Below are 57671 nucleotides of genomic sequence, written 5' to 3' on the forward strand. Positions count from 1 at the left end.
AAGACGGCGGACAGCCAGCCGCTGCGCGCGGTCATGGGGCTCCGGGGAATCCCCGACGACGCCGCCATCCACGGGGAAGACGGCCGCGTCCTGCACCTGCCCACCCGGGATCCGCACGCGGCACTGGAGCAGCTTTTCTCCGCCGGTGTCCGGCACGTCATGGTGGAAGGCGGATCCAGCATCCTGAGCGCGTTCCTCGCCGCCGGGCTGGTGGACGAACTGATCGTCTACCTTGCGCCCACCCTGCTGGGGTCCGGCACGGCCGCCCTCAACGACCTCGGCATCACAACCCTTGCCGACGCCCAGGCCTGGGACTGGGACCAGGCGTCCGGGGGAGCCGTGCAGACCCTCGGGCGGGACCTTAGGCTCCACCTGTGCCCAGGGCACACCGGACCGGCAGCTGGGGCTGCCACGCCGGCTGCCTCGGGCGTATCTGCCGAGCCGGTTGTCCCGGATCTCTTTCCTTCCCCCACCAGCCCACTCCAATCCTTACCGCACCGCACCGGCGCGGGCACTGCCACAGGAGGCAACTGATGTTTACCGGAATTATCGCCGAGCAGGGCAGGGTCCTGTCTGTTGAACGCAACGGCGAGGTCAGCGCCACGGTGCGCCTCCACGCGCCCGGCAGCACTGAGGGACTAGCCCTGGGCGGCTCCGTCGCCGTCAACGGCGTCTGCCTGACTGCCACGGCCATCGACGGCAAGGACTTCAGCGTCGACGTCATGGGCGAGACCCTGGTCCGCAGCACGATCGGGGAGCTCGACGCGGGCGACACCGTGAACCTGGAACGCTGTGTTCCGGCCGGCGGACGCCTGGACGGACACGTTGTCCAGGGGCACGTGGACGGCGTCGGGGAACTGCTTGAGCGCGAAGCATTGGGCAACTGGGACCGCCTGCGGTTCGGAGTACCCGTGCGGCTTGCCCGGTACATCGCTGAGAAGGGATCCATCGCCGTCGATGGTGTCTCCCTCACCGTGACGGCTGTCAGCGACGCTGCTGAACCGGCACCCTGGTTCGAAGTGGGACTCATCCCCACCACCCTGGCCGAGACAGGCCTGGGCGCCAAGAACCTCGGCAGCAGGGTCAACCTCGAAGTCGATGTGCTGGCCAAATACACCGAACGCCTGCTCGCCTTCGCCGGCGGCGCCGCCGTCGGCGCTGGCACCGGCAACGTCCCGGCCGGAACGGGGGACTCCAAATGAGCCAGGTCAAGAACACTCCGAAACTCCACCCCGGTGAACTGGGCACCGACGAGTTGGGCATTCCTGTTGCAGCGCAGGCAGCGCCAGCGGGCCGCCGCGTCGGCCTGGACCCGATCGAAGACGCCGTCCGGGCCATGGCTGCCGGCCTCCCGGTCCTGGTGGTGGACAACGAGGACCGTGAAAACGAAGGCGATATCATTTTCGCCGCCCAGCACGCCACACCTGAACTGATGGGATGGACCGTCCGCTACAGCTCCGGAGTGATCTGTGTGCCGCTCGACGGAGCCCGGGCGGATGCCCTGCTGTTGCCGCCAATGGTCGAGGTCAACGAAGACGCTAAGGGCACCGCGTACACGGTTTCCTGCGATGCGGCAATCGGCGTCAGCACGGGAATTTCGGCAACGGACCGGGCACTCACCGCCCGGGTGCTGTCAGATCCGGCCAGCCGCCCGGAATCCATCACCCGTCCCGGGCATGTTTTCCCGCTCCGGGCCGTTAAGGGTGGAGTGCGTGAACGTCCGGGCCACACCGAAGCGGCCGTGGACCTGTGCCGGCTTGCCGGACTGGAGCCAGTGGGCGTGATCGCCGAAGTGGTGTACGACAACGGAGAAATGATGCGCCTGGACGGACTTCGCGGCTTCGCTGCAGAACATGGATGCCCCCTGATCTCGATCGAGGATCTGGTGGCCTACCTGGATGCAGGGCTGCCCGACGGACAGGCGCCGGTCCCGGCGGGGAATGAGGAGATGCGATGACGGCTTCAGAGGCACGAAAAGACGTGAAGGCCGGGCGCCGGCCGCATCCGGTCAGCGGCGGACCCATTGTCCAGTTGCCCAGTGAATTCGGGGACTTCGTGGCCCAGGCCTGGACCGACCTGGTGACAGGCGTCGAGCACCTCGCCGTGAGTTCGCCCATTCCGCCGGTGGACGGGACGGCGCCACTGGTGCGGCTGCACTCGGAATGCCTCACCGGTGACGTTTTCGGTTCCTACCGCTGCGACTGCGGAGAGCAACTGGCCTATGCCTTGGAGAAGATCAGCGAGGAAGGCGGCACGCTGCTGTACCTGCGCGGACAGGAAGGCCGCGGCATTGGGCTGGCCAACAAAATCAAGGCCTACGCCCTGCAGGAAGCCGGCTTCGATACGGTCGAAGCCAACGAGCAGCTGGGCCTTCCAGTGGATGCGCGCTGCTACAACGCCGCCGCACAGATCCTGGCCGAGCTGGGACTGAACGAAGTGCGCCTGCTCAGCAACAACCCGGACAAGCAGAACCGGCTGGCTGACGCCGGCGTCACCGTCGTCGAAATGGTTCCCACCGAGGTTCCCTCGCGCGAACAGAACATCCGGTACCTGCAGACCAAGAAGGACCGGATGGACCACCGGCTCGTCCTGGACACCCAGGGCAGCGAACCGGTGACGGTCTTGCCGGCCGCCGGCCAGGGCCCTTTCCAGCACGAACAAGACTGAATCAGCGCTGACAAACCTGACCCCAATAAATAGAACGAACCAGGAGACTTTAGATGAGTGGACACGGCGCACCGGAGATCGACCTCACCACCCTTGACCCGGCGGAGACGTCGCAGCTGAAGCTGGCCATTGTGGCCGCCAGCTGGCACACGCAGATCATGGACGGGCTGCTGGACGGCGCGCTCCGCGCCGCGAATGACGCCGGAATCAGCGAACCGACCGTCCTGCGGGTGCCGGGCAGCTTTGAGCTCCCCGTGGCCGCCGCCCGGCTGGCCAAGCACTTCGACGCCGTTGTGGCGCTTGGTGTGGTGATCCGCGGCGGAACCCCGCATTTCGAGTACGTCTGCGAGGCGGCCACGATGGGCCTGACCGACGTCAGCGTCAACACCGGCGTTCCGGTTGGCTTCGGCGTGCTCACCTGCGACACCGAGCAGCAGGGCCTGGACCGCGCGGGCCTGCCCGGGTCCAAGGAGGACAAGGGACACGAAGCAGTCACCGCCGCGCTGGCCACCGCGGTCACCCTGAAGCAGTACAGCTAGGCGTCCCCTTTGCTTGCTCCGGACCTGTGTATTGCCTCACATCGGCGCCGTCATGGAACGGCCCGACAGGCGGGCTCAGGCCCGGAGCAAGTAGGCTGGAGGGCGTGAAGAATTTCGAGACGCTGTTCGCAGAACTGAGTGAGAAGGCAGCCACCCGCCCGGCAGGCTCCCGCACCGTCGCAGAATTGGAGTCCGGAGTCCACGGCATCGGCAAGAAGGTCGTGGAGGAAGCCGCCGAAGTATGGATGGCTGCCGAATACGAATCCGACGAGGCCGCGGCCGAGGAAATCTCCCAGCTCCTGTACCACCTGCAGGTTCTGATGCTGGCAAAAGGCCTGACCCTGGAAGACGTCTACAAGCATCTGTAGCCATGCTGAGCGTGGCCGATTGCCTGTAACCAAGACTTCCTAACCCAGAAAGACCCCCATGCTGCGAGTTGCCGTCCCCAACAAGGGATCCCTGTCCGAAGCGGCTTCGGCCATGCTGTCCGAAGCCGGCTACCGCCAGCGCCGCGATACCCGCGAGCTGGTCATGGTGGACCCGGACAACGACATTGAATTTTTCTTCCTCCGCCCGCGCGACATCGCCGTTTACGTCGGCAGGGGAACGCTCGACGTCGGCATCACCGGCCGCGACCTGCTGCTGGACGCCGAGGTGGAGGCTGAGGAACTGCTGCCGCTGGGCTTTGCCGCCTCAACCTTCCGTTTCGCCGGTCCGGTGGGCGACTTCACCAAGGTGGAAGAACTCGAAGGCAAGCGTCTGGCCACCAGCTACGACGGACTCCTGCGCGGCTACCTCGCCGAGCGCGGCATCAACGCCAAGGTGGTCCGCCTGGACGGCGCCGTGGAATCCTCGGTGCGGCTCGGCGTCGCGGACGCGATTGCCGACGTCGTCGAAACCGGGAACACGCTGAAGGCGGCCGGGATGGAAATCTTCGGTGAACCGATCCTCAAGTCCGAGGCGGTGTTGATCCGCCGCACCGGCCAGGAAGGCGCCGCGAACGGCACAGCCAAGGAGGTCGAGGTCCTGATCCGCCGCCTGCAGGGCGTGCTCGTGGCCCGGCAGTACGTCCTGATGGACTACGACATCCGCAAGGAACTCGTGGAGCAGGCTGCGGCGCTGACACCCGGCCTGGAATCGCCCACGGTCTCGCCGCTGCGCGATTCCGAGTGGGTTGCAGTCCGTTCCATGGTGCCGAAGAAGGAAACCAACCGGATCATGGACGAGCTCTACGACCTGGGCGCCCGGGCCATCCTGGTCAGCAGCATCCACGCCTGCCGGATCTGAGCCTGGCCGTTTAGGCCCGGGCCGCTCCCGGCGGGCCCCACCGAATCTCCCACCAGCAAATCCTCAGGAGACATCATGGCTGTAGCAGTGCGCGTCATTCCGTGCCTGGACGTTGACGCCGGCCGCGTGGTCAAGGGCATCAACTTCGAGGGCCTCCGGGACGCCGGCGATCCCGTGGAACTGGCGCACCGCTACGACAACGGCGGGGCGGACGAACTGACGTTCCTGGACGTCACGGCGTCCTCGGGCAACCGCGAGACCACCTTCGACGTGGTTCGCCGGACGGCCGAGGAAGTCTTCATTCCGCTGACCGTCGGCGGCGGCGTCCGCGGCGTGGCCGAGGTGGACAAGCTCCTGCGTTACGGCGCGGACAAAGCCTCCATCAACACGGCGGCCGTGGCCCGGCCGGACGTCATTGACGAAATCACCCGGCACTTCGGTTCCCAGGTCCTGGTCCTCTCCGTGGACGCCCGGCGCACCCGCCCCGGATCCGAGCCCACGGCGTCGGGCTTTGAGGTGACCACGCACGGCGGCCGGCAGGGGACCGGGGTCGACGCCATTGAGTGGGCGCGCGAAGCCGCGGACCGCGGCGTGGGCGAGATCCTGCTCAACTCCATTGATGCCGACGGCACCAAGGACGGCTTCGACATCGAACTGATCCGCCTGGTCCGGGCCGCCGTCAAGGTCCCCATTATCGCGTCCGGCGGGGCAGGCAAGCCCGAACACTTTCCGCCCGCCGTCGCGGCCGGAGCGGACGCCGTGCTGGCGGCGTCGATTTTCCACTTCGGACCGCTGGACATGATTTCGCAGGTCAAGACCGCCATCCGTGAAGCGGGCTTCGAGGTCCGCTAAGGCATCCGTTAGAGCCGGGGCTTTCCGGTGGTTGAGCCCGTCGAAACCTGGATTTCGGGAAGCCCAATCACCGGCTCGCCTGAGTCAAAAGGCTTGTTAGAGCCCGACTTCGGCTGACTGGAGGAGCGCCACTGCGTCCGGCTGCCCTTCAAAGGTCACCAGCGCGTGCCGGGTACGCCCGTGGGCGTGCATCAGCAGCTCGCCCGGTTCGCCCACGATGGCCACCGACACGGGCGCGCGCTTGGCGACGTGACGGGGACCGGACGGACGCACCAGCACAATGCCCAGGTCCACGCCGCGGTACAAAATGGCTGCGCGTTTGATGAGTTCGTCCCACAGAGCGTCGGAGTATTCCTCGTCCAGGGCGCGCGGCGCCCAGCGGTCCACGGCACGGCGGACGTCCTCGGTGTGCACGAAGTACTCAATGAGGTTGGAGCTTTCGGCCAGGGCCCTGATCCTCAGCGGCGACAACGCCGGGGGCCCGGCGCGGAAGGTGTTGACCAGCCGGGTGTAGTCCTCGGGGGTCTTCAGTTTCGCGGCCAGCTTCGCGGTGGCCTCGTCCGAGGCTTTGGCCAGGCTCTTGATGATCAGGCCAAGCCCTACACCCGCCTTGCGTTCGCGCAGGTAGAGGTGTGCGGCGAGGTCGCGCGTGCGCCAGCCCCTGCAGAGCGTGGGGGAGTCAGGACCGGCCGCCAGCAGGGTTTCGGCCAGGACTTCTCGGGACGGATCGACGAAATGCATCACTTGTGAAACTAGCACGAGAGGCCGCGAGTTGCGCACTGGAAGCGCCGCCGGATTTGACCCTGATCGTCACACTACGGGGAGGCACTACACTTGGTCTGATGTCTGAGCAGCCCGCCCCCGCCCCAGTACCTGTCCTGCCTGCCGAAGTAGCGGCGGCCCTCAAGCGCGACGGCGCCGGCCTCGTGGCCGCCGTCGTCCAGCAGTTCGACACCAACGAGGTGCTCATGCTCGGCTGGATGGACGACGAGGCGCTACGGCGCACCATGACCACCGGGAGGGTGACGTTCTACTCCCGTTCCCGTCAGGAGTACTGGCGCAAGGGAGACACCTCCGGCCACGTGCAATGGGTGAAATCCGTTGCACTGGACTGCGACGGCGACGCCCTGCTGGTCCGCGTTGACCAGGTCGGGGCGGCCTGCCACACGGGCACGCGCACCTGCTTCGACGGCCGCGGTCTTTCCGTCGTTACCGGCGACGCCGATAACGCCGGCTAGCACCGTCCAGGCAGCTAGCACCGTCCAGGCAAGGTGCGGCGCAGGCGCCGGACACCTACCCCCCCCACGATTCAGGCACCACTCAAGAACAGGCGGAAAACCATAGCCATGCAGGACCTTGGAATCATCAGCCCGGGCCTCGAGGAATTCCGGGAGCTCGCCACCCATAGCCGTGTCATCCCCGTCCGGCTGAAGGTACTGGCCGACGCCGAGACGCCCATCGGGCTATACCGCAAGCTGGCGAACGGCCAGCCCGGCACTTTCCTGATGGAATCCGCGGCGGTGGGCGGTTCGTGGTCCCGCTACTCCTTCATCGGCGCCAAGTCACGCGCCACCCTGACCACCAAGGACGGCCAGGCGCACTGGCTGGGAGAGCCGCCCGCCGGCGTGCCGGTGGACGGCAACCCGGTGGACGCCATCCGGGACACCGTCGAGGCCCTGCGCACCGACCGCTTCGACGGCCTGCCGCCCTTCACCTCGGGCTTGGTCGGGTTCCTCGGCTGGGAAACCGTGCGGCACTGGGAGAAACTCACCAGCCCGCCCGAGGACGACCTGGAACTCCCGGAACTGGCCCTGAACCTGGTCACCGACATGGCAGTGCACGACAACATGGACGGCACCGTCCTGCTGATCGCCAACGCCATCAACTTCGACAACAGCTCAGAACGTGTGGACGAGGCCTGGCACGACGCCGTGGCCAGGGTCAAGGCGCTCCTGGCAAAGGTCAGCACACCCGTGGAGCAGCCCATTTCGGTGCTGGAACCGGCCGCACTGGACTTTGCCTCCAGCGTCCAGGAACGCTGGAACGAGCCCGACTACCTGGCTGCCCTGGACCGCGGCAAGGAAGCGATCGTCGACGGCGAAGTGTTCCAAGTGGTCATCTCCCGCCGCTTCGAAATGGAGTGCGGCGCCGATCCGCTGGACGTGTACCGGGTGCTGCGGAACACCAACCCCAGCCCGTACATGTACATCTTCAGCCTCGAAGACGCCGCCGGCCGGCAGTACTCGATCGTGGGCTCTTCGCCGGAGGCCCTGGTGACGGTCACGGGCGAGGAAGTCATCACCCACCCCATCGCCGGATCACGTCCCCGGGGCAAAACCGTGGAGGCGGACAAGGCCTTTGCCGAGGAGCTCCTGGCCGACCAGAAGGAACGCGCCGAGCACCTCATGCTGGTGGACCTGTCCCGCAACGACCTCTCCAAGGTGTGCATTGCCGGCACCGTGGATGTCACGCAGTTCATGGAAGTGGAGCGCTTCAGCCACATCATGCACCTGGTGTCCACAGTGGTGGGCAAGCTGGCACCGACCGCCAAGGCCTATGACGTGCTGAAGGCAACGTTCCCGGCCGGGACGCTCTCCGGCGCCCCGAAGCCCCGCGCGCTTCGGCTCCTCGATGAGCTTGAACCGCACCGCCGCGGCATCTACGGCGGCGTGGTGGGCTACCTGGACTTTGCCGGCGACATGGACATGGCAATCGCCATCCGTTCCGCGCTGCTCCGCGAAGGCCGGGCCTACGTCCAGGCGGGCGGCGGCATTGTCGCGGACTCCGTCAACCCGACGGAAGCCCTCGAAACCGTCAACAAGGCTGCCGCGCCCCTGCGCGCGGTCCATACGGCCGGGTCCCTGCACAACATCACGGCCGACTCCGTTCCGGAGCCGGGAGACGCCGCCGGCCCCGCCACAGCAGGCCGCTGATGGGCGTCATGGCAGACAAGGCAAGCCAGCCGGCAAGCAAAAGGACGGGCGCTCCGGTGTGGGCGCGGAAGTCCACGCTGGTGTTGGTCATCGCCGCGATGGCCCTGGCGGCCTTCGGCACCACAACCCAGACGTGGCTGACCGTCCACCTGGATCCGGCCCAGCTGGGCCAGGCCGTCAACAGCCAGGACGGCCTCCAGGTCCAGGGCAGTAAGGCGGCAACCACCGTCACCGCGCTGGCACTCGTGGCGCTGGCCGGCGGCCTGGCCGCATCAATCGCGGGACGGATTGCGCGCTGGATCATCACCGCGATCATCGTCCTGGCGTCGGTGGGCATCGTTGCCGCGGCCGTGACGGTCATGGCGGACCCCCTCGCAGCAGCCCAGGGGTCCATCGCCGCCGCCACCGGCATCACCGGGAGCAGCGTCCAGGTGAGCGTTTCAGCGTTCCCGGCACTCGCCGTCGCCGCCGGCGTCCTGCTGGGCCTGAGCGCCCTGCTGATCATTCCGGCGGGACGGCACTGGAAGACCCGGACCAAATATGACGCCGCAGCGGCCGGCACGCCGGGTGCGTCCGAGGCCCCCGCGGACGAGATCGACAGCTGGGACAGGCTGTCCCGGGGCGACGATCCCACGTAAGACGGGACCGCCGATGTCCCGGCCGATGTCCAAGGTGCCGCCAAAAAATGGCAGAATGTAAGCAGTATTCATCCTGAGGAGATTTCCATGAGCAAAGCCACTGTTTCCGCATCCAAATCCGCTGCTGCGCAGACCGTCAACACCGGTGTCGACCACAGCGCAGACCTCGGCCACGGCAACAGCCCGGCAGCCTGGACGTGCGTGATCGTTATGCTGGTCGGCGCCCTCATTGCGTCCATCGCTTTTGTCATCGCCAGCACCCCCATCTTCATTGCCGGCGCTGCTGTTATGGTCATCGGCCTGCTGCTCGGCTGGATCATGCGGAAGGCCGGCTACGGCGTGGACGGCAGCAAGCTGAAGAACTCCGGCCACTAGCAGTGACTGTTCTCGATGACATCAATGCCGGTGCACGGGAGGACATGGAGGCCCGCCGGCGCCTGGTGTCCCTCGCTGAACTGAAGGACCGCGTCGAAGCGGCTGCGCCCGCGCGCGACGCGTGGGTAGCCCTCGGCGGGGATGCCTCGCCGCGGAAGCAGCTGAAGGTCATAGCGGAAATCAAGCGGCGCAGCCCCTCCAAGGGCGATCTGGCGAGCATCGCCGATCCGGCCGAGCTGGCCGTCCAATACGCCGACGGCGGTGCGTCCGTTATTAGCGTGCTCACCGAGCAGCGCCGGTTCAGCGGGTCCCTCGCCGATTTCGACGCCGTCCGGAAAGCCGTGGACGTTCCGCTGCTGCGCAAGGACTTCACGGTCGACGAATACCAGATCTGGGAAGCGCGGGCGCACGGTGCGGACCTGGTCCTGCTGATCGTCGCTTCGCTGACCGATGCGGAACTGCGCGACTTCAGCCAGCTCACCCGTGAACTGGGCATGAACGCTTTGGTGGAGACGCACACGGCAGAAGAAATCGAACGCGCCGTAGCGGCGGACGCCCGGATCATCGGCGTCAACGTCCGCAACCTCAAGACGCTCGACGTCGACCGTTCCGTTTTTGCCTCCCTTTCCGGCGGCATCCCTCCGGAGGCGGTCATCGTTGCCGAGTCCGGTGTCCGTGGCGTCGACGACGTCCGGCATTACGCCGCGAGCGGTGCCAACGCCGTCCTCGTGGGTGAAGCGCTCGTGAGCGACGCAACCCCGCGGGAGCGGATTGCCGAATTTACCGCTGCCGGGGCGGAAGCCATCGCAGCACGGGTCTGACGACCGGGGCGCCCGGCATCAGTCTGCTGACGCCGGGTGCCACCCGATTTTTCTTATGAACAGTGGAACAGGATGGTGAGACCGATGGTCGACGCGCCAACAACCGGCTCTGATGAGGGCACCGCGGACGCATTTCTGCAAGGAGACCGGTCTCTGCGCCACGCGCCGGGTCCGTACTTCGGCTCCTACGGCGGGCGCTGGATGCCCGAATCCCTTATCGCGGCCCTGGATGAGCTGGAAGACACTTTCGAAAAGGCCAAGGCCGACCCGGAATTCGTCGCCCAGATCAAGGACCTGAACAAGAACTACTCCGGCCGTCCGTCCCTGCTTACCGAGGCCAAACGCTTCGCGGAGCACGCCGGGGGAGTCCGCATCTTCCTCAAGCGCGAGGACCTGAACCACACCGGTTCGCACAAGATCAACAACGTCCTGGGCCAGGCACTGCTGGCCAAGCGCATGGGCAAGACCCGCGTGATCGCCGAAACCGGAGCGGGCCAGCACGGCGTGGCCAGCGCAACGGCCGCCGCCCTGCTGGGCCTCGAGTGCGTGGTGTACATGGGCGCCGAGGACTGCCGGCGCCAGGCCCTGAACGTGGCCCGCATGGAGCTCCTGGGTGCCACGGTCATTCCGGTGACCAGCGGATCGCAGACACTCAAGGACGCCATCAACGAGGCGCTCCGCGACTGGGTGGCGAACGTGGACCACACCCACTACCTGCTCGGCACGGCCGCCGGAGCCCACCCGTTCCCGGCGATGGTGCGGTACTTCCACGAGGTCATCGGCGAAGAAGCCCGCGCCCAGATCCTGGAACAGGCCGGCCGGCTGCCGGACGCCGTCTGCGCCTGCATCGGCGGCGGCTCCAACGCGATCGGCATCTTCCACGGTTTCCTGGACGATCCTTCGGTTCGGATTTACGGCTTCGAGGCCGGCGGCGACGGCGTGGAAACCGGCAGGCACGCCGCCACCATCAGCCTGGGTAAGCCTGGCGTGCTCCACGGTGCGCGCTCGTACCTGATGCAGGACGACGACGGACAGACCATCGAGTCTCACTCCATCTCTGCAGGCCTGGATTACCCCGGCGTCGGCCCGGAACACGCCTACCTTTCGGACATCGGCAGGGTCAGCTACGAACCCATCACGGACGCCGAAGCCATGGACGCCTTCCGGGTCCTGTGCCGGACCGAAGGCATCATCCCTGCAATCGAATCAGCCCACGCCCTGGCCGGCGCCATCAAGGTGGGCCAGCGGCTCGCAGCTGAAGCTGCCGCCGAAGGCAAGCCCGCAGACAGCAAGATCGTCATCGTGAACCTCTCCGGCCGCGGCGACAAGGACGTGGCCACGGCTGCTGAGTGGTTCGACCTGCTGGACAAGGATTCTGTCGAGGCCGAGATCGGCAAAGAGGGGGAACAGCTGTGACCGGCGTTCAGGACATCACCAGCACCAGCAAATCTGCAGCCGCCATCGATAAGGCACGCGCTGAAGGGCGGGCTGCCCTCATCGGTTACCTGCCCGCCGGCTACCCCAGCGTGGAGGACACCATTGCCGCCGGCATAGCGCTGGCCGAGAACGGCGCCGACCTGATCGAGATCGGCATTCCGTACTCTGATCCCGTCATGGACGGGCAGGTCATTCAGGCCGCCACCACCGAGGCCCTCGCCAAGGGCTTCCACGTCCGCCAGGTCTTCGACGTGGTCCGCGGTATCACCAGCAAGACCGACGCCGCGGTCCTGGTGATGACCTACTGGAACCCGGTGGTCCGGATGGGCGTGGACGAGTTCTCCCGCCAACTGGCCGAAGCCGGGGGAGCCGGGCTCATTACCCCCGACCTGATTCCCGATGAAGCCTCCGAATGGATGGAAGCGTCTGACAAGTACGGGCTGGACAGGGTATTTTTGGTGGCGCCGTCCTCCTCCCCGGAGCGCATGAAGCGAACCGTGGATGCCAGCCGCGGATTTGTCTACGCAGTGTCCATCATGGGCGTCACCGGTGCCCGGACCTCCGTCAGCAGCGCAGCAGAAGGTGTTGTGGCTGCCGCGCACGCTGCGGGAGCGGAACGGGTGTGCGTGGGCCTCGGTGTGTCCAACGCCGGCCAGGTCCGCGAGATCGCAGCCTACGCAGACGGCGTGATCGTTGGCACGGCACTCGTCGCCGCCATCCGTGACGGCGGCGTTGATGCCGTGGCCGCCCTGACCAAAGACCTCAGCACCGGCCTGAACAGGGAAGAAGCCTAACCAATGCAGACTGTCCTCCACGCGGCGGCCATGTTCCCCGCCAGCATTCCGAGCCCGGACTGGTCCGGGTTCGACATCCCGCTGCCGTGGGGGTCCCTGCGCATCCATGCGTACGCGCTGTGCATCCTGGCCGGCATCGTCGTTGGCCTGTGGCTGACGTCGGTGCGCTGGACCAAGCGGGGCACGCCGGAGGGCAGCCTGTGGGACATCGCCATCTGGGCGATCCCGTTCGGCATCGTCGGCGGCCGTCTCTACCATGTGTTCTCGTCCCCGGACGCGTACTTTGGTCCCGGCTTCGACGGCACGGGCGACCTGTCCCTGATCCCGCAGATCCAGCGCGGCGGACTGGGGATCTGGGGTGCCGTCCTGCTGGGTGCCGTGGGCGCCTGGATCGGCTGCCGCCGCGCAGGCGTCAAGCTGACTGCGTTCCTGGATGCCGCCGCTCCCGGGCTGCTGCTCGCCCAGGCTCTTGGCCGCTGGGGGAACTACTTCAACCAGGAACTCTTTGGCGGGCCCACCACCCTTCCCTGGGGCCTGCAGATCGACGCCGACAACCCCAACTTCCCGGCGGGGATGCCGGCCGACACCCTCTTCCACCCGACGTTCCTCTATGAGTCCCTGTGGAACATCGCGGGCGTGCTGATCCTGCTGGCACTGGACCGGAAGTTCAACTTCCGCCGCGGCCGGCTGTTCTGGCTCTACGCCATGTACTACACCCTGGGCCGGGTCTGGATCGAGGCCATGCGGATCGACGACGCGGAACAGATCAGCCTGTTCGGCATCACCACCCGCCTCAACGTCTGGACCAGCATCGTCGTGTTCCTTGCGGCGCTGATCGTGTTCATCGTTCTCGGGCTCCGCAAGCGCGATGAGCCGGACACCCCGTACCTTGCGGGCCACGTTCCGGCCGGCAAGGACGGTGACTCCGCCAACGAGGGCGGCGACGGTGCAGTGAACGACGGCGGCACCGACCCCGCGGACCGTGAAGCCTCCGAACTGGCAGCTGTTCCGGCGAACGGCAAAAGCATCCGGCATTCGGACAAGAGTGTCTCAGATAGTGGGTCCCGTGATAATCTCCCTGATAACCAAAGCGGTCCGGGGCACACTTCCGCCCCAACTGAAGCGGTGACGGAACCAGCTGTCGACACCAAGCCCGGCCAGGGCCTGCCGGCAGCCGGCAATTCCGATCACCAGGACTCCGGGTCCGCGCCGGGCACTGACCGCACCAAGTAGTCAGGGCCGGCAAACCGGGCAGCAGGGCTACCGCCCGCAGCGCCCGTTCCCACAGCGTCGTGGCACCAGGGCCCCCTCCCGTCAGCACAGAGCTGCCGCCGGGTCAAGCCCAGGTCAGGGCCTGCGTAACTGTTAGTTCAGCAGGCCGGGCTGACCTACAATTTCCAGTAAGTAACACTTTGTTGTGCCCATCACACAGGCACCGCGAGTGGGGCCAACGTTGTCCCTTCCATACGCTCGATCAGGAGGAAGGACGTCTCCCATGACCCAAACTCTTCACAGCCCCAGTTGGTCCGAACCGAACCAGCCTGCAGCTGCCATGTCGCCGTTCAAGCGGTTTGCGGCGCTGCCGGAAGCCGGCGGGCTCTACAACCCGGAGCAGGAGAAGGACGCCTGCGGCCTCGCCATCATTGCCACGCTCCGCGGGGAGCCCGGCTATGACATCGTTGACGCCGCCCTGACCGCCCTGCGCAACCTTGAGCACCGCGGTGCCGTGGGCGCCGACGAGGGAACGGGCGACGGCGCCGGACTGCTGATGCAGATCCCGGACGAGTTCTTCCGCGCCGTCACCGAGTTTGAGCTTCCTGCACCCGGTCAATACGTCGCCGGTACGGCATTCCTGCCGGCGGAGCAACGCGAAGCCGATGCCGCCAAGGCAGGCATCGAAGGGCTCGCAGCCGATGAAGGCCTCACGGTCCTCGGCTGGCGTGAAGTCCCGATCGTGGCCGACCTCGTCGGCGCCATGGCTCGTGCCTGCATGCCGTACTTCTCGCAGCCGTTCTTTGCCTCCAGCACCGGGGAAGTGCTGGAGCGCAACGAACTCGACTCCCGGGCCTGGCGCATCCGCAAGCGCGCCCAGAACAAGTTCGGGGTGTACTTCCCGTCGCTGTCCTCCCGGACCATCGTCTACAAGGGCATGCTGACCACCGCCCAGCTGGAGCCGTTCTACCCGGATCTCTCGGACAAGCGCTTCAAGACCAAGCTCGCGATCGTCCACTCGCGCTTCTCTACCAACACGTTCCCGTCCTGGCCGCTGGCCCAGCCGTTCCGCACCATCGCCCACAACGGTGAAATCAACACCGTCAAGGGCAACCGGAACTGGATGCGTGCACGCCAGTCCCAGCTGGCCAACCCGCTGCTGGGGGACTCCCCGGAGGAGCTGTACCCGATCTGCACCCCGGGTGCGTCCGACTCGGCGTCGTTCGACGAAGTGGCCGAGCTGCTCTGGCTCTCCGGCCGCCCCATCACGCACTCGATCATGATGATGATCCCCGAGGCCTGGGAAAACCACGCCACGATGGATCCTGCCCGCAAGGCGTTCTACGAGTACCACTCCCTGCTGATGGAACCATGGGACGGCCCCGCCGCCGTCTCCTTCACCGACGGCAGCCTGGTGGGCGCAACGCTCGACCGCAACGGCCTGCGCCCCGGCCGCTACTGGATCACTGAAGACGGACTGGTGGTTTTTGCCTCCGAGGTAGGTGTCATCGACGTCGAACCTTCCAAGGTGGTCAAAAAGGGCCGCGTCTCACCGGGCAAGATGTTCCTGGTGGACACCGAGGCCGGCCGGATCATCGACGATGAAGAGGTCAAGGCCGAAGTCGCTGCCGCCAACCCGTGGGCGGAGTGGGTCAAGGACAACCTGATCGACCTGAACGACCTGCCGGAACGCGAGCACGTGGTGCACACGGCCGCGTCCGTGAACATCCGCCAGCGGACCTTCGGCTACACCACCGAAGAGCTGAAGATCCTGCTGGGTCCGATGGCCCGCACCGGTGCCGAGCCGCTCGGCGCCATGGGTTCGGACACCCCGGTTGCCGTGCTGTCCAAGCGCCCGCGGCTGCTCTTCGACTACTTCGTGCAGTCCTTCGCGCAGGTGACCAACCCGCCGCTTGACGCCATCCGCGAAGAGCTGGTCACGTCGCTCATGTGCGCGATCGGCCCGAACGGCAACCTGCTGGACACCAAGCAGGTGCGCCAGCCGCAGGTTTCGCTGCCGTTCCCGGTGATCAACAACGACCAGCTCGCCAAGATCGCCAACATCGAGACCGCCGACGGCGACAGGGTCGCCATGAAGGTCCGCGGCCTGTACCGCCCCGAGGGCGGCGAAAACGCCCTGCGTGCCCGCCTGACGGAAATCTGCGAGCAGGTCTCCGGCGCCATCAACCGCGGCGTGCAGTACGTGGTGCTCTCGGACCGCGACTCGAACGCCCAGTGGGCGCCCATCCCGTCGCTGCTGCTGGTCAGCGCCGTGCATCATCACCTGCTGCGCAGCGCCAACCGCACCAAGACCGCCCTGGTGGTCGAAGCCGGCGATGTCCGCGAGACGCACCACGTGGCAGTCCTTATCGGCTACGGCGCGTCCGCGGTGAACCCGTACCTGGCCATGGAATCCGTGGAACAGCTCATCAGCAGCGGAGACGTTGTTGGCGTGACCCCGCAGGACGGCGTCTACAACCTGATCAAGGGCCTCGGCAAGGGCGTCCTGAAGATCATGTCCAAGATGGGCATCTCCACGGTGGCTTCCTACACCGGTGCGCAGACGTTCGAAGCCCTTGGCCTCGGCCAGGAACTGGTGGACGAATTCTTCGCCGGCACGCACTCCCAGCTCGGCGGCGTCGGACTCGACGTCATCGCCGCTGAGGTGTCCGCACGGCACCAGATGGCCTACCCGGAGGGCGGCATCGAGCAGCCGCACCGTCCGCTGCTAGGCGGTGGCGAGTACCAGTGGCGCCGCGACGGCGAGCCGCACCTGTTCAACCCGGAGACGGTCTTCCGGCTGCAGCACGCCACGCGTGAACGCCGCTACGACATCTTCAAGTCCTATACCCGGGGCGTAGACGACCAGTCCGAGAACCTCATGACCCTCCGCGGGTTGCTGCGGTTCAAGACCGGCGTGCGTCCCGTGGTTCCGCTGGAGGAAGTGGAGCCCGTCTCCAGTATCGTCAAGCGCTTCTCCACCGGTGCCATGAGCTACGGGTCCATCTCCAAGGAAGCCCACGAGACCCTGGCGATCGCCATGAACCGGCTGGGCGGCAAGTCCAACACCGGTGAAGGCGGCGAGGACGTGGACCGCCTGCTGGACCCCGAGCGCCGCTCGGCCGTCAAGCAGATCGCCTCCGGCCGCTTTGGCGTCACCAGCCTGTACCTGAGCAATGCCGACGACATCCAGATCAAGATGGCGCAGGGTGCCAAGCCCGGCGAAGGCGGCCAGCTGATGGCGCAGAAGGTGTACCCGTGGGTTGCCCGGACGCGCCACTCGACCCCCGGCGTCGGACTCATTTCCCCGCCCCCGCACCACGACATCTACTCGATCGAGGACCTCGCCCAGCTCATTTATGACGCGAAGCGTGCCAATCCTTCGGCCCGGGTGCATGTCAAGCTCGTCTCCGAGGTGGGAATCGGCACGGTTGCCGCCGGTGTCACCAAGGCGAAGGCCGACGTCGTACTGGTTTCCGGTCACGACGGCGGTACCGGCGCCTCGCCGCTGAACTCGCTCAAGCACGCCGGTGTTCCCTGGGAGCTGGGGCTCGCAGAGACCCAGCAGACCCTGATGCTCAACGGCCTGCGCGACCGCGTGGTGGTGCAGGTGGACGGCCAGCTCAAGACCGGCCGCGACGTCGTGATCGCCGCGCTGCTCGGCGGCGAGGAATTCGGCTTCGCCACGGCACCGCTGGTGGTTGAGGGCTGCATCATGATGCGCGTCTGCCACCTGGACACCTGCCCGGTGGGCGTTGCGACGCAGAACCCCGAACTGCGCGCCCGCTTCAGCGGCAAGCCGGAGTTCGTGGTCAACTTTTTCGAGTTCCTTGCCGAAGAGGTCCGCGAGATCCTTTCGGAGCTTGGCTTCCGGAGCATCGAAGAGGCAATCGGCCACGCCGAAATGCTGGACACGCGTGAAGCGATCAGCCACTGGAAGGCCGAAGGGCTGGACCTGGATCCGATCCTGCACGGACTCGAGTTCGACGACGACGCCCCGCTGCGCAACCTGACCGGACAGAACCACGAGCTGGACAAGCACTTTGACCAGCGGCTCATCACCATGGCCGCCGAGGCGCTGACCGACCGCAGCCCCGTGAAGATCGCCGTGGACGTCATCAACACGGACCGTTCCGTGGGCACCATGCTGGGCCACGTCGTCACCAAGACGTTCGGTACGGACATCCTGGCGACCGACACGATCGACATCACGCTGACCGGCACCGCGGGCCAGTCGCTGGGCGCGTTCCTGCCCGCCGGCATCACCCTGCGCATGTTCGGCGACTCGAACGACTACGTGGGCAAGGGCCTCTCCGGCGGCCGCATCATCGTCCGCCCGGACCGCACCAACGTGTTCCAGGCCGAGAGCAACGTGATTGCCGGCAACGTGATCGGCTACGGCGCCACCAGCGGCGAGATGTACCTGCGCGGCCAGGTGGGCGAACGCTTCCTGGTCCGCAACTCCGGCGCCACCGCAGTTGTTGAAGGCATCGGCGACCACGGCTGCGAGTACATGACCGGCGGACAGACGCTGATCATCGGACGGACGGGCCGCAACTTCGGTGCCGGCATGTCCGGCGGAACGGCCTACGTGCTGGACCTGCGGACCACCCGCGTCAACAAGCAGGCGCTGGAGTCCGGCGAACTGCAGCTGCGTGAACTGGACGCCGAGGACCGCGACATCGTCCACGGACTGCTGGTCAAGCACGTTGAAGAAACCGAATCGCTGCACGCGCAGCGGCTGCTCGAAAACTTCGACGACACCGCAGCCCGCATTACCAAAGTCCTGCCGCGCGACTACGCGGCCGTATTGCAGACACGCCTTGACGCCATCGAAGAGGGCCTGGACCCCGATGGCGAAGAAGTATGGTCTCGAATCCTGGAGGTGACCGGTGGCTGATCCACGCGGATTTCTGAAAGTACGTCAGCGTGAAACCCAGCCGCGCCGTCCCGTTCCCGTCCGCATCATGGACTGGAAGGAAGTTTACGAGGCCCAGGAAAAGGGTGTCCTGAAGAGCCAGGCCGGCCGCTGCATGGACTGCGGCGTGCCGTTCTGCCACCAGGGCTGCCCGCTGGGCAACCTGATTCCCGAGTGGAACGACCTCGTATGGCGGGACAAGGGTGAGGAAGCGATTGAGCGGCTGCATGCCACCAACAACTTCCCGGAGTTCACCGGCCGCCTGTGCCCGGCTCCCTGTGAGGCGTCCTGCGTGCTGGGGATCAACCAGCCCGCGGTGACCATCAAGCAGGTTGAAGTGTCCATCATTGATGAGGCCTTCGACAATGGCTGGGTCAACCCGCTGCCGCCGACCCGCCTGACGGGCAAGACCGTGGCAGTGGTGGGCTCCGGCCCCGCCGGCCTGGCCGTGGCCCAGCAGCTGACGCGCGTGGGTCACACCGTTGCCGTGTACGAGCGCGACGACAAGATCGGCGGGCTCCTGCGGTACGGCATTCCCGACTTCAAGATGGAGAAGGAGCAGGTTGACCGGCGCCTTGAGCAGATGAAGGCCGAAGGCACCCGATTCCGCACCGGGGTCGCTGTCGGTACTGACGTGACCTGGGAGCAGCTCCGCCGGCGTTACGACGCCGTGGTGGTTGCCACCGGTGCCACCGTGCCGCGCGACCTGCCCATTCCGGGCCGCGAGCTCGAAGGCGTCCACTACGCCATGGATTACCTCGTTCCCGCCAACCGTGTGGTGGCGGGGGAGCAGGTGGAGAACCAGATCCACGCCAAGGGCAAGCACGTGGTGATCCTGGGTGGCGGCGATACGGGTGCGGACTGCCTCGGCACCGCGCACCGCCACGGCGCCGCGTCGGTGACCACGCTGGCGATCGGTAAGCAGCCGTCCGTGGAACGCACCCCGAACCAGCCCTGGCCCACATTCCCCACGCTTTTCGAGGTGGCGAGTGCGCACGAAGAAGGCGGCGAGCGGACGTACCTGGCTTCCACGGTGGAGTTCGTTGGCGAAAACGGCAAGCTCACGGGCGTTAAGGTTGCCGAGACCGAATTCGTGGACGGCAAGCGCCTCCCCAAGGCCGGCACCGAGCGGATCATTCCCGCGGACCTGGTGTTCCTGTCCCTGGGCTTCACCGGTGCGGAACCTGCCGGCATCACCGATCAGGTCCACGCCGAATTCGATGGCCGCGGCAACGTGGCGCGTGACGGCTACTACATGACCAACACCGAGGGTGTGTTCGTTGCCGGTGACGCCGGCCGCGGGCAGTCCCTCATCGTTTGGGCCATCGCCGAAGGCCGCGCCTGCGCTGCGGCGGTCGACAAATTCCTGATGGGAACCACGATCCTGCCTGCCCCGGTTGCCCCAACCGACCGGGCGATCGCCGTTCTCTAGTCACAAACGGGGGACCACGGAAGTTCACCTGCGGTATAACTCCATTCCAGAAACAGACCAATAGGGTAGGTATATGAGACGCGCAAAAATCGTGGCAACGTTCGGACCGGCTATTTCCAGCTACGAGAACACCCTCGCAGTTGTTGAAGCCGGCGTGGATGTTGCCCGCATGAACATGAGCCACGGCGACTACTCGGTGCACGACGTGACGTACGAGAACGTCCGCAGGGCCTCGAAGCAGCTCGGCAAGCCCGTGGCCATCATGGCTGACCTCCAGGGTCCCAAGATCCGCCTGGGCCGATTTGTTGACGGCCCGCACGAACTGGCCGTCGGCGACATCTTCACCATCACCACCGAAGACGTCCCGGGCACCAAGGACATCTGCTCTACCACGCTCAAGAGCCTGACCGACGACGTCAACGTCGGCGATGCGCTGCTGATCGACGACGGCAAGGTCGCCCTGCGGGCCCTTGAGGTCGACGACGTCAAGGTGGTCGCCCAGGTGACTGTCGGCGGCATGGTCTCCAACAACAAGGGCATCAACCTGCCCGGTGTTGCCGTCAACGTCCCCGCCCTGAGCGAAAAGGACGAGGACGATCTGCGCTGGGCCATGCGCCGCGGCGTGGACATGGTCGCCCTGTCCTTCGTGCGTGACGCCTCGGACATCAAGCGCGTCCACGAGATCATGGACGAAGAGGGACGCCGCGTGCCGGTGATCGCGAAGATCGAGAAGCCGCAGGCTGTTGACCAGCTGCACGAGATAATCGACGCCTTCGATGCGATCATGGTGGCCCGTGGTGACCTCGGCGTGGAGCTGCCCCTCGAAGAGGTGCCGATCGTCCAGAAGCGCGCCATCGAACTGGCCCGCCGCTGGGCCAAGCCGGTCATCGTTGCCACCCAGGTGCTCGAGTCCATGATCGACAACCCGCGCCCCACCCGCGCGGAGGCTTCGGACTGCGCCAACGCAGTGCTCGACGGCGCCGACGCAGTTATGCTCTCCGGCGAGACGAGCGTGGGCAAGTACCCGATCGAAACCGTCAAGGTCATGGCCAGGATCATCGAATCCACCGAGGTCCACGGCCTCGAGCGCGTGCCCCCGCTGGGTACCAAGCCCAAGACCCGTGGCGGTGCCATCACCCGCGCCGCCGTCGAGATCGCCGACCAGCTGGATGCCAAGTACATCTGTGCATTCACCCAGTCCGGTGACTCGGCACGCCGCCTCTCCCGCCTGCGTCCGGTCCGGCCGGTCTTCGCGTTCACTCCGGTGGAGCACGTGTGGAACCAGCTTGCACTGACCTGGGGCATCCAGCCGGTCCTGGTTCCCATGGTGGACCACACCGATGAAATGACCGCCCAGGTGGACCGCAGCCTGCTGGAACTGAACCTGGTGGAAGACGGCGACCTGGTGGTCATCGCTGCCGGTTCCCCTCCCGGAAAGGCCGGTTCGACCAACTCGCTGAAGGTGCACAAGGTGGGCGACCTGACCGACACCGGTCGCTCCGGTGAAGGCGTCAGTAACAAGGAAAAGCTCGGGCCCTGGCCGGAAAAGAAGAAGAAGGCCTAGTACGTCTCCTGCGTGCGGCGAGAGCCGCACGCAGAACAAAAGGGAGGATCCCCGCCGGTTGGCGGGGATCCTCCCTTTTGTCTTGCTGCTAACCCGGTGGTGCCGGGTGGCAGGCGCCCGGCGGGCCGTCGTCGTACGTGGCCTGCCGGGGCCCTGAGGTTAGTTGACCTGGTTGATGATGGTTTCGGCGACCTCGCGCATGCTGAGGCGGCGGTCCATGGAGGTCTTCTGGATCCAGCGGAAGGCCTCGGGCTCGGTGAGGCCCATCTTGGTGGTGAGCAGGCTCTTGGCGCGCTCTACGAGCTTGCGGGTGGCGAACTGCTCCTGGAGGTCCGAGACCTCGTTTTCGAGCGCCTTGATCTCCTCGTGGCGGGAGAGTGCGATTTCCAGGGCGGGGATCAGGTCCGCGGGGGTGAACGGCTTGACCACGTAGGCCATGGCGCCGGCGTCGCGGGCGCGCTCCACGAGTTCCTTCTGGCTGAAGGCCGTGAGGAGGACCACCGGGGCGATGCGGGCCTTGACGATCTTCTCGGCTGCCGAGATGCCGTCCATGACGGGCATCTTGACGTCCATCAGGACGAGGTCGGGCTTGAGTTCCTCGGCGAGCTGGACGGCCTTCTCGCCGTTGTCCGCTTCGCCGATGACGTCATAGCCCTCGCCCCGGAGGATTTCGATGATGTCCAGGCGGATAAGGGTCTCGTCCTCGGCGACAATAACGCGGCGCGCCGGCTGGGTGTTGGGGTTTGACTCCGTCTGTTCTGACACGGGAACTCCTTGAAAGGTACGGCGGGAACTAGTCCATCTTAGTTGTGCCCGCCGTTGTACTTGGAACTGCATGGGTTCGTTGCGGCTTCACTGGCGCGATTCTGGAATTCAGCCTATCTGCATGTAGAGTAATTCCGCGCACTGGAAGCGATCGCGTTGCTCACAACGCTGCTGTGAGCCTAAGATTGTTACTTCCGTGTAATCCGCGCCCGAGTGGCGGAATTGGCAGACGCGCCGCACTCAAAATGCGGTATCGAAAGGTGTGTGGGTTCGAGTCCCACCTCGGGCACAGTGTTTCCGCAGGTCAGCGGGGTTTCAACCCCCAGAGTGTGCACAGAATCGCGTTTTTGTGCACACGAAGCCTAGAATTTTAGGCATGGCCAGCATTTGGGAACGGAAAAAACGGATGGATCGACATCCTTTACGGTCCGCTGGCGGAACCCCGAGACGCGAAAGCAAGAGGGGATCACCCTCGCTACGTCGGCTGAAGCCCAGACGCTGAAACGGCTCCTGGACGCGAACAACCAGTCCTTCGAAATCGCACAACACGCCATGGTCAAGAACCAGACCAAATCTCCCACCGTGGCGGCAGTGATCCAGGAACACATCGACCTTCTTGTGCGCCCGTCCGTCGGGACTGTCCACACGTACCAAACGATGTTGAAGCTACACATCGCGGACGTCATCGGTCATATTCCTGTCGACAAGCTCGACTACCGACACCTGACCTACTGGATCAAGACGATGCAGAAGAAGGGCAGATCGCCGAAGACCATCAAGAACAACCATGGCCTCATATACGCGGCCATGGAGACAGCGGTTATGCTCCGCTACCGGAAGGACAATCCTTGCCGCGGCGTAAAGCTCCCGTCAGGTGAGAAGGCAGAGGATGAGGCCCGGTTCCTGACGCACGCCGAATTTGGGATGATTCTTGAGTCGATGGGGGACCGGTACAGGGCTTTTACTGAGTTCCTGGTTATGACTGGCACACGCTTTGGCGAGGCCACTGCCGTGACCGTGGCAGATATGGACCTGATGTCCAAGCCCGCAACAATTCGGATCAATAAGGCATGGAAGCGCGGTACTGATTCCGAGTACTACATCGGTGCGACCAAGACGGGCGCCGGCAAGAGGACGGTGTCACTGAACCCTCATTTGGTGGAGGTGCTCATTCCATTGGTGGCCAGCCGGCCCGGTTCGGATCTCTTGTTCACCACCCCTAAGGGTGAGCGGATCATTCACAAGCTGTATTGGCATCACTATTGGGTTCCCGCAGTCAAGGCCGCGCAAGCCCGTGGGTTGACTAAGTCGCCCCGGATTGACGACCTGCGCCATACCCACGCGTCCTGGCTGATTCAGGACGGAGTTTCCTTGTTCACCGTGTCCAGGCGGCTGGGGCACGCCTCCACGCGTACTACGGAGGAAGTGTACGGCCACTTGATGCCTCAAGCTCTTCAAGATGCGGCGGACGCCGTTGAGCGGTCCGCCGTTGTCTGGCGTGGCTAGCGGCGGCACTCGCGCAAACTATGAGTATTTCTGTCGCGCCTGGGCCCGGGTGCCGATCATTCGGACGGAGGCGGGGGATGTACTCGTTGACCGGACTTCACGCAGCAGGGCAATCTCCTTCAAGTGGACAGACGTAAAGACGATCTTTCCCTTGCCCCACACAGAATGCGGAAACTCTCCTTTGGCGGCCCCGTCGCGGAGCCAGGCTTCTGAGCACTTAAGGACCGAGGCGGCCTCGGCCGGTTCGAAGAATTCGAGTTTCATGCCTTCTTCGGTCCTTTCGTGATTTTGCTGCGACAGTGGCTTGAGGCTGAGTCCTGCCCTAGTTCATTGGAGCAGGACCATCCGGCTGCATGACCGGGCAGTGGAAAGTCGCTGCAAAGTCATCGGCCTGGCGCTGCACTTGTTCCGGAGAGGCCGTGAACTGGCTCAAGGCTCGTTGGACGAGACCGGCGTTTCCAAGGACGTTGAGCTGCCGGCGGATGGTCGACGGCGAGGCCTGCAGGCCGGCTCCGATTTCGCTGCACGTCGACGGGCCGTTCTTGAGTAAGTAGCGGACTATTTGGCTTCGCGTTCGGTTCATCAGGATGTTCGACATGGAGACCGGAACCTAAGGAATGAGGGAAGTCTTTGGTTGTAGACGGGTCTACAGCAGAAGGTTACGCCTGCTGTGGTCATGATGGAAGGGCCTTTTTCTGCCCATGAATTCTCCAAGGCGCGGGTACCCTGATTGCCGAGCGGTGAGACTCGCGGAATACTGGGCAGTAGGTGGGCCGAAGGTAGCTGGCGGGGCCACCGGTGTTGACGTTGCTGATCAAGGGGCGGTTATGCGGATTGACGAGGCAGGGCATGGTGAGGGGCTGTCGCCTCAGGCCCAGCTTGCCCGTCGACTGAACCTCTTGCTTGACGTTGTAGTTGCCGAGCGTGGGAAACCGGTTACGTTCCGGGAGGTTCAAGCGGACCTTGCCGGCAGGGGCATCAAACTGTCGCGCGCACGGTGGTTCTACATGAAAGAGGGGACTGGCCGCCTAGTCAGCGATCCTGTGTTGCTGGCTGGCCTCTGCGACATCTTCAAGGTTGACCCGTCTTACCTGGTTGGCGATGACACTGCCTTGCCGGAGCGAATCGATTCGCAGCTTGAGTTCGTCAAGTCCCTCCGCGCGGCACGCGTGAAGACCTTCGCCGCACGAACACTTGGGGACGTATCACCGGAGACGTTGCAGGCCATCTCGGAGTATCTCAACAAGGATATTGGCCGGCACCCTGGTGGGGAACGGGCGGCGGCTAGCCCTCCAGAAGATATTCAAGATGAGCCGCCAGCAGCTCCTTGATCCGTTCCGGGTTGGCTGAATAGCGCGGCGAGCGGCCGTGACGACGGCCTGGTTCCACGTCGACTAGGATTGCGCCCGATTCCTCCAGTGCGAGCAGGTGCTTGGCTACGCTCGGTTCGCCGGCGCTGACAGATGCCGCAATGTCCCCACGGGAAGCGGGGCCGTGCGCCGATAGGTAGCGGAGGATCTCGTTCCGTGATCGGTTGCCAAAGGTCGCGACGGCGGCCTCGACGTCGGCCGACCAGGCGTCGTCATGAGGCTGCGTAATCCTTGGCATGGAACCATTCTTATCTACAGTTCGAAGAAAAGTAAGACTCGTCGTCTTGACGATACTTTAATTATCCTTGAGAATAGTTTGCATAGCCTTATTGCATTCGTGGTCGGCCCTGGTTTAGCGGCCATTCTTGAGGTGTCGGGCATGCCGCCACCGGACTTATCGGAAGCGTTTAGTCGAAGCGGTGAAGACCAATGCGAGTCGAAGCCAGAGCAAATCAGGCCCAACATGACGAACCAAATGCAGTTACCGTTGATGTTTCCCTGCGCACACCACCAGCGCCGGCAGTGCTGGCAGTCCCGGTGGATCAGATCATGGTCGCCGTTGACGGTGTGCGCCGATATGTCATTTCGCATCTGTCCCGGCTCGGCAGGGCCTGCGACGTGGACGACGTTATGCAGGACATCCGGGTTGCGGTGTGGGATGGAGTGAACCGAGGACAATATCGCCAGCTTCCGGGAGTCCCTTTCGGTGCCTGGGTCCAAGGAGTGTGCATCAACGTGTGCGCCGCGCACATCCGCCGGGAGCTGAGCCATCCGACGCTGCCGTTGCTGATTGAAGCCGGAGATCCGGACGGATCGGCGTCGCTCGATGCTCTGGCGATGCTAGTTGTCGGCGGTGTGGATCGAAGTGCTGAGAAAATCATCGACAAGGAATGGGCGCGAAAAATTATCCAACTGACCGGGGCAAGTGTGCCGGACGGCGTTTGGGAACTTGCCGTTGACAGCCTGACCGGGCCACGCCAGTACGGTCCGCCTTCGCCGCAGGACCGGCGCCGCTGGCATGCGGCGACGGTGGTGCGCCAGACGGCAAGGACTGTTCAAAGCGCGCTGGAGGTTGAGCCGCAGGAGATCCGTAACATTGGGGACGTGTGCCAGCGTGCGGCAGAATGCCTGCCCACGCCGGTACTCCGTCGAACTGCGGCAACCATCGTTCGTACGGGTGTTAGCGGGCCGGACCGCGCCAGGGCGTTGGCGGCGTTGGCCGCCGAACTCGGCGTTACGGAGCGCTATGTTGCCGTTCAGATTGGATTCGCCCGGCGTCTGTATCAAACGGCCTGGCGGATTCTCCAGAGTGCAAGGCGACCTCCACGCTAAGTCATGTCCTCAGCCGCTCAAATTGCTATGAACTGGCGAGGAGGGGGAATGACGTTGACCCGGAGAATTGCAACGCCTGGCTCAAGCAGCCGACGGCGATCGTTGTTCGTAGGGTTCGTGGTTGTGAGCGTGGCGACCGTGTTGTTCGTTCTGACTCGGCCAAACCCGGGGCCAGCAGCTGAGCCGGGTCCAGCGCCGTCGACGGCGCCGACTCCCCAGAGTTCGGCGACCTCCCCCACTGGGCCGCAGTCAGAGGCGCTGACGACGGCTCCCCGCGCCGTCGAAGGACCCGACAGGTATGGCCCGCCCCGCACAACGGACTTCCGCAAGCTGGCATCGGCGGCGGCGACAGCGATTTACACATGGGACACGCGTAGGGCGTCGTACTCCGAGGTGTACTCCGGCCTCCGCAACTGGTGGCATGTGCTCCCTGACGGGTCCAATCCTCTGGCCGTGTTTGTCCAGGAGTTCGAGGCGACCGGGATCAATGCTGGAACCTATCAGTATCTGGCCGGGCAGCAGGCGTTCCGTTCGGCCGGGGTCGAATCCATGATGTGTGATAGTGAGCTTGCCAAGGTGCGGGAGCGACCGGCGCCATGGGTTGGTCTCCATGTTTGCACGGTCTCTCTTCGCGTCTTGGACCAGTCAATTTCTGCCCACAACACGTATACGGCCCCGGTCAGCGTCATGGTCAACTGTCCGCCAGCCGCCAGTGCTCCTTCGGATCATTGCATCATGGTCGGCTTCTACGCCGCGCCGAACAGGATCGTCTACTAATGCCGGCTCCGGCGATGCTGGCCGTCCTGGCAAGGCGCCGGATCATCCTCCGGGCTCTGGTGGCCGCTACCACTGCCGTGATCCTGGCGGGTGCTTTAGCGCTCTGCGCGGCCGTTGCAGTGCTCGGCGCCAACGCGACGAGCATCGGCTCGATCTGCTCTTCAGCAGGGGTGAGTGGTCAGCGAGGCGCTGACGAGGCTGGTGCTTCGGAGGTTGGCATTAGCAGCGGGGCGCCGGTCAACCTGACGGCCCGGCAATTGAGTCTAGCGAGAGACTACATATCAGTCGGCCGGCAGTTGGGCGTGCCTCGAGATGGCCAGGTCATTGCAATCATGATGGCCCTGCAGGAATCCAGCCTCAGGCTGCTGGCCAACGTGAACGTCCCAGAATCTCTCAACTACCCGCATGACGGTATCGGAAGCGACCACGATTCTCTTGGCACGGCCCAGCAACGTCCAGCGGCTGGCTGGGGGAGTGTCGAAGAGCTGATGGATCCCATCTATAACGTACGGGCTTTCTATGGCGGACCCTCTGGTCCCAACCAAGGGAGCCCTCGCGGGCTGCTGGACATCCCTGGATGGCAATCCATGAGCAAAGGCCAGGCTGCCCAGGCTGTTCAGGTGTCGGCGTTTCCCGAGCTCTATGCACGATGGGAGCCGGAAGCCTCGGCCATCGTTGATGCACTCGACGGTGGGGCGGCACCTGCTCCTTGCGTCGATACGCCGAGCGCCTCAGCGCCTTCAACAGGGTCGGCAGATCTGAGCCAAATCCGAAAGGATATCCTGCGGTTTACTCGAGATGGCGTCGGTGGATCCTATGTGTGGGGCGGGACGGCCTTCAAAGCATGGGACTGCTCCGGCTTTGTCCAGTGGATCTACAGGCAGGCCGGAATCAACCTCCCGAGGGTCGAGCAATGGAGGGTTGGTAAGCGGACTGACAGTCCCCGTCCAGGAGACTTGGTGGTTCAAAACGCTCAAGGGCCTGACAACTGGGGTCACGTTGGCATCTACGCCGGCGACGGGATGATGTACAGCGCCCTCAACCCCTCTGTGGGGACGCTGCTGCACCCGATCGCTTGGAATTCAGGTACTGCGTACTTTGATCTCTTGACCTGACCTGTTGCACACAGTTAGCAGCATGACTGAGTGTGCAGCTGTAGGAGACTAACCACGACGCTGACACTCGCGGGAAGGTATGCAGACAACGTCCTGTCACCGGGCAATGCGCTGGCTGAGTCTTGGGAACGTTCCTCGAAGTGTGACTCGCAGCGCTATTTGTCACCCTTCAGCCCGTAAGGGGATGAGGATGGAGCCCTTGATCGTCGTCATGATGTTCTCTGCTTTCATACCACGGGCGCACCTGCGCGCCCTGGTTTCACGCCCCGGCCGCACCGTCGTTTTGCGGGTCGGGGCGTCGGAGTTCGTGGGCGAGCTGGCGCAGCGCCATTCGACGGATGAAGGAGCTGAAGGGTCCGACGAGCGCCCAGTAGCGGCGGAACCGGCGGCGGCTCTTTTCGTCTCTGATGGCGACACGCGTCTCAACGGTCACGATCGAGGAGCCGGTCCCGTAGGCATCGATCCTCAGGCCCGCGGCGATCTTGGCGTACCCTGGCTGGCTGAAGCCGGCGAACTGCTCGGGGGTGGTCGGCAAATCTGTGGAGACTGCGACCGACTTCCAGGGCCGGCTCACCTGACCCAGGGCCAGCTCCGCACCCGGGGTCTCACCGAGCAAGATCCAGCCCAGACCGACCATGTCCTTGAGCCGGAACGTACCCCGGGACGCTCCGGCGCCGTGTGTCCTCCCGCGTTCGCTCACGGTCTCGGCCACACGTTGCGGCAGTGACCGGAGGCCAAGCAGGGCCCGGGCCAGCGGGGCTTGGAAGAGGTCCATATCGCGGGCCGCCTCATAGCACTCGGCAGGAGGTGCCCGGAAGACGTCTGCGTGCACGATGGAGAGGTCGTATTCCGGCAGGAACTGGTCCATGAGCAGCCGGGGGCCAGCTGTGCCTCCAGCACCTGATTGGGGCGGTTGCGCCTGTGCCGCGCTCATGAGGGGATCCCTTCGTCCAGATATCCGGCGTCTAGCTGCGCCAGCGCCTGTCATCCCTCTGCGGATTCCGCCGGCGACGCGATCAGTACGAGGGTGCCGATGGCGTCTCCGCCCTCCAGCAGCATGTGGGCCCGGGCCGCCTCCGCCAGCGGGAGGCGGCCGGCGATCACCGGGCGAATCCGCCCGGCCTCGAGCATCTCGTAGAGGGTGGCCCAGGCCGCCATCAACGGACGGCGGTCAAGCCGCCACAGTCCTGTGCTGTAGGACCGGATCCTCGCCCCGCGCCCAGTCAGGTTGTGGCGAACTGCCCGGAGCAGCAGGCGCAGCGTCCTGCCAGGGCTTCCGGGATTGGCGTACTCCACCAGCACACCCCCGGAGCGGAGCACCGTCAGGGCATGCTCCACCCACTCGCCGCCCACCCCGTCGAGCACCGCGTCCAACCCCTCAGGCTCGAGACGCCGCATGGCGTCCACGGCGTCCACGATGTCCGCACGCCGCGAGCCGAGGGGCACCACCCCGTGGTCGGTGAGCCAGGGGTACTTCGCGGCGTCGGCGGTCCCGTACATCCTCAATCCAAGTAGTTGACCGAGCTGCACTATGGCCGTGCCGATTCCACCGGCTGCCCCGGTAATCAGGACCACCTGCCCGCGCTGGATCCGGGCAGCACGGGAGAGCGCCTGGTGGGCAACCAGGTAGTTCAGGGCCACGGCCACCACCTCACCCGCATCCAGGCCGTCGGGGATCCGCATCATCGGGTGCCGGCGCACGAAGACGTACTCTGCGTATCCGCCCGTCTCCGTCAGCACCACCACCCGATCACCAGGTGCGACGGCGGTGACGCCTTTTCCCACGGCGTCCACCACGCCGACCGCGGTGTAGCCGGGTGTGAATGGGAACCGTGGCGGATATGTCGATAGTCCTTGGCGCATTTGCACATCGACGGCACTCACGCCGCAGGCCTCGACCCGGACCCGCGTCTCACCCCTTCGGGGTTCCGGCAGCGTGCGGCGCACGACCTCCAGTACCTCCGGGCCGCCCGCCCGGACCGCGACTACGCTGCGGTACTCCGCAGGTACCGACCACTGCGCTGTGGAGTGCGACGGGATCGCGTGCATCCCGATAAATGCCCGCACAGCTGCCATGAGAACCTCCAGGAGCACGATCTAAGGAGTGAGAGGAAAGAACCCACTGCGTGGTCCCCTCCACTGTCACAACTCTCGGAGGCGCAGACTAGGGCCATTCGCCTCCACGCACATTTCAGTGGAAGCGGGCTCCTGACCCAGATCAAACGCATAAGCGCGACGAAGCACAACGTTCCCCGCCATGGCACCTCCGCTGGCCCTCTTTTTCCGTTGGACACCGCCGGTGCGGGATCCCTATTCCAATGACCAAGGAAACCGCTGCAGGTTAGCGGGGAGGCGGGACTGTTTGCGAGCAGGAGTGACACGAGTAGGGGACGAGGCTTCTTCCCCTGGAGGTGTCTGGTTGCTGTCTTCTGAAGGCTGATAGGTCTAGCGTGGGCGGTGAGGGACGGCGTGCATCCGCGCGCTGGTAGCAGGCACCGGATGGGGATCCGGTCAGGTTCGTCTTCGCAGTAGTGAGGTCGGCGTCAGGAAGAGTAACAGCGCCTTTTCGGTCTCCAGAGGCGAAGGAACGGAACGGCAATGATGGCTGCCCGGGACACCCGGTCGAGGCACGCCTCGACCGGCCAGAGCGTGTACGTCCTGAACGACGAAGAGGTTGTGAGGCGGGGCCTGCGGCAGCTGCTGGAATCCCATGGGCTCACCATTGTGGGGGAGTCGGGATCCGCCTGTGAAGCCGTCCGTCGGATCCCTGCCCTGCGCCCGGATCTGGTCATCCTGGACGATGTTCTTCCGGATGGTTCCGGCGCCGGCGTGTGCCGGGCCGTCGCCGTCGCGGACGCGGCCATCCGGTGCGTGCTGATCACCGGAGAGATCGACGAAACCGTGCTGATTGATTCCATCCTGGCCGGAGCATGGGGGTGTCTGTCGCAACAGGATGACAACGCGGAGCAGCTCAGGCTGATCCGACGCGCCCTCGACGGGCACACCGCATACAGCCGCCGTTTCCAGCCCGCGCTCTTGGCGCCGTTCCCCTGGCTTGGGGCGTACCGCCCGGATCAGAGGCTACTGAGCCTGTCCAGACAGGAAATGAATGCTGCCATCGGTCTGGGGAGAGGGCTGACCAACCTCCAGATCAGCCATGAGATGTCTCTGGCGGAAAAGACCGTTAAGAATCTGGTCTCATCCGTGCTGATGAAGCTCGGAATGGAGCGCAGGACACAGGTGGCAGTGCTCGTCAGCGGTACGCTGAGTCCCTCGGAAGATCCCGCCCGAGGCGGTTACCGGTCCAGCAGGTTCCCGGACTTGATCACCGAGGTCACCGCAGCACTGCTGGACTTCACCAGCGAGGCCGGCGTCGTGCCGCCCACGAACGGCACGCGGGAAGAAGGGGTCGGCCGGCTTGCCGACGCACTTGCCTCGATCCGGACCCCGCTGACGATCATCCGCCCGCTGCCAAACTAGCACTAGGAGCCCGGAGCTTCCGGGTCATGCCTGCCAGGAGAGGCCCGGGGCCTTGGCCTCTGTGCCGAAGCCCGGGGCGTGGCGCTGACTGGGTCCCCGGCGCTGCGCAAAGTTCGGACTATGTTAGGCAGCAGCCGAACCGGGGTTTCTCCCTGGCGCGGTTTTTGGGGCGTTGAGGGGAAACCATGGCGGCAAGACTTCGGGCCGATCATGCTTTGAACACCAAACCCGCCCATGCCGACCTGACCCCCAACGCCAAACGCCCGCATGCGTTCTCCCCAGAAGACATCGACACTGCGGAAGCCTTCGCAACACAGGCTTCAAGGGCTCTGCTAATCCAGCCGACGTAACCCTATACCGGGAGGTCGGCAGCAGCAGGAATAAAACATACCGGCGCCTCTGACAATGGCGGAGACGACCTCACCGTCCGCAGCGGGCGAGCTCGGGATGAGAAGCCTTTACACCGTACCGTCCGGGAGCGACCATTGGTGGATGATCACGCCAAAGGAAACCCTGACCGTTGCTCTTGAAGACATCGGCAATACTTCATGGTGGGTCAGGATTCTGACGATTCTCGGTTCCCAGTATGGAAGCACCCAGCAGCGTTTCGTAGGACAGGTTAACGGGAAAGCCCAATATAAGAGCTCTACGTTTCCCGTTCCAGGATCCGCCGGACCGGTGGCCCCTCAAGAGCAATGGGCTCCGGGCATGACTGCGGCGCTGGAAGAGCTGCAAAGGGACCTGGCCAAGGATGGCTGGGGACAGATCTCTCATGGCAGGGAACCTTGGTCACTCACTTATGTGCGCGAGACCCCAGCTCTTCCGTAGACTGCGGTTCGTCGGCACCGACCGACGAACTCCCCATTCCTGGTCGCATTTGGCCCACCTTTGTCTGTGCACAGGATTTCCGCCCGGTCAGGGTTGCTTACTCTCTCGTGCGCACGGATGGGTGACATTTTGGCCCTGAGTGCCTGAAGCCCGATATTCCGCCGGCAAGGGTTCGGATTCAGCCGCTTCTGGTAATTCCCTGAGGATTGGCGAACCCCATCTTGGGTAACGTGGGGTGCCGTTTCACACTCAGGATGGCCGCCTTTGCTACAGCCCGCTACTGCCATGCCACTCGTCGGCCTTGACTCGCCTGATGCTCGAAGCATGCGCCCATCCAATCCGGTACTTGCCGGAGCTATCAAGCCACTCAACCAGCCCGTAACTCGGCGTCCAGGCAACGGCCTTGCCAAACACTTCGCCTACCTGAACAAGAGGGCGGCCGTACTTTGGGAAGTCCTTGATCTGGGCAGGATCATCGATCGGACGGCTTTGCTCGGCTTCCATGCGAGCCATCATGCGCTGCGCGTCATCCGGAGAGCCATGCTTGATCACAGCAATAACTATAGAACATATATTCGAATGCATCCTGGCCTGTAGCTAACAGTCTCCCTTTTTGCGCTTCGCAGGCGGGGTACACACCGAAGCGGGGCTAGGTCTGCCGGATCCCACCCTAGGTGAGCGGACATAGGCCGCGCAGATGGTCCAGGCCTTCGGTCATGTCGCCCCGCCCCGCCACCCCCATGAAGTCGTGAGCCCAAAACCCTCATTCCCCTGGAAGACGACAGATGGAGCGCGCGATGTTTCTGGCAGCGGTGGACCCTGGCATCACCCCAAACACGAACTTCCCCTTTCTCGAATCGCTCAAGCAGATTGGCGGAGGCATCCTTGTCGGCGCCTTCATCGTGATCGCGATAGTGGCGATCGTCGGAGCCGCCATGCTCCTGGCCGGAAAGCTCAGCCAGTCATCACGGCTCGCTTCCGGCGGCGGCATGATCCTGCTTTGGACAGGACCGGTGGCCGCGATACTAGGCGGGATCAACGGATACATCCTCTGGTCCCAATCGGCGTTCAATCTCGGATTTTAGGTCCCGTCAGTAATGCCGGTTCAGTGCGACCTGGACGGGTGGTGGCCGCCCGGTTGCGGTCTCGTCTCGCAAGCGAACGACGGCGTCCAAGGTTCCATCACTTCGTTCTTCGCGAACATTCTCCAAAGCACGGCATCCTGGATCTGGTCCTTCATCACTGGTGCCTTTAGTGTCTCGGATGTTGATGATTCGCAATGGACGGCCGTCGAAGGTCTGACGAGCTGGTGGGTTGTCATCATGATGACGCCACTCGTCGTTGCCATGATCCTCCAGCTGCTGTCCGGATTGATCAGCCAACAGCCCCGGCGCTTAGTGCGCGCCCTGGTTGGCGGTGCTGCCGCCATTCCTCTGGTGGCCGGTGCCGTTTACCTCGTCCGCCAGCTCACCAAGGTGGGCGATTCTGCAGCTTCGGCACTCCTCGGCTCCACGGGGACGGATCCCTATCTGGTGTTCATGCGGCTCTTTGGCTTCGAACGGGCCCCGGCGGAATCCGGCAGGGAATGGAACGTCGTGTCGTTGGCCCCGGGAACCAGCGGCGGTGCGGCCGGGGCCGTCGTCGTCACCGTGATGGCTGTCATTGTCGTCTGGGTCCTGGCCTTCATTCTGATGTGTTCGATGATCTTCCGATCCTTTGCGCTCATCGTGCTCGCCGCTGTTGCTCCAGTCGCTCTCATGCTGATGCCGTGGGAGAAGACGAAAACCTGGGCCCGTCGGTGGTGCGAGATCGTCGTTGCCTTGCTGCTCGCTAAACCTCTTGCCGCGACTGTGCTGGCCGTGGCCATCAAGCTCTTTGCCGAGTCGAAGTCGTTCGCCGGGCTGGCCGCTGGCGTTGTGGGCATGGCTCTGGCCTGCGGTGCGCCTCTGATGTCACTGCGGCTGGTGAGTTTCGCCGGAGGCGAGCTGGCCGCAGCCGCGCAAACTGCCGGTGGCGGTCACGTCCTCTCTCGGACCTCCAGCTTTACCGCCCGGCAGATCAGCCGCCAGACCGGTGGCCGTTTCACTTTGGCAGGGATTGCTGGTCGTTCGTCGATGACCCGCCCAATCCAGTCGAGTCGTCACCAATTTCCCACCCGCACCCTGCCGGCGGGTGCCCCTCTTCCGGGAAGGCCAACGGGTGCGACGCCGTCATCGGCGCCAGCTGGCAACGCTGGTGCGTTGATGCTCGACGCCGGCACCACGACTTCCAGCCCAACCTCGCCTCGGGCAAGTGGCGCACAGCCGCACCCCGTCCCGGGCGCATCAGCCTCCGGAAGCAGAAGTGGCGGCAAGTCCCCAACCGAGCCACAACGGCCACCGTCACCGTCGAACCTACCGAACGGCGCGCCTCCGATCACCCCGACGGCAAATCCTCCCATCCACCGGCCACGAGTCATCCAGCCCCCAACCGACGGTGATTTCCATGTCTGAAACTTCACGCACCCTCGAGGCAGTCAAATTCCCCCGCTACGAGCGCCGCGGCTTGTTCATGGGACTGAAGTGGTATCAATTGCTGCTGCTCGCGGCCGGCGTCGTGGTGGCAAGCCTGGCATCGGCATCTCAAGGACCGATCGGCTTGTTCGCGTCGGGACCGTTGTGGCTCGTCCTGATGCTCCTCGGCCTGCTGCAGTATTCAAGGATTCCGTACCCGGTATGGGCCAGCCATGCCGTCCTGTTCTTCTACCGATCCGTAGCTGGACAAACACGGTTTCTCACCAGACCTGAACGAGCAGTCCTGGCTGGGCGGCTGGCGCTTCCGGGAGGGCTGGGGAACCTGGAATTGCGTCGGACTTCGCGAGGGGAGTGTTTCATCGTGGACGCCCGCGGCAGGGAGGCGATAGCCGTACTTCGCTGCAGCACCCGGTCATTTGCGCTGTTAGACAGCGACGACAAAGCATGGGCCGTCCAGGCCTGGTCCCGCGTACAGGCAGGGATGGCCCAGCGGACAAGCCTCGCGAGAATCGCCGTGCAGGACTTTACGGTTCCGTATCCGTCCACCGCCCTGCGGGACTTCTACGAGATGGCGTCCCCGCGGCCGACGGGCGCCTCCAGCGAACCCACTTGGGGTCAGCGCGCCTACGAGGATCTGATTTCTGCAGCCGGGTCCACGATGAGCCACGATCTCCTGATCGCACTTGTGGTGGATTTGGCGAAGGCCCGACGTCGGATCAGAGAGTCGGGCGGGGGACTCGTCGGTGTTGAACGGGTGCTTCGTCTGGAGGTCGAGGCCATGACCACCGCGCTGGGGACTCACAGCGTCAAGGTGGAGGAATGGCTGCCGGAGGGCGGAATCCTCGACGTCGTTCGGGGTGCGTTCGATCCTGCCGCCGTCGCAAGCCGAGCAAGAAAACCGGCCAATACAGAATCACAACCTCGAGATACCGTGCCGACCAATCTGCCGGCGGGGCCCATGGCCGTGGAAGAGCACTGGACATACGTACGAACGGATTCCGGTTTTCATCAAACGTTCTGGATCGCTGAATGGCCACGGCAGAAGGTGCTACCGGGCTTCCTCCATCCGCTGATCTATGTGGGCGACTTCCGGCACACGGTGACGGAGGTGATTCGGGCCGTGCCCACAACCGAGGCGCTGCGGGACATCCGTTCCGCCCAGGAGGCCCATGAAACCAGGCGCCGCATCAACACCCGCTTCGACAGGCCGCTGACCCGCGAGCAACGGGCTGAGGAAGAAGAGGTCGCCCAGCGCGAAGAGGAGATCGTCGCAGGACACGGAGACGTAAGGCCCGCTGCCTACGTGACCGTTACTGCAGGGACCTTGGAGGAACTGGCCCGCCACCGGCAGGAACTGGAGTCGGCGGCCGCGGGAGCTTTCGTCGAACTGCGCCTACTGGCCGGGCAGCAATGGGCTGCATTCGTCGCCGGTGCGCTCCCGTTCGGCAGGGGGCTGCGATGACGCGGACAAACCAGTCGGTTGAATACTTGCCGTCGGGAGTGAACCGCAAGGAGCGGAAGGAACGACGGCGGCGCCTGGCTGACGCTGATGGCCAACCGTGGGCAGCCGCTCTAAACCAGGCTGGCGAGATGATCGGCACCCGGTTGGACACCGCCCAGCACGGCGGAGACTGGGGGAGCAGGGAACCCGCCTCGCTGCGAGGTCCGCACCGCCTGCGCCCGGCACCACACCGCGCGTCGACCCTGACCTTCGCCGCGGCGTATCCGTTCATCACAGAATCGGGTCTCGGCCACGAAGGCACCTATATCGGCACAGATGTCTTCGGCTCCGGAGCGTTCTCCTACGATCCGTGGATTCTCTATGACAAGGGCGTCATCAGCGGACCCTCGATCGTTGTCATCGGCACCGTGGGGACCGGGAAATCCATGTGCGGAAAGTCCTTGGTGGCCAGGTCCATAACGCTGGGGCGGAAGGCCGCCGTCGCCTCCGACCCCAAAGGCGAATGGGTTGCCGTTGCCAACGCGGTTGGTGGGAAAGTCATTTCCGTGGGTCCCGGCCGCTCTGCCCGCGTGAATCCACTCGACGCGGGCCCGCGTTCCAGCGCCTTGAGTGAGGCGCAGTGGCAGGCCGTGGTGCGCCAGCGCCGTCGTTACCTGTTGGTGGCACTGGTTTCTCTCATGCGGCAGGGGATGCCCCTCCGTCCGGTGGAGCACACTGCCTTGGATATGGCTCTCATGGAGACGGTAGCCGAGAACTCGAATCCGACGCTGCCGATGGTTCTGGACCATCTGTTGAACCCGTCGAAGGAAACGATCGGGCTGGTGGGCAAGGATGGGGGACTGGCGGTCAGCCACTCCCTGAGACGGACGGTTTCCGGTGACCTGGAAGGCATGTTTGACGCCCCGTCTACGGTCGCTTTCGACGCCGATGCGCCCATGATGGTGATGGATACGTCTGCGCTCATCGGCGCCTCGGAGCAAGCACTGTCCCTGGCCGCCGCGTGCGGGGCCACCTGGCTGGAGGCAGCCGTCACCAATCCCGACGGCGGCAAACGGCTAGTGGTGTACGACGAAGGCTGGCGCATGCTGGCCGACCCGTACATGCTCGCCAAAATGAGCGAGCAATGGCGGCTTGCCCGCACCTACGGCATTGCGAACCTGCTCATCATGCACAAAGTCGCCGACCTCAACGAAATCGGAGACAGCACCAGCGGGCACCGGCAGAAGGCACTCGGCCTGCTGACCGAGGCGGACACCAGGATCATCTACCGGCAAAAGCACGACGCGATGAGACTGACGAAAGAAGCCCTGGGCCTGTCGGAGGCCGAATGCGAGCACGTAGAGAACCTCCCCAAAGGCGTTGGCCTCTGGAAGGTCGGGAACCGTTCCTTCATTGTGGCGAACCGGGTCACGACCGATGAGCTTGAAGTCTTCGGCACCGACGACAGGATGATCTGAATGCCACAGATGAGTTCGCGGCGAGGCACCGACAGTCCGTTGGTCACGGCCGGGCTTATCGCCGTGGCCGGTTATGTCTGTCTGAGTTTCCTGGTCCAGGGGGCAGCTAACGTCGTGATGGCCTGGCGATGCGGCGGCAGTCAGCCGTCGCCGTTCAACCCGGCCGCCGCCGTCGGACTTCTCATCGGTCGGATCGACTGGATCGTCCGCGTACCGCAGGGATGCGACGTCGGGACCGGCAGTATCTGGTGGCTCGTTGGCCCGGTCCTCCTTCTGGCGGCTGCGCTCGCCGTCGGGTCTGTCTTTGCCTGGAGGCGGTGGAAGCAATCCGGCGGGTGGCTGCGCCAGGACATTCTGAGCCGCGAGGGCATCGCGCGCCGGACCGAGATCCTCCAGGATTTCGGAGCGAGGGCCGTTCTGAAGCGCGGCAAGTTCACGCGTCCAGGCCTCGCCAAACCGCGGATCCAGGACGTGGCCTGGACGTTGGGCCGTTCCCGCGGTGTCACCATTCATGTCTCCACAGAAGAATCGATGGTCATCCAGGGTGCTCCGCGATCCGGTAAGGGCCTCTACGTGGTCATCAATGCCATCCTCGATGCGCCGGGGGCTGTTGTCACGACATCCACGCGAGCCGACAACCTGGTGGTCACGATGAAGGCCCGCGCTACACGCGGCAGGACGGTCACAGTGTTCGACCCGCAAGGCATGTCCGGGCTGCCTTCGACACTTCGCTGGTCCCCCGTCCGCGGATGCGAGGACCCGGACATCGCCACGCGCCGTGCTCTCGTTATCACTGCGGACACGGAGATGAAGGGAGAGAACGCCGCATGGCAAAAGCGCTCGCTGGTCATCCTGCAATGCCTCCTTCATGCCGCAGCACTGTCCGGCGAGGGCGTCCGCGCGTTTCGGCGTTGGTCCTCGAGCCCGGTCTTGGCACGTGAGGCGCTGGAGGTCCTGAGCCAACCGGCGGCGGCGCTGGGGTGGCAGGCCGACTTGATGGGCATCCTCGAGGATGACCCTCGGAACACCTCGAACTCCTGGATCGGTGTCTCGGCTGCCGTCGCACCGCTGTCGTCACCGAAAGTGCTCGCCGCCCTGGACCCACGGGACGAGTCAGAGGAATTTGACCCGAAGACGTTCATCCGGGACTGCGGGACCCTGTATCTGATCGGCACGCGCGCGGGAGCTGCTGCGGCAGGGCCGTATCTGTCGGCCCTGATCGACGACATCGACAACGCCGCACGCGAACTGGCCTTTGTCGCCAAAGGGGGAAGGCTGGATCCGCCGCTGTCCCTCGTCCTGGACGAGATTGCCAACCTGGCCCCGTGGCCGGGTCTGCCCATCGCTCTGTCTGACGGCGGCGGCATCGGCATCTCAACGCTAGTGGTTCTCCAGTCCCTGTCCCAGGCCCGTACCGGCTGGTCCATCGACGAGGCAGCCACCATCTGGGACTCTGCCATCATCAAGGTGATCTTCGGCGGCGGCTCCGACGAACGTGACCTGCGCTCGCTGGCCGGGCTGCTGGGGGAGCGGAGCCTGACCCTGAACACCCGTTCCTGGTCTGCACAGGGCAGGCAGGACGGCGAACAGATCAGGGAGAGCCCGGTCCTGCCGCTTCATGAGATCAGGCGCTTGCCCGCGGGCACCGCCCTGATGCTGGGACGTCGAACCCGGCCCATCCTCTTGGACTTGCGCGAATGGCACAAACGAAAAGACGCCGCAGAGCTCGGTCGGTCAAAGCTGGAGCTTGAACGGACTCTGGCGGATGGGCACCGTCTTAGGCAGGCAGCACCTGAGGAGCCGGCCGATGGCCAGCCATGAGGACGTCGAACGCTTTGAGATCCCATCGGCAGGAGCGGACGACGACGAGCTGACCGCCGAGCTCTTCCGCTCTGCATTCCGGCCACCCGGCCGGGCATCCGGCGTGACGTTCCGTTGGCGCGAAATGACAGCCGAGCAGGCCGGGAGCGTGTGGCGTTCTTTGGCGGTCTGGGTCCGCTGGCTTGTCGCCACGTACCAGCTGACGACGTCAGTGGTTCCGGACTGCTGGTGGCGCCATTCCGAGATCGTGGCCGAGCTCTATGCTCTGCAGCGGGCGGAACTGGCCTCGTACGCCAGCGATGACCCCGGGTTCGGGCCGCTGGCCTTTCACGAACGGCTGCCGCACGCCGTCGAGCGTTTGAGGATCCATACCCGGACTGCCGGCTGTGTCGGGCTGCAGGCGCACAAGGAGTCGGCGGTGAGAACCCTCCGGCTAGACGCACTGGAGTTCGTTGAGTGGCAGGCGTGTTCCCACCACAACGGTGACGAATTCTGAGGTTAGGGCTTCACGTCTAGCAGGGCTGAATCGGCATTTGAAGAGTAGCCCCGCCAGATGAATGGGACGGTAAACGGAGCCCAAAGGTGACCCTGTGTGTGGGGACATATCGGGCTCCGAAAGCTGTAGTCGAAGCTTTGCAGTGGTTGTCCTGAGGGACCGACCTTCCGCCCGTGGTGTAGGTCATCGACGGGATCACCGTAATAGTGGAGCGAGTGCAATGGTCACTTCGCCGCGTCGCCCCGGCTGCCCACGTTTCGGAGGTCGAGCCGATATCGGCCCCTGTTGTTCAGCGGAAGACACATGAGTGGTTCACGTGCCTGACTCGGGCGTCTCTGCTGCAACAATGGCCACCGCCGCTTTGCGGTTGGCAATTTCGTCCATGAGATTCGCGGTTGCCAAATATGTCCAGAAGGTCCAATCGAGGAACTCCTCGCCAAAATCAGATTTCTGAGCCTTATCTCGATGCCGGATGGTGAACTGGTTGGCGATCCTGAATAGGTCGCTTTCGTCGCCGGACGAGATGTTCCTCTTTATGGAATTTCGCTTGGGTTCCAGTTCGCCGTAAAGCAATGCAATAGCGGCACGCTTGTCTACAACCGTCGCGTCTCTGGCGCGGAACATCCTTACGGCGTGGGCGACTTCATCCTCGGGGTCGCCCGAGCGTTGAGCGATCTGTTGGGCCGCCAAGTCGTTGAGGGGCGAATCGAAAATGCGAATTAGTCGCCCTTGTTCTTCGCCGGACGTTCCAAGACGGAGCGGCACGCCGTGGCTCTCCAGTAGCGTGTTCAAACGCCAGCGATAGACGCTGCGGCGAGAAGCAGCACGGATAGGGCAAAAGGCATAATTGGTTTATTGATGATTTCCCCCAAGTAATGAATATCTAGTAATAGGGACTTTGCCGGCCGCTAGATCCAGCTATGTCTAGTGTGACGCGGTCACGAAGGCGTTAGGGTTACGGGATGAGTATTGGGGATCTTTTTACATCGCCTGATTGGGGTAGCGTGCCTGACTGGCTAGCCGCCGTTGGAACGATAGGCGCCGTCGGGTGGGCGCTCCACCTTGGATTACGTGACGGAAAGCGTTTGGACTTGGAACGCCATGAAGCCAAACAGGACCGTGAGGCAGCCGCCGATGAACGGGCGCTTTATCGCAAAGATCGGGCGGAGGAAAAATATGCCGAGAAGCGGCGGCTGGCGGCTCAGGTTACTCTTATCGCCGAGAGGTCCTATTCAGCCAACAAATTGCAGAACGGCTTTGAGGGGCAGGCCGTGAACTGGAGTGTTCACAACGGCGGCAGCGAGCCCATCTCAATGGTTACGTTGGTTCAAAGGGAAATTGACCCAAAGACTGGTGCGGAAGCAGGAAACGCGGATATCGCGAAGCAATGGAATGTCATTGAAGCGGGAGGCACGCGCCGAGTCCTGACAGAGCTCAGTGTGCGAACTTTTCATCCAAATCGTGAGGTTCAATTCACTGATGGGGCCGGAGTGCGTTGGCAGCGTAAGTCGCTAGGAGGGCTCCGGCTGCTCGAAGGCGACGACCCGGAGGCTACTCGACTTTACATTACCTCCTGATTAAGGATTGAAGGCCCCTCTCGCGGCCTAGGAGTAGTTCCTGGGATCTGAGAGGGGTCTTTTGTCATAGGGGCATTTAGGCGTTCGGTATTACCCGAGATCGGGCCGCCGGCGTTTCACGAACGGCTGCCGCACGCCGTCGAGCGGTTGAGGATCCATACCCGGACGGCCGGTTGCGTCGGCCTGCACGCGCACAACGAGTGCGCAGTGAGAACCCTCGGGCTCGACGCACCGGGCTTCGTTGAGTGGCAGGCGGCTTCCCACACGGTCGGGGACGATTTCTGAAGTCATGCTGTTTGCACCTTTCAGGACATGAACAAGTATCCGCGGGGTGGTCCCGGGCGGATTCCAAGAAGCATGAAGGGCGGCTGTCGTGGCCCCTGAATCTGAAGACGTATCGAGTGCGGTGGCGGCAGATGCTGTGCCGGGCCGGAGCGAATCGGGCAATTCCCGCATGACGCCCGAGGAGCGCATCTCTGCCTTGACTGATGGCCTCCACAGGATCCTGGAAAAGGCAGTCGAATCTCCTTCGCAGTGGCAGGTGCTGTTGGATGCCTCCGCAACGTTGTGGCGATACTCGGGCGGCAATGTTGCCCTTCTCAAGATGCAGATGGCACAGCGAGGAACCGACGAACCCACACTGGTGGCCGGGTACAAGGAGTGGGCCCGCCATGGTCGTACGGTGCTGCGGGGTGAGCATGCACTCTGGGTGATAGCTCCCCGCACAGCCCGACTACAGCAGGTCACGCTTCCTGACGGTACCCGGCCACGCATCCCTGCGGGTGAGCGTGTGCCCCATGGCGCCGTCGACGATGGAAAGAAGACGGTCATCACAGGCTGGCGAGGCCAGGCAGTCTTTGACGTCTCACAAACGCAGGGCACGCCGCTGCTCGTTCCCCGCGGCGGTGCCGAATCTGTGCTGGACGTAGCGGAGCTGTTCGGATCTCTTGCCACAGTAGCGGGCAGCCACGGCTTCAACGTCGATGAGGCAGACGCGCAGTATGGGCTGACGAGCGGCTTCACGGATTTCACCCACCGCCGGGTCCAGGTCGGCGCCTGGCTCAGCCCAGAAGAGCGTGCAGCCGTCCTTGCACACGAACTTGGACATGTGCTGCTTCACGGTCCCGACGACGTGGTCGGTCGGCTGTATGGCAGCAGCGCAGATCATCGGGGACTGGCCGAGGTGGAGGCCGAATCCGTTGCCTACACGGTGCTGAAGGCCCACGGTATCGACCGCGGACCTCAATCCGCGACCTATCTCGCCGGATGGGCTGACGCCGTCATTGACGCGGAGAAAGACGCGATGACTCACGACGCCGGCAGTCGGCTCCCGGCGTCCCGTGCGGATATTGCGAAGTCAGTACTAGGGCGGGTCACCGCTGCCAGCAAGGGAATTCTCGAAATCACACACCCACCGGGATTTGGCGGCAAGATCACCAGCGCCGACGCGGACCCACGGTTGAGTCCGGCTCCGTCGTACGCGGGCCCGGAAGCGCCTGTGCGGTCGGTCGACGGGCCGGTATTGGCCGGGCCGTGAGCCTGCACTGGCATCAAAGTGTCCGGTGGGAGAGTCCCACCGGCTTTGGAAAGGACAAGAACCATGGGCACAAAAATCCCGATCAGCATCGCCGGCAATCTGGTTGCTGATCCCGAACTCAGCATCGGGGAAAGCGGAGTGGCTCACGCCAAGCTCCGGGTTGCCGTCAACCAGCGAATACAGGGCGCGGACGGCACTTGGCAAGACGGGGAACCCGTCTTCCACAATGTCTCTGCATTCCGCGCGCTGGCCGAGAACTCGGCGAGTTCTCTGCGAAAGGGCGACCCGGTAACTGTGGCGGGCGATCTGGAATTCCGCTCCTACGAGAAGGACGGCGAACGCCGCGAAGCCCGACGCATTGTCGCCGACGCCATCGGACCGGATCTCCGTTTCGGGACCGCGGTGTACCAGCGCATGTCGCATGCGCCAAGTGCAGCGGCGGAGGCTGAAGCGCGTGCTGGCCTTGAGGCGCCCGCGGCAGAGGCTGCTACGCCGGCCTACAACGTCAGTTCGAAGAGCCCCGTGGTGGTGCCCCCTTTCGGGGTAGCGGCCGGGAGTGAGATGGGTTTCTGAAGCAGAGGGGTCGTCCGCACGGCGGGCGTGAGGCGTTGCCTAAGCGGGTTGGTGAGCGCCAGCCCGCTTACCGGTGTTTCGAAAGTGTTGTGTTCAGCGCAAGAAAACGCGTCGGCAAGTTCGTTTGTGTCAGGGCCTAACACGAAATGATTCCCCACGGACGATGATGCGGAGCGCCGTTATGTTCGCCTGCGGAGTCAAGGTCAAGTCGCTCCGCGCCGTAGACTACCCAGACAACAACATCCAGCTGCCAGAAGCCGGCCGCACATCCGGCCACTGTCTTACCGGTTGGCGGGGGTACGAATTGTCCAGTTGGCGCGGCGAAGAACTTCAGGAGGATTAAGTGGCGTGGATTGGAACTCAGGGTTATCTAGCACTCTGGACGACGGTCAACGGTGCTGCTCCTGTAATAGATCACGAGTCATTCACGTCGAAATTTGAGCCACCAGCGGTTGGTGAAATGATTCGGGACGTTTTCGCTTTACTTCGCAATGTGGTCACCAATGAAGGCATCCGAGACGCAGACACTAAGATACTCGAACACGCCGCCGCCGGACAGCCGGACGAATGGTTGGAAGGCGCGGGTGCACGAAGCACCCGGGGAGTGCTTGAGAGCATCGTTGACGTTCCTTATGGGCCAGGGAAGGCAGAAGCGCGACTTCTTCCTTCCTTCCGGCAGGCAGTGACGCGTTTGTTCGATGAAATGCTACAGCGCGTTTTGCCGACTGAGACCTCGGTGATGCTTCGGGAAGCGCGCGGACGGCTCGAAATGCTGGGCCGGGACGAAGCCACCCGTCTGCTTGACGATGCCGTAGTAAACATAGGGAAGCAGCGGGAGAAAGCTGAAGCTTCAGCTGCAGCCGCCTCCGCAGCAGCCGGCATCACCAGCGACGCCAGGATGTCATCGTTCTACAGCCGCTTGTCGGATGACGAGAAGGGCTCAGCCAACACCTTTCGCCGCCTTACAGTCACCCTGGCGTTCACGGCGGCCGGCTCCGCTGCACTGTTCGTCACGGGGTCGGCGTGGGGTCAAAGTTGGCTCGACATCGCTGCGGGGGATTACGTGCACCTGATCCAGAGGGCGGTATTTTTGGCAGGCGTCTTCGGCTTGGCTGGCTATTTCGCCCGCCAAGCTCACCAGCATCGATCGATGGCGAATTGGGCAGGGTCGTTGGCGGTTCAACTTCAAACATTCGACGCCTACCTCGCAGCCGTAGAGAGCCCACAGGCCAAGGACGAACTCCGCAAGAGCTTCGCGGAACGCGCCTTCGGTGACCATCCAGCCATGAAGGGCGAACCGACAGTCAATCCGACTGCGGCTGCTATGGACACTGCCGTTGGTTGGGCTGCCAAGCTCACCGCAGGCAGTAAATGATGCCCAGTTTGACGCGTGCATCCACGGAAATGGCGAAGCGCCGACGGACAGTAGGGATTAGCATTTGATCACGGCGGATTTAACGACGGGGGATATCCAGCTGTCGGCATTGATGCCAGCTCCTGCGATGGGTGCCGCTCTCATAAGTGATTTATTGGCCTGCAGCCGGCAGAACGCGGAAAGCCTCGGACGCAATTTCATTCCCCAGAGGATGCCAGAAGGAGTCCCGACACTGGGCAGGCATTCCGTCAGCCTATTCGACGTGCAGCGTGCGTACGTCACCGCCCCAGTATTCCGTAAGAGTGAGCGCCGCGAGCTGATCTGGAACAACTTCCTTAGCTTGACCGCGCGAGTACGGAAGGCCGTCCCGGTCAATGCTGTGATGATCGGGGGTTCCTTCACCACGTGGAAGCAGAGCCCTTCGGATATTGACGTAGTGTTTGTCCTCGACAAACGACATACCGCCAGATTGTCGGACCAGAATGATATGAAGATGCTCACCGCTCTAAGTTCCGGTGGAAGTGCAAAAATCCGCGAATGGGGCATCGACAGTTACACGCTGGACTGGGAAGCTATCCCTAGGACAACCAAAGATAACCCCGCGCACCGCGACTACCTACTCAGCAGGGGGTACTGGGACGATTGGCTGCAACGGAGCCATAACAAGAGCCAAGAGCCGAATATGGGGCATGCCGTCCCCCGACGTGGATACCTGGAGGTGATCATCGATGGCTACGCAGCCGATGTTTGATCCCGCTTGGGACGAGTGGGATGACGATCTGTCCCAGCTTGGACCACTCCCGGACTTCAATGGACTCGGCGCATGGAGCGCCAGGCAGCACGGTCTCAGGATGGGCCGAGAAGCGTTCTTATCCACCTACAGGCGCCAGAATTTGCACGAGGCGCTAGTTGACGCCCTCACGCATGTTGACCTTGGAAGTTTCTACAGTCCGGAACGTTTACGCGACGAGGTCATAGGGGATGACCCCGAGTTGCTGGACACCTTCGAACTTTACCGTGGCCCGGACCAGGCAGAACTGGACCTCCACTTAGAGGGCCCTGGGGTCAAAGGTCACACCACTGACGCCAAGCACTTCTCGAAATTCATTTCAAAGATTACGGGCGCCGTCGCTGCGGCATCCAAGGTGGATAAGACGCATGTCCGCGCACGTTCGGGGCTTCTGATCGAAGGAGCCACTCCCGGGTCCGTCAGGGTGGTATTCAAGTCCGCTCCGGCCTTCGTGAAGAAATCCGCTACCCCAGCGCCCGGGGCCGACATACTCTTCGACGTCGGTGAGACTTCGACATCCGACTCTGTTGCTCTGCGCGAGATCGCAACCATTCTTTCGACGGCCTCGGATGCCGACACCTTTGCGGACGACGAGCTGGGAGCGGCTTTGGGGCTCGTCCCATCGAATGCCCACCATCTCCTCTTCGAAGCAATCTCCACCGCTGCGAGCGCCGACTGGCAGATCAGGGGCAGCGTCCGACAGAGAGGTATTGGCCGTCGGAGCGTCACTTTGACTAAGCGTGGAGCTTCCCGACTAAGTACCCTATTGCGCCCAGTGAATGAGACAGTTGAATTGCTGGAGCTGCGTGGCACGCTCGATGGATACAAGCCTTCAGAGGCGAGAATGTGGCTCCGGCCCGAGGGAAGCCAGAGGTCCTTGGTTGTCCTTGTAAAGACTGCTGATCTTCTCAAAGAGGTCAAAGAACTCAACGCCGTCAGCGAGGAAGTCAATGTAGCTGTCACCGTGAATGTGAGAAAGCGGCATTCAGTCTCGTCAGGTCAGGTGCAAAGCACCTCTCGTGATCTCGTCTCGGTGGTCCAGATTCCTTAGCTGAACTCATAACCCACGGCTAAGCGTCGCCCCTCAGCCCTATCGTTCCAACTGGCGTTTCATCCATACGGGTTTTCGACGGTTGCGTCAGAGCCGCTTAATCCGGATATCTGACCTTGTGCCAAGTCGGTCCCATGCAGCAAACATCATACGGGCTGAGACGCGGCGTCGATTAAGTTGAAAATGGACTTGGTCTTCCAAGGTGATCTTGCCTTTTGGGAACGACACGGCTGACTGTGACAGCCTCGCCGTTCATGACTCCGTCGCGGCGTTCATCCCTCGTGCTGCGGTCAATAAACAGCAGGGAAGTCCACGCCAGTGCCTGAAACTACCGAAACGCCAGTAGTTGCAGAAATAGATCACGTCGCCAGCAATGGATTGCCGCACGTTACCCATGGCCGGATGGACGAGCGCACGCGCCGCCCACTACTGATAACGCCCGGGTTCGCTATAAGTCAACCTGGTTGCCGGCCTTTCATCGAGCGCGAATGGTTCTTGGCCGACGAGAGCTTTCAACTCGTGCGTGCGGAACGCGCCTTGACTTTGGCCGTGCCTCGCTGCCCGGTGCCCAGGCCAGGGAATCTGAAGCCCGTAGGTAATAAATTGCCGGCCATGGTGCGCCCGGCCTGACCTGTGTCGGGTCCGGTGAGATAAGCAGAACAGATCCGGGCCAGATCGGTTCCGGCAGAGCTTCGATCCATGCAGGCTGAACGTGGTCGAAGCGGTTCCACTTGATCGTGATCCAAGAGCCTGTGGGTTCGAGGGCGTCAACCCTCAGAACCGTGATCTCCGCCGTCGTGCCACTACTTCGCTTCATGGCGTTAAAGCGATCCCACTTTTCGTGAGCGCAAGCCATCCATGAACGCCGCCGGCGTGCTCGGACCAACCAGACCGACCCGGCGACTGCAGCCGCGAAGAGTGACGTAGCCCCGGTTAGTAGCAAGGACAAGTTATCCGGTCCACTGGCGGCCGCGGTCCCTAAGAGATAGACGACACTCACAGCGATTGCCACGCTGCTCAGGATCAAAGCAGGTGTTGCAAGCTTCGGCTTCAAGACTGGGTTCGCATTCACGGATTACCTTCGTGACCAGTTTAGAGTTGCCAGCCGACATTGATAAGGCGGTCTGCCCACGTCTTCGGGTCATCAGTCCACGTTGCAGAGTCCGCGGGGCTGGGGGAAGAGACGCCTGCTTGCTCAACAAGCCGATTGATATTTGCACGCTGCTCCTTTTGGTCCCACTCGTAAGCCGCAGGAACTGGCCCCAGTGGAAGGGGCGAATCCTCGATGCCCCAGCGGTCCCTATAGATGGCAATTCGGCGAAGCAAGCCAGTTGCCTCCTCGGGAGTGACGAACGGTCCCAAGGCCTCCAGGAGGTTCCGTTTCCATTCGGCGTCGCCCATGATCGCGGCCATGGTGACCTGGTCCGTCCTGCGCTGTATCCGCGCCCGGACCTGGGTGACCATGTTGGCAAGGTCGGGACGAACGGTGCGGAGTTCCTCGGTCAAGGGATCAATGCCTGCGGCAGGCATCGCGGACAGGAACTGCCGGAGCCGGGAGTGGACGACTGCCGCTGTGTCTCGAGCGGATGCGCTTGGTTCCAGGGCGGTGACAACAACGCGTTGCGCGCTCGGCCGGCTGACTCCAACTGATGTGCGCCACGCAGCTACAGCTGCGCCCCACGAGGGCGATTGCTGAAGCTCGGAGACCGTGCCCGGCGAGTGCGCCTCAAGGAACTCCCACAGATCCTCAGCCGCTGCCAGTTGTGCGAGGTAGTCGTACTCAGCACTGAGACGCTCCAAGCTGTCAGCCTTCGACTGCTCGGCATCACGGACTTCGTGAGCCGTCCGTTCGGCGCCTTCGGCGGCAAGGACCTCGCCCAGGATCTGCCGCCACGACGCCTGCATAGCGGGATCCATAGGCTCGTCATCCAAGGGATCATTCTCGCTAACGTACGCGTGGTTCCCCGTACGTCCCCGAGTCATGCTCACGTACAACAGCTCACGCGTCAGCCGGCCTTGTGTCACGACGGTGTGGCCCGTGTCCACGGTGATGCCCTGCGAGCGGTGGGCCGTCGTCGCATATCCCAGCTCAACTGAAGCCTCAACGTAGTCACGGCTCAAGCTGATCGTTGCGCCGGTGTCGCGGCGAACCGCGGTCAGCGAGCCGTCGAGCCTGTCTGTACGGACGACGTCGAGCATGGTTCCGTTCCGGATGAAGTCACCACTGCTGTCGGTTATGGCCCGGTCATTCTGGCGGGCAATGACAGTGTCGCCAGTGCCAGCATGGAGTCCGTCGCTGAGCGGTACCGAGTTTTCCGCATCCACGGCACCTTGGACCACGCGATCGGCCTGGGCACGTTGGTTGAGCATGCCGACAGTGTCATTGTCCGCTGCGATGAGAATGGACGACTTGCCGGCATGGATGTCGGCCTGCCATCTGAGGTACGCCCGGTCGACCATGTCGAGGTGCGCCCCGTGTTGTATGCGCCCGTGGCTGTCGTAGTCAGCAATGGCACCGAACTCCCCGGCACGAAGCTTCAGCGAGGCGTCTTGCTCCCAGGCCTCCTTGAACCGCCAAATGGTGCTCAGCCGCACCGTTTTGCCTTGCCGGTCCAGCCAGCCGAGGACACCGCCGGCGTCGATGGCGTCCAATTGCCCCGGGTCTCCCACAAGGAGCACCTTGGCCCCGGCACCCCGGGCCAGCTGGACCAGTGCAGACAGCTGCATGGTGGACACCATAGAGGCCTCGTCGACGATGACCAGCTGGTTGGCGTGAAAGCGCCATCTGTCTTGTTCAGCGGCAATTCGGGTGGCCCTCTGGGCGAGGCGAGTCGCCTGCGGACCTCCGTTAGCCGCCTGATTGGCGAGCCGCTGCTCGGTGTCGAGGAACTGTGCAGCCCGGTTGCCGGCGCCTTGACCGACAGATTCGTAGAGCCACTTGGCTACGTTCTCCGTGGTCAGTGCAAGCTCCCGCCCAAGGACCTCGGCGCTCGCCGCCGCCGGCGCCAATCCCACCACGCTACCGGCGTCAAAAGCAGATTCCCAGGCAGCCTTGATGGCGCCGAGGGTGGTCGTCTTGCCGGTTCCGGCAGGACCGACGACGGCGTCGAGCCGGTTGCCGCTGAGCAGAACGGTTGCTGCCGCCGCGCGTTGGTCGTTGTGCAGATCGAGGCGACCACCGTGTTTGTAGCTGGCGAGCGATTCCATGGCGAGAGCCGTGCTCACCGCCGGGCCGCCGTCGTCGTTCCTTGCTCCCAGGATGATGTCCTCATTGTCGAGGGTCCCTGCGTCCGTGTAGAGGCGGGAGCCGTGGAAGTCGAAGATGCTGTGGTCTGCGAAGCGGAGATCGGCCTGGGCCTCCGCAGGGAGGGCGTACCGGTACTCATTGAGTGGGACGGACTGGGCTTCGGCGGCGGTGGCTACGATGTCAATCATGGTGTGACGGTCCCCAGGTGTCTGGCAGCGGATTTCGGCGCAGACACGTTCGGCTTCCGCCAGGAGGTTCCACCGGTTCCAGGTGGCGCGCTTGGTGGCGACGCGCTCGCGGGTCAGGGACCCCACCGCGTTCACCCAGTCCGGGGTGAAGTCACCGATGCGGAAGGGCGTTGTCCGGGAGCGTCTAATGGTGTTGGCGAGCACGTCTCGGGGCTCGAAGCCCTTGACGGCCGCGCGAGTGCGCCATTGGGCGGAGAGCTGGTGGAGCGGGACGGCTGTTTCCGGTTTGGCGGTCCGGGTTGAAAGTGTTGCCTGCTGCCGTAGCTTGATGGTGGTCGTCGCGGTTGGGGGAGTGCCGTGACTGGCGGTCCATTCGGCCACCAGCCGGTCGGTTTCGAGATCGATGAGACGCGATCGGTTGGAGAATTCGCGGATCAGCGCATCGTCGACGCCGGTGAGTTGCTGGCCGGGATTGTGGGTGTTCGCGGCCGGCACGCGGACTTCCGTGTCGGTGCCGAGGTTCCGGTGGAGGGCGTCGAAGAGGAGACCGTTGTAGTGCTCGCTGGCTGCCACCGCGGCCCTGTACAGAGTTCGCGAGTCGAGCGTGACCCATGCGCCGTCAGTGATGCGCTGGATGCGGTTGGCGATGACCATGTGCGTATGGAGCTGCGGATCCCCGGCTCGCGACTCCCAGTGGTCGAAGGCAGCAGCGATGGCCCCGCGCGTGCCGAGGTGGGCGACACCGTTGCGGCCGGCCCTCGTGTTGATGACGTAAGTTTCGAGCCACTCAAGGGTGGCGTTGACCGCCTGGTGGTGGGTCTCGAGGATTTGGTCTTGGAGTGTGCGGGGGCTCAGCGCCCAGAGGACGGAGACGGATTTGGGGACGCTGAAAGTCAGGTCAAAGCCGACGACGGCGTGGCGCGTTTCTGTGCGGCCCTGGCTGTTTTGGACGATCGTGGGTTGGCCGTGGGGGCGGCCCAGAGTTGCGCCGGTGTCCGGGTGGGTGGCGTGATCGAAAATTGCCTTGGCGTCCGATTCCGTGACGACATCTCCGGCGGTCCGGTTGATGCCGGGCACGCCGGACCCGAGCCAGCGGCCCTGCGGTGTTCCGGCTTTCATGTAGTACGTGGTGGCGTCGGCGGGGGTGATTGTCAGATCGTCCAGCATGGTGGTCTTGAAGAGATACTTCAGGCCCGACTGAGCTGAGAGCCGGGCGATGGACATGGTCATTGGCTCTGAGTTTCTGGGTTCCGTTTGATGGCCGTCCAACCTCGGCGGCGGAAGAGTGACTTCGTGCTGCTGTGGAGCTCGACACCGGTGGCATGGGAGACCGCCAGGAGCCTGCCGCCGAGGTGAACCAGGTCGTGGGAATCGGTCTGCTGGATATTTTGGAGTCGTGCCAGGTCGGCACGGAGATTCCTGATGACGTCACGCTGCTCGGTGTTCTCGGCTTCGAGTCGGTCGATGTCTACAGCTTGAGCCCGAAGTTGGTTGCGGAGGGATTCTTGGCCTTGCCTGCTGCCAGCGAGAGCGTCAGCCAGCTTGGCCCGCGACTTGCGGTGGGCGACGACCGGGCCGGACTCGGCAAGGGTATCCCGGAGTTGAACGGTCGTGGCGGGATTTGGGCGTAACGCAGAGACTAGGTGCCGCCGTCGTCGATCGCGTTGTCTGTTGGCGCAGCGCGGGGAACAGTAGCGCTGAGACGAGCGCAACGGCGCGAAGCTGTCGCCACATTCACCGCAAGTCTTCCCGCTCACGTTGGTTCATCTTTGAAAGCTCCGGTTACGACATGACTTGCCGTGAGTCCGCGCTCACGGTGAATGCCTTGGATGCCAGAGGTGTGAGGGAGTGAGGCTTGGAGGGGGTTGGGTTAGGGGCGTGGAGACGAACGGCCGTCGCCGACGGCCGCAGAGAGTCATCGAGGGAGAGTCATGCACGTGACTGCGATCGGCCTGATCCGAGCCACGACAAGACGATTTTTCGGGCCTGACACAAGCCCGAAACGTTGAGCTTGGGCGTGTTAGCGCCCCGGCGCCGACCTGCCAGAGCTGTATGCCCGGAGTGTTTCGGCGATGGCTTCATCGATGTTGTTGCTGTGATGCCTAGCCTGTCCGTAATTTGCTGCGATGAATGGCTCCTCGAATTGATGTTGCATTTCGAGGAGTCCACGGATGGTGGGGTTGAAGAGGCTGAGGCCGCGAAGGAGCGGCGGCGGCATGGTTCGGAGCGCAGGTGCGTTCCATCTGCCCGAGCAGGGTCAGCATGACGAATGCCCGCTGGGCCAGAGGTGAGTCAGGTTCGGCGGTGTCGATGGCGAGGGGATCAGCCAGGGTCCGGGCACCTACACCGCGCTCTTTGAGGTCGTGGACCATATTCAGGGTGTCCCGCACTGTGCGGCCAAGCCGGTCCAGGGTGTGCACGATCAGGACGTCACCGTCCCGCGCGTGGGTCAGTGCTTCCTGGAGTCAGGGGCGGGCGGTGGTGGCTCCGGATTTCCTGGCTACGAAGATGTGTTCGTTCCTGATGCTGGCGGCTGCCAGAGCGTCCAGCTGCCGGGCAAGATTTTGTTTCGCGGTCGATATTCGCGCATACCGAATGTCCATGCCCGGAACCATACCGAAAGTTGTAGCTGTGACGGGTGATTGTGGCGGGAGATTTGGGATAACTTACGAGACAGTCAGGTTACGCGAGTTTCCGCGGATCCCGGGCAGCGGGGGAGTGTCCTATCGGCGCTGTCCCACAATCAAGGAACTGGGACAGCCCAACTACACGCCTGAATGGACGCTTTTGGCATGCTCCCCGACGAGCAGCCTGCTAGCTAACTCCCTTCCAGGATTCGGCCGACTCCCGTGGAGCCGGCGCAGCAAGCCTCGAGAACGTGGCGGACGGCAAGGCTGTAGCTGCCCAACTGCACGCTGACCGGGGCCAGGGCCGCTCACCTGTTGATGCTGTGGCACACGGACCGTCATCGGCCCCTAAGGCACGCAAGCCTGCGATGTCAACGTCCTCGCGCCAGAGGGAAGTGGGACGCTCCCGCTAACTCTTTCTTCAGCAAGGAGGGCCTCTGCCGGCATGTGGCAGGGGCCCTCTGTTCAACACTGCAAGGTCTTCTTCCGGGGATCAGGGCGCGCCGGCCTTCATTTAGGTCTCGCTTGAGGAAACGGTGTCAGAGTACGCTAAGTCCTTTTCTCAGGAGACCCCATCAGCGTGCGGACCGCTCATCGCAGGTTGCGTCAAACCTCGACCGGCCTGGAGCCGGTCGGGCAGCTTGCAGTCGACGTGTTGAAGCCCTGTGTGGCCGGCATCTGCCACTTCCAGGGCCCGGGCACAATGGCCTCGGTGCCTGTGGGAACATGACGGCACCTGCCCACAACCTGATACTCCGTGCCCGGGGCATTGGAGTTGCAAATGGCTCCCACGCTGGCCTCGCCGATATAGAAGTTGCAGTGGGCATACCCGTCGACAGCCAACGCAGGTTGAGCCGCGAGTAATGTCCCGTCCATGAATGCAAGGGCAGCGCTGGCAGCAAGAACCTTTCGCGAAATCTTCATAGATGTTCCCCCAAAGTCTGATTGGTCTTCGCTGTCGTCACTTGATACTCGGGCACACCCAGCCGTTGCGCGATTGGGCGAACTACCCACACAGTCTTCCCGTTCACAACTGCAGTATCGGTTGTCTTCCGTGCATACGGATTGGGAACTGGATTTTTGTGCCGCAGGGACAGCGTTACTGGCGCTGGGATTGGCTCGTTGCTCGGCTGCGCAACCTCTGTCGTTCAAAAACTAAGTTCTGCACCGTCAAGGACTGCGGTTGGATGTTCGAGGTTCAGAAGCCGGAAACCACCACCACAGAAGTCTGCAGACTCGGCGGCCGCAGTGAGTGTGGCAGGTTTCCAGTGGTTCAGACCTAAGTGCCGGGCGGCGCTCCGCGCTTCGCGGTGCAGGTATTTTTCCACGCCGACAGGTCCACACTCAGAAGAGTAGTCCTCAATAGCTTCCCTCTTCTCATTGAGCAGCTCAACTGCTTCTTCGGAATAGACCGTATCTAAATGGAAGTGGTCGAACTGGCGAGCGAGAACCCGGTAAGTTTCGTCCGGTAGCCCCGGTGCTGGCACGACCTCGAATGAAGGAATAACACCGTCGTCAAACTTCAAGGTTGCCCGAAGAAAGGGCTCCGAGCTCGGAAGCTGATCGAGGTAGGCGTGGATGAACGCAGGACCGCCCAAGCTGGTCATATATTCTTCGTCCTTCCGCTTGTTGCAGACGCCGCACACAGGAACCAAGTTGACCGTGTACACAGCGAACTCGGGGAAAATCTGCTTAGGAAGGTAGTGATCGAGCTCGCTTGTGGCACGAAGACCACAAAGACAGCAAATCCTGCTACGCGCCAAGATCATCGCACCATCAGCAGCAAGCGCACCTGATCTCAGAACCGCGTAATTCGAGCGGATTTTCTCGGCCGTATCGTCATTTTCGATCACGGTCGACAGACTGCAGAGCTCCCCGGGCTTGTACTGGGAGTAGGCTCCGAACACTGTCTCCCTGGCATCAGCGAGCACGTTTGCGGTGTCACTGTTGCGCCGAGCTTGCAGGCGATCATAAAGATCGCGTTCGTCGATTACAGGCAGTGCAAGAGTCCTCATGAAGTTCGTGAAGCCCCTCTAGCGCGTAAGGCCAGTGCTCGCGCCTGGCTGCTAAGCCCCAGGGGAAACAGCTCTTCAAGCTCGTCGAGGCTCAACTTTTTGGCGAGTTCGCGAATTACAGTGCGATAGTCGGATACAGAGTTATCGAGTCCGAACGCCTCATGCGTAAGTTCTCCAAGCCCTGCTCCGAAGGTCTCAAGCTGAGGGCTAGCAGCGCGAACGATTGTGCCGAACCTCTCGATCACCTGCACGTCTTTGGCAGGCACCTCCTGAAGGACGACGGGACTGTGCGTCGCGATGATCGCGAATGAATCGAAGCCGTCGAGGAGTCTTTGAGTACCCCGTAAGAGAGCTGCCAAAAGTGAGGGATGCAAATGCGTTTCCGGTTCGTCGATCAGAACTAGAGAACGCTTGCGAAGATGTGCAGCCAGTTGGACGACGATGTTGATTACAATCTTTTGCCCGGCGCTGAGCATCGCCAGTTTTTCGTAAGGCAACTCACCGACCTCGACCCATTCCGAAAGACGTAGACCTGATCGTCCAAACGAGGGGTCCAGCTCTAGGTCTCCCAGTGCTTGACTAAGTGCATTCGAGTCGCGAGTGCACGCTGTCCGGAAAGCGCTTGAAAGCTCGACAGTCAACTCATGAATGGATTTCAGCTGGGAGCTCGCCTGGCCATTTTCAAGGCGGCGAAGTCCGCAGTACGTGTATCCAAAGTACGTTGTAGTTGACGCATAATCGGTATCGCCACGTGCGTTATTCGTAGGGCCGGCCGATGGGGGGAGTTCAAAGGTATCGAACGCGCTGTATGAGACCGCGACGACGGCGCTGAACAGACTCTCAGTTTCTCCATGGAGCTCAGGAGACTGTCCGACCTTGCTTGTTCCCCTGGCTAGGTCGGCGAGTAACCGCGTCTTGCCGACCCCGTTGTAGCCGATCAAGACCTTACAACGTCCGGGAAGCGCATTCGAATCATCAAAATCGAAACAGATCTCTGCATCAAGGTCACGGCTTCGATGGGTGAAGGAAACTACTCCTTCGGACGGTGCCGTTCCATCGAAGAGCGAACTTGCGGAAGCAAGCGTGTGCTCGGCCTGCCCAAATCGGAGTAGCGACGTGCCCCAGCCTTCTTCGCTCTCAAATGTTGCGGCTATCTCCTTATCGGTCGCGGCATCCCGAATCGATCGCAGGAAGACGACCCGCTCTTCGTCAGCAAGAGCAGCCAGCTTCTCGTAGTATTCGATGTCCTGGCCAAGCGAACAGTAATCATCGCCCAACGCCTCGAATTCATTGGCTTCGAACGGTGTGAGGCCCGTCAGTTGACCAGCTCTGAGGATCTTTACAAGTCCAAGGTGGACTGGATCGCCGACCTGTCGCACCACTTCCACTTGGAAGGAAGTCTTGAATCTGAAGTCATCCCAAGAATCACGCCTCAATATGACCAAGGTCTCATGTGGGAGCCTGCCGTAGGTCCCGAACCCTTCGACCACCCGGAATTTCATCTATTACCTTCCGCAGGTGGGGCTATCAATTGCGAGCACAAACCCGGGCATCTTGTTGAGACATATGGACAACGAATGTGTATCACTGTCGAATCATAAGCGAGGTGGTAGTAAGCCAAAGAAGATTGCGGCGATTACCCAACGGGTCGAACGTCGTATGTCCGGCCCTTCCTCATGCCCGCGTCCGAGGATAAGATCAGCCGCCACAACACGCTGGGCGCGCAGCCCCAGGGGATCTCGCTTCGTCTAGGGAGCGTCCGGGGGAGATGCTCGCCCGCGTTGTTCCGTAATCCGATCCTCCAGCAACCTCAGTGGGACAACATGCTGCGGTAGGCCCCACCCGCAAACTGCCCGGTGAAGGTGCCCTATTCACTCCGGTCAAAAACGACGGATATTGCGGGCAAACCAGCAACGGGACACTCAATCCAGTACTTCACGAGAGGGCGAGACGCGGAACGGCCGGCATCATTCGCCGGCCGTTCGTGTTCAAGAAGCGAAGCCTCCCGCAGGAGCGTTAGGACATTCAGCTATTTGCGGTCCCGCAGGTGGGTGCTGAAGTCCTCAAGATGCCTGGATACCTGATTTTCGAACTGGTAGTGCGTGAAGTAGAGATTGTCCGTGAGTTCGAGTCGGAGAGGTTCCTCTGCCACGCCGGCCAGTCCCAGCATGGCGTGAGTGGGGTAGAGGCGAATCGATCCCAGTTCGCCGTACAGAACTGAACCCCCCGTCTGCACTCCGAAGCTTGATCCAATGTGGTTCTGATTCAGCTCTCCGGCCTGGACTGTGTATTCGTCCCTG

The 57671-nt window shown here is 63.4% G+C and carries 53 protein-coding genes, 1 tRNA gene and 1 pseudogene (2 of these 55 cut by a window edge); 40 read left to right on the forward strand and 15 right to left on the reverse strand.

Annotated elements, in window-relative coordinates; genetic code table 11:
* From ribD to hisF, 8 genes are all read left to right on the forward strand, one after another.
* On the forward strand, positions 1-534 hold the final stretch of the coding sequence (ribD, locus tag AC1MDG_RS08600) for a bifunctional diaminohydroxyphosphoribosylaminopyrimidine deaminase/5-amino-6-(5-phosphoribosylamino)uracil reductase RibD (protein ID WP_479808541.1). 645 nt of this gene lie to the left of the window's left edge; the window shows 534 of its 1179 coding nt (coding positions 646-1179); its start codon lies off the left edge, out of view; its stop codon occupies positions 532-534.
* Entirely contained in the window at positions 534-1202 is a 669-nt protein-coding gene (locus tag AC1MDG_RS08605) for a riboflavin synthase (RefSeq protein ID WP_479808542.1), read from the forward strand. Before ribD ends, AC1MDG_RS08605 begins: the two co-directional genes overlap by 1 nt.
* Positions 1199-1957 carry a 3,4-dihydroxy-2-butanone-4-phosphate synthase gene (ribB, locus tag AC1MDG_RS08610; RefSeq protein WP_479808543.1) on the forward strand — a complete coding sequence of 253 codons (759 nt, stop codon included), beginning with the start codon at positions 1199-1201 and terminating at the stop codon, positions 1955-1957. The genes AC1MDG_RS08605 and ribB overlap by 4 nt, the downstream gene beginning before the upstream one ends.
* Positions 1954-2667, forward strand: coding sequence for a GTP cyclohydrolase II (gene ribA / locus AC1MDG_RS08615; RefSeq protein ID WP_479808544.1), 714 nt, complete (start codon positions 1954-1956; stop codon positions 2665-2667). The genes ribB and ribA overlap by 4 nt, the downstream gene beginning before the upstream one ends.
* Before the next feature lie 53 nt (positions 2668-2720).
* Positions 2721-3206, forward strand: a complete 486-nt coding sequence (gene ribH / locus AC1MDG_RS08620) for a 6,7-dimethyl-8-ribityllumazine synthase (protein WP_479808545.1) — start codon at positions 2721-2723, stop codon at positions 3204-3206.
* A gap of 104 nt (positions 3207-3310) precedes the next feature.
* On the forward strand, positions 3311-3574 hold the full coding sequence (locus AC1MDG_RS08625; protein ID WP_028270786.1) for a phosphoribosyl-ATP diphosphatase: 264 nt from the start codon (positions 3311-3313) through the stop codon (positions 3572-3574).
* A 58-nt stretch (positions 3575-3632) separates the two neighbouring features.
* Positions 3633-4493: an ATP phosphoribosyltransferase gene (hisG, locus tag AC1MDG_RS08630; protein WP_043480635.1), complete on the forward strand. Its 861-nt coding sequence runs from the start codon at positions 3633-3635 to the stop codon at positions 4491-4493.
* A 75-nt stretch (positions 4494-4568) separates the two neighbouring features.
* A complete protein-coding gene (hisF, locus tag AC1MDG_RS08635) occupies positions 4569-5345 on the forward strand; it encodes an imidazole glycerol phosphate synthase subunit HisF (protein ID WP_479808546.1) in 777 nt (258 codons plus the stop codon).
* Between the two features lie 96 nt (positions 5346-5441).
* On the opposite strand, the gene AC1MDG_RS08640 is transcribed toward hisF, so the two are convergent.
* On the reverse strand, positions 5442-6086 hold the full coding sequence (locus AC1MDG_RS08640) for a TIGR03085 family metal-binding protein (protein WP_043480637.1): 645 nt from the start codon (positions 6084-6086) through the stop codon (positions 5442-5444).
* A gap of 101 nt (positions 6087-6187) precedes the next feature.
* Here AC1MDG_RS08640 and hisI point away from each other — a divergent pair, with 101 nt between their 5' ends.
* From hisI to pyk, 11 genes are all read left to right on the forward strand, one after another.
* Entirely contained in the window at positions 6188-6583 is a 396-nt protein-coding gene (gene hisI, locus AC1MDG_RS08645; RefSeq protein ID WP_479808547.1) for a phosphoribosyl-AMP cyclohydrolase, read from the forward strand.
* Between the two features lie 108 nt (positions 6584-6691).
* On the forward strand, positions 6692-8278 hold the full coding sequence (locus AC1MDG_RS08650; protein ID WP_043480639.1) for an anthranilate synthase component I: 1587 nt from the start codon (positions 6692-6694) through the stop codon (positions 8276-8278).
* A complete protein-coding gene (locus AC1MDG_RS08655; RefSeq protein ID WP_479808548.1) occupies positions 8278-8916 on the forward strand; it encodes a Trp biosynthesis-associated membrane protein in 639 nt (212 codons plus the stop codon). The genes AC1MDG_RS08650 and AC1MDG_RS08655 overlap by 1 nt, the downstream gene beginning before the upstream one ends.
* 87 nt (positions 8917-9003) lie before the next feature.
* Positions 9004-9291, forward strand: coding sequence for an HGxxPAAW family protein (locus AC1MDG_RS08660; protein WP_043480641.1), 288 nt, complete (start codon positions 9004-9006; stop codon positions 9289-9291).
* Positions 9292-9293: 2 nt separating this feature from the next.
* Complete coding sequence (trpC, locus tag AC1MDG_RS08665) at positions 9294-10112, forward strand: indole-3-glycerol phosphate synthase TrpC (RefSeq protein WP_479808549.1); 819 nt, start codon at positions 9294-9296, stop codon at positions 10110-10112.
* A gap of 84 nt (positions 10113-10196) precedes the next feature.
* Positions 10197-11528 (forward strand): tryptophan synthase subunit beta, encoded by a 1332-nt coding sequence (gene trpB / locus AC1MDG_RS08670; protein WP_209745791.1) that lies wholly within the window; start codon positions 10197-10199, stop codon positions 11526-11528.
* Positions 11525-12343 (forward strand): tryptophan synthase subunit alpha, encoded by an 819-nt coding sequence (gene trpA, locus AC1MDG_RS08675; protein WP_479808550.1) that lies wholly within the window; start codon positions 11525-11527, stop codon positions 12341-12343. The genes trpB and trpA overlap by 4 nt, the downstream gene beginning before the upstream one ends.
* A 3-nt stretch (positions 12344-12346) precedes the next feature.
* Positions 12347-13576 (forward strand): prolipoprotein diacylglyceryl transferase, encoded by a 1230-nt coding sequence (lgt, locus tag AC1MDG_RS08680; RefSeq protein WP_479808551.1) that lies wholly within the window; start codon positions 12347-12349, stop codon positions 13574-13576.
* 262 nt (positions 13577-13838) lie between these two features.
* Positions 13839-18455 (forward strand): glutamate synthase large subunit, encoded by a 4617-nt coding sequence (gene gltB / locus AC1MDG_RS08685; RefSeq protein ID WP_479808552.1) that lies wholly within the window; start codon positions 13839-13841, stop codon positions 18453-18455.
* Complete coding sequence (locus tag AC1MDG_RS08690; RefSeq protein WP_043480647.1) at positions 18448-19905, forward strand: glutamate synthase subunit beta; 1458 nt, start codon at positions 18448-18450, stop codon at positions 19903-19905. Before gltB ends, AC1MDG_RS08690 begins: the two co-directional genes overlap by 8 nt.
* Before the next feature lie 73 nt (positions 19906-19978).
* Complete coding sequence (gene pyk, locus AC1MDG_RS08695; protein ID WP_043480648.1) at positions 19979-21469, forward strand: pyruvate kinase; 1491 nt, start codon at positions 19979-19981, stop codon at positions 21467-21469.
* Between the two features lie 159 nt (positions 21470-21628).
* On the opposite strand, the gene AC1MDG_RS08700 is transcribed toward pyk, so the two are convergent.
* A complete protein-coding gene (locus AC1MDG_RS08700) occupies positions 21629-22234 on the reverse strand; it encodes an ANTAR domain-containing response regulator (RefSeq protein ID WP_011691554.1) in 606 nt (201 codons plus the stop codon).
* A 207-nt stretch (positions 22235-22441) separates the two neighbouring features.
* On the opposite strand from AC1MDG_RS08700, the gene AC1MDG_RS08705 reads away from it, so the two are divergent.
* Together AC1MDG_RS08705 and AC1MDG_RS08710 are read left to right on the forward strand one after the other, a co-directional pair.
* Positions 22442-22523, forward strand: a tRNA-Leu gene (locus AC1MDG_RS08705).
* A gap of 98 nt (positions 22524-22621) precedes the next feature.
* Entirely contained in the window at positions 22622-23740 is a 1119-nt protein-coding gene (locus AC1MDG_RS08710) for a tyrosine-type recombinase/integrase (protein WP_479808553.1), read from the forward strand.
* Between the two features lie 18 nt (positions 23741-23758).
* Here AC1MDG_RS08710 and AC1MDG_RS08715 read toward each other — a convergent pair whose 3' ends face one another.
* Both AC1MDG_RS08715 and AC1MDG_RS08720 read right to left on the reverse strand, forming a co-directional pair.
* Positions 23759-24004, reverse strand: a complete 246-nt coding sequence (locus tag AC1MDG_RS08715) for a hypothetical protein (RefSeq protein ID WP_043480650.1) — start codon at positions 24002-24004, stop codon at positions 23759-23761.
* 58 nt (positions 24005-24062) lie between these two features.
* Complete coding sequence (locus AC1MDG_RS08720) at positions 24063-24338, reverse strand: winged helix-turn-helix domain-containing protein (protein WP_479808554.1); 276 nt, start codon at positions 24336-24338, stop codon at positions 24063-24065.
* Between the two features lie 229 nt (positions 24339-24567).
* On the opposite strand from AC1MDG_RS08720, the gene AC1MDG_RS08725 reads away from it, so the two are divergent.
* Positions 24568-25071: a hypothetical protein gene (locus AC1MDG_RS08725; protein ID WP_454698186.1), complete on the forward strand. Its 504-nt coding sequence runs from the start codon at positions 24568-24570 to the stop codon at positions 25069-25071.
* Here AC1MDG_RS08725 and AC1MDG_RS08730 read toward each other — a convergent pair.
* A complete protein-coding gene (locus tag AC1MDG_RS08730) occupies positions 25025-25348 on the reverse strand; it encodes an ArsR/SmtB family transcription factor (protein ID WP_209753282.1) in 324 nt (107 codons plus the stop codon). The genes AC1MDG_RS08725 and AC1MDG_RS08730 overlap by 47 nt on opposite strands.
* A gap of 311 nt (positions 25349-25659) precedes the next feature.
* Here AC1MDG_RS08730 and AC1MDG_RS08735 point away from each other — a divergent pair, with 311 nt between their 5' ends.
* The 3 genes from AC1MDG_RS08735 (at position 25660) to AC1MDG_RS08745 (ending at position 28334) form a co-directional block, all read left to right on the forward strand.
* Positions 25660-26442 (forward strand): RNA polymerase sigma factor, encoded by a 783-nt coding sequence (locus AC1MDG_RS08735; RefSeq protein WP_209753283.1) that lies wholly within the window; start codon positions 25660-25662, stop codon positions 26440-26442.
* A gap of 453 nt (positions 26443-26895) precedes the next feature.
* Complete coding sequence (locus AC1MDG_RS08740) at positions 26896-27219, forward strand: hypothetical protein (RefSeq protein ID WP_479808555.1); 324 nt, start codon at positions 26896-26898, stop codon at positions 27217-27219.
* A 14-nt stretch (positions 27220-27233) separates the two neighbouring features.
* A complete protein-coding gene (locus AC1MDG_RS08745; RefSeq protein WP_479808556.1) occupies positions 27234-28334 on the forward strand; it encodes a C40 family peptidase in 1101 nt (366 codons plus the stop codon).
* A 259-nt stretch (positions 28335-28593) separates the two neighbouring features.
* Here the strand turns inward: AC1MDG_RS08745 and AC1MDG_RS08750 are convergent, their stop codons facing one another.
* The gene (locus AC1MDG_RS08750; protein WP_479808557.1) at positions 28594-29268 is read right to left on the reverse strand and encodes a hypothetical protein; all 675 of its coding nucleotides are present in this window, start codon (positions 29266-29268) and stop codon (positions 28594-28596) included.
* 50 nt (positions 29269-29318) lie between these two features.
* Positions 29319-30410, reverse strand: a complete 1092-nt coding sequence (locus AC1MDG_RS08755) for a zinc-binding dehydrogenase (RefSeq protein ID WP_479808558.1) — start codon at positions 30408-30410, stop codon at positions 29319-29321.
* A gap of 522 nt (positions 30411-30932) precedes the next feature.
* Here AC1MDG_RS08755 and AC1MDG_RS08760 point away from each other — a divergent pair.
* The gene (locus tag AC1MDG_RS08760) at positions 30933-31814 is read left to right on the forward strand and encodes a response regulator (protein WP_479808559.1); all 882 of its coding nucleotides are present in this window, start codon (positions 30933-30935) and stop codon (positions 31812-31814) included.
* A 492-nt stretch (positions 31815-32306) separates the two neighbouring features.
* Entirely contained in the window at positions 32307-32642 is a 336-nt protein-coding gene (locus AC1MDG_RS08765; protein ID WP_479808560.1) for a hypothetical protein, read from the forward strand.
* A 267-nt stretch (positions 32643-32909) separates the two neighbouring features.
* On the opposite strand, the gene AC1MDG_RS08770 is transcribed toward AC1MDG_RS08765, so the two are convergent.
* Positions 32910-33194, reverse strand: a complete 285-nt coding sequence (locus AC1MDG_RS08770) for a hypothetical protein (protein ID WP_479808561.1) — start codon at positions 33192-33194, stop codon at positions 32910-32912.
* Between the two features lie 245 nt (positions 33195-33439).
* On the opposite strand from AC1MDG_RS08770, the gene AC1MDG_RS08775 reads away from it, so the two are divergent.
* The 6 genes from AC1MDG_RS08775 to AC1MDG_RS08800 all read left to right on the forward strand — a co-directional run bounded on the left by AC1MDG_RS08775 (position 33440) and on the right by AC1MDG_RS08800 (position 40391).
* Complete coding sequence (locus tag AC1MDG_RS08775) at positions 33440-33727, forward strand: hypothetical protein (RefSeq protein ID WP_043480665.1); 288 nt, start codon at positions 33440-33442, stop codon at positions 33725-33727.
* 12 nt (positions 33728-33739) lie between these two features.
* Positions 33740-35134: a type IV secretion system protein gene (locus tag AC1MDG_RS08780; RefSeq protein WP_479808562.1), complete on the forward strand. Its 1395-nt coding sequence runs from the start codon at positions 33740-33742 to the stop codon at positions 35132-35134.
* Positions 35127-36617 (forward strand): SCO6880 family protein, encoded by a 1491-nt coding sequence (locus tag AC1MDG_RS08785; RefSeq protein WP_479808563.1) that lies wholly within the window; start codon positions 35127-35129, stop codon positions 36615-36617. Before AC1MDG_RS08780 ends, AC1MDG_RS08785 begins: the two co-directional genes overlap by 8 nt.
* 128 nt (positions 36618-36745) lie before the next feature.
* A complete protein-coding gene (locus tag AC1MDG_RS08790; protein WP_479808564.1) occupies positions 36746-38074 on the forward strand; it encodes an ATP-binding protein in 1329 nt (442 codons plus the stop codon).
* A 9-nt stretch (positions 38075-38083) separates the two neighbouring features.
* The gene (locus tag AC1MDG_RS08795) at positions 38084-39895 is read left to right on the forward strand and encodes a type IV secretory system conjugative DNA transfer family protein (RefSeq protein WP_479808565.1); all 1812 of its coding nucleotides are present in this window, start codon (positions 38084-38086) and stop codon (positions 39893-39895) included.
* Positions 39882-40391, forward strand: a complete 510-nt coding sequence (locus tag AC1MDG_RS08800; RefSeq protein ID WP_479808566.1) for a hypothetical protein — start codon at positions 39882-39884, stop codon at positions 40389-40391. Before AC1MDG_RS08795 ends, AC1MDG_RS08800 begins: the two co-directional genes overlap by 14 nt.
* A gap of 312 nt (positions 40392-40703) precedes the next feature.
* Here AC1MDG_RS08800 and AC1MDG_RS08805 read toward each other — a convergent pair whose 3' ends face one another.
* The gene (locus AC1MDG_RS08805) at positions 40704-41183 is read right to left on the reverse strand and encodes a hypothetical protein (RefSeq protein WP_479808567.1); all 480 of its coding nucleotides are present in this window, start codon (positions 41181-41183) and stop codon (positions 40704-40706) included.
* Between the two features lie 299 nt (positions 41184-41482).
* Between AC1MDG_RS08805 and AC1MDG_RS08810 the strand changes: the two genes are divergently transcribed.
* Positions 41483-41968, forward strand: coding sequence for a hypothetical protein (locus AC1MDG_RS08810; RefSeq protein WP_479808568.1), 486 nt, complete (start codon positions 41483-41485; stop codon positions 41966-41968).
* A gap of 90 nt (positions 41969-42058) precedes the next feature.
* On the opposite strand, the gene AC1MDG_RS08815 is transcribed toward AC1MDG_RS08810, so the two are convergent.
* Positions 42059-42259: a hypothetical protein gene (locus AC1MDG_RS08815; protein ID WP_479808569.1), complete on the reverse strand. Its 201-nt coding sequence runs from the start codon at positions 42257-42259 to the stop codon at positions 42059-42061.
* A gap of 82 nt (positions 42260-42341) precedes the next feature.
* Here AC1MDG_RS08815 and AC1MDG_RS08820 point away from each other — a divergent pair, with 82 nt between their 5' ends.
* The 5 genes from AC1MDG_RS08820 (at position 42342) to AC1MDG_RS08840 (ending at position 47294) form a co-directional block, all read left to right on the forward strand.
* Entirely contained in the window at positions 42342-43505 is a 1164-nt protein-coding gene (locus AC1MDG_RS08820; protein ID WP_479808570.1) for an ImmA/IrrE family metallo-endopeptidase, read from the forward strand.
* A 63-nt stretch (positions 43506-43568) separates the two neighbouring features.
* Positions 43569-44078, forward strand: coding sequence for a single-stranded DNA-binding protein (locus tag AC1MDG_RS08825; RefSeq protein ID WP_479808571.1), 510 nt, complete (start codon positions 43569-43571; stop codon positions 44076-44078).
* A gap of 343 nt (positions 44079-44421) precedes the next feature.
* Positions 44422-45453 carry a hypothetical protein gene (locus tag AC1MDG_RS08830; protein ID WP_479808572.1) on the forward strand — a complete coding sequence of 344 codons (1032 nt, stop codon included), beginning with the start codon at positions 44422-44424 and terminating at the stop codon, positions 45451-45453.
* 64 nt (positions 45454-45517) lie between these two features.
* Positions 45518-46204, forward strand: coding sequence for a DUF6932 family protein (locus AC1MDG_RS08835; RefSeq protein ID WP_479808573.1), 687 nt, complete (start codon positions 45518-45520; stop codon positions 46202-46204).
* On the forward strand, positions 46182-47294 hold the full coding sequence (locus tag AC1MDG_RS08840; protein WP_479808574.1) for a hypothetical protein: 1113 nt from the start codon (positions 46182-46184) through the stop codon (positions 47292-47294). Before AC1MDG_RS08835 ends, AC1MDG_RS08840 begins: the two co-directional genes overlap by 23 nt.
* Before the next feature lie 1092 nt (positions 47295-48386).
* On the opposite strand, the gene mobF is transcribed toward AC1MDG_RS08840, so the two are convergent.
* The gene (gene mobF, locus AC1MDG_RS08845; RefSeq protein WP_479808575.1) at positions 48387-51959 is read right to left on the reverse strand and encodes a MobF family relaxase; all 3573 of its coding nucleotides are present in this window, start codon (positions 51957-51959) and stop codon (positions 48387-48389) included.
* A 71-nt stretch (positions 51960-52030) separates the two neighbouring features.
* On the opposite strand from mobF, the gene AC1MDG_RS08850 reads away from it, so the two are divergent.
* Positions 52031-52360: a hypothetical protein gene (locus tag AC1MDG_RS08850; RefSeq protein WP_479808576.1), complete on the forward strand. Its 330-nt coding sequence runs from the start codon at positions 52031-52033 to the stop codon at positions 52358-52360.
* A gap of 471 nt (positions 52361-52831) precedes the next feature.
* On the opposite strand, the pseudogene AC1MDG_RS08855 reads toward AC1MDG_RS08850, so the two are convergent.
* From AC1MDG_RS08855 to AC1MDG_RS08870, 4 genes and pseudogenes are all read right to left on the reverse strand, one after another.
* Positions 52832-53344 (reverse strand): annotated as a pseudogene (locus tag AC1MDG_RS08855) (recombinase family protein).
* 1160 nt (positions 53345-54504) lie between these two features.
* On the reverse strand, positions 54505-55371 hold the full coding sequence (locus tag AC1MDG_RS08860; protein ID WP_479808577.1) for an HNH endonuclease: 867 nt from the start codon (positions 55369-55371) through the stop codon (positions 54505-54507).
* On the reverse strand, positions 55368-56873 hold the full coding sequence (locus AC1MDG_RS08865; protein ID WP_340533402.1) for an AAA family ATPase: 1506 nt from the start codon (positions 56871-56873) through the stop codon (positions 55368-55370). The genes AC1MDG_RS08860 and AC1MDG_RS08865 overlap by 4 nt, the downstream gene beginning before the upstream one ends.
* A gap of 527 nt (positions 56874-57400) precedes the next feature.
* Positions 57401-57671, reverse strand: partial view of a hypothetical protein gene (locus tag AC1MDG_RS08870; protein ID WP_479808578.1) — the 3' portion only. It continues 20 nt past the right edge of the window; only the last 271 of its 291 coding nucleotides appear in the window; its start codon lies beyond the right edge, outside the window; the stop codon is at positions 57401-57403.

Source organism: Arthrobacter sp. AIWTK1 (assembly GCF_056680535.1).

Coding starts and splice junctions, on each gene's coding strand:
- AC1MDG_RS08605 (WP_479808542.1), top strand. CDS start 534: ATGTTTACCGGAATTATCGCCGAGCAGGGCAGGGTCCTGTCTGTTGAA.
- ribB (WP_479808543.1), top strand. CDS start 1,199: ATGAGCCAGGTCAAGAACACTCCGAAACTCCACCCCGGTGAACTGGGC.
- ribA (WP_479808544.1), top strand. CDS start 1,954: ATGACGGCTTCAGAGGCACGAAAAGACGTGAAGGCCGGGCGCCGGCCG.
- ribH (WP_479808545.1), top strand. CDS start 2,721: ATGAGTGGACACGGCGCACCGGAGATCGACCTCACCACCCTTGACCCG.
- hisG (WP_043480635.1), top strand. CDS start 3,633: ATGCTGCGAGTTGCCGTCCCCAACAAGGGATCCCTGTCCGAAGCGGCT.
- hisF (WP_479808546.1), top strand. CDS start 4,569: ATGGCTGTAGCAGTGCGCGTCATTCCGTGCCTGGACGTTGACGCCGGC.
- AC1MDG_RS08640 (WP_043480637.1), bottom strand. CDS start 6,086: ATGCATTTCGTCGATCCGTCCCGAGAAGTCCTGGCCGAAACCCTGCTG.
- hisI (WP_479808547.1), top strand. CDS start 6,188: ATGTCTGAGCAGCCCGCCCCCGCCCCAGTACCTGTCCTGCCTGCCGAA.
- AC1MDG_RS08650 (WP_043480639.1), top strand. CDS start 6,692: ATGCAGGACCTTGGAATCATCAGCCCGGGCCTCGAGGAATTCCGGGAG.
- AC1MDG_RS08655 (WP_479808548.1), top strand. CDS start 8,278: ATGGGCGTCATGGCAGACAAGGCAAGCCAGCCGGCAAGCAAAAGGACG.
- AC1MDG_RS08660 (WP_043480641.1), top strand. CDS start 9,004: ATGAGCAAAGCCACTGTTTCCGCATCCAAATCCGCTGCTGCGCAGACC.
- trpB (WP_209745791.1), top strand. CDS start 10,197: ATGGTCGACGCGCCAACAACCGGCTCTGATGAGGGCACCGCGGACGCA.
- lgt (WP_479808551.1), top strand. CDS start 12,347: ATGCAGACTGTCCTCCACGCGGCGGCCATGTTCCCCGCCAGCATTCCG.
- gltB (WP_479808552.1), top strand. CDS start 13,839: ATGACCCAAACTCTTCACAGCCCCAGTTGGTCCGAACCGAACCAGCCT.
- pyk (WP_043480648.1), top strand. CDS start 19,979: ATGAGACGCGCAAAAATCGTGGCAACGTTCGGACCGGCTATTTCCAGC.
- AC1MDG_RS08715 (WP_043480650.1), bottom strand. CDS start 24,004: ATGAAACTCGAATTCTTCGAACCGGCCGAGGCCGCCTCGGTCCTTAAG.
- AC1MDG_RS08720 (WP_479808554.1), bottom strand. CDS start 24,338: ATGTCGAACATCCTGATGAACCGAACGCGAAGCCAAATAGTCCGCTAC.
- AC1MDG_RS08725 (WP_454698186.1), top strand. CDS start 24,568: ATGCGGATTGACGAGGCAGGGCATGGTGAGGGGCTGTCGCCTCAGGCC.
- AC1MDG_RS08730 (WP_209753282.1), bottom strand. CDS start 25,348: ATGCCAAGGATTACGCAGCCTCATGACGACGCCTGGTCGGCCGACGTC.
- AC1MDG_RS08735 (WP_209753283.1), top strand. CDS start 25,660: ATGGTCGCCGTTGACGGTGTGCGCCGATATGTCATTTCGCATCTGTCC.
- AC1MDG_RS08745 (WP_479808556.1), top strand. CDS start 27,234: ATGCTGGCCGTCCTGGCAAGGCGCCGGATCATCCTCCGGGCTCTGGTG.
- AC1MDG_RS08750 (WP_479808557.1), bottom strand. CDS start 29,268: ATGAGCGCGGCACAGGCGCAACCGCCCCAATCAGGTGCTGGAGGCACA.
- AC1MDG_RS08755 (WP_479808558.1), bottom strand. CDS start 30,410: ATGGCAGCTGTGCGGGCATTTATCGGGATGCACGCGATCCCGTCGCAC.
- AC1MDG_RS08760 (WP_479808559.1), top strand. CDS start 30,933: ATGATGGCTGCCCGGGACACCCGGTCGAGGCACGCCTCGACCGGCCAG.
- AC1MDG_RS08765 (WP_479808560.1), top strand. CDS start 32,307: ATGATCACGCCAAAGGAAACCCTGACCGTTGCTCTTGAAGACATCGGC.
- AC1MDG_RS08775 (WP_043480665.1), top strand. CDS start 33,440: ATGTTTCTGGCAGCGGTGGACCCTGGCATCACCCCAAACACGAACTTC.
- AC1MDG_RS08780 (WP_479808562.1), top strand. CDS start 33,740: ATGCCGGTTCAGTGCGACCTGGACGGGTGGTGGCCGCCCGGTTGCGGT.
- AC1MDG_RS08785 (WP_479808563.1), top strand. CDS start 35,127: ATGTCTGAAACTTCACGCACCCTCGAGGCAGTCAAATTCCCCCGCTAC.
- AC1MDG_RS08790 (WP_479808564.1), top strand. CDS start 36,746: ATGATCGGCACCCGGTTGGACACCGCCCAGCACGGCGGAGACTGGGGG.
- AC1MDG_RS08795 (WP_479808565.1), top strand. CDS start 38,084: ATGAGTTCGCGGCGAGGCACCGACAGTCCGTTGGTCACGGCCGGGCTT.
- AC1MDG_RS08800 (WP_479808566.1), top strand. CDS start 39,882: ATGGCCAGCCATGAGGACGTCGAACGCTTTGAGATCCCATCGGCAGGA.
- AC1MDG_RS08815 (WP_479808569.1), bottom strand. CDS start 42,259: ATGACTTCAGAAATCGTCCCCGACCGTGTGGGAAGCCGCCTGCCACTC.
- AC1MDG_RS08825 (WP_479808571.1), top strand. CDS start 43,569: ATGGGCACAAAAATCCCGATCAGCATCGCCGGCAATCTGGTTGCTGAT.
- AC1MDG_RS08840 (WP_479808574.1), top strand. CDS start 46,182: ATGGCTACGCAGCCGATGTTTGATCCCGCTTGGGACGAGTGGGATGAC.
- mobF (WP_479808575.1), bottom strand. CDS start 51,959: ATGACCATGTCCATCGCCCGGCTCTCAGCTCAGTCGGGCCTGAAGTAT.
- AC1MDG_RS08860 (WP_479808577.1), bottom strand. CDS start 55,371: ATGAGGACTCTTGCACTGCCTGTAATCGACGAACGCGATCTTTATGAT.
- AC1MDG_RS08865 (WP_340533402.1), bottom strand. CDS start 56,873: ATGAAATTCCGGGTGGTCGAAGGGTTCGGGACCTACGGCAGGCTCCCA.